Here is a 56,269-nt window from a genome sequence, read left to right as displayed (position 1 = left end):
CCGACCAGGAGCGCGATGAGCAGGGTCTGGAGCACCTCGCCGGAGGTCAGCGACGACAGCATCGAGTCGGGGATGATCCCGACCAGGAAGTCGGTGGTGCTGCCGTGCGCGCCCGCCGCCTGCTCCTGACCGGCGCCGGCGCTGCTGGCGTCGAGGTGGAGGCCGGATCCCGGGTGGAGGACGTTGCCGACCAGCATCCCGATGCCCAGCGCGACCGTGGACATCACGGTGAAGTACGCGAGCGCCAGTCCGCCGACCTTGCCGACCTTGGCGGCGCTGCGCACCGAACCGACGCCGAGGACGATCGTGCAGAAGATCACGGGCTGGATCATCATCTTGATCAGGCCGACGAAGGCGGTGCCGAGCGGCTTGAACTCCACCGCGAGATCGGGCGCGACCATGCCCACGGTGATCCCGAGGCCGACCGCGGCGATCACCGCCAGGTAGAGGTAGTGCGTCCGGTCCTTGCGCCGGGAGACGCCGGGCGGCGTCCCCTGGTTCTCGGTGATGGTGCTCATGTGTCCTCCAGAGTGGGTCCGGGTCGATTTCCCCGTGCAGCCATGCTCTGCGGTCCTGTGACGCCCGTCACTGTTGTGTTCGTTGAGTTCACTGCTTGACTTTTTCGTCAGTGTCCCTGACTATTTTTAGTCAGGGACACTGACCATTTTGCGAAAGGAGGACCTGCCATGCGCCGCTTCCGGGTCACCCTGACGGCTCTCGTCATCGCCGTCGTCCTGGTCACGTGCGCTGACTACGCAACCTTCGCCACCACCGGCAGAAGCCTGGTCCTCGGCAAGGTCAACACGGCGGACCGACAGACCGTGGTCGCCCGAACCACGACGGGCCCGGTGCTGCGGCTCACCACCAGGACCCGCAGCAGCGCTCCGATGATCGTCAACGGCACTGGCCGAGTGACCAACCTCAATGCGGATCGGATCGACGGCAAGGACGCCTCGGCCTTCGCGCCCTCCTGGTCGACGCCTGTCGCCGGCGCCCACGTCACCGGAACACTCACCCCGAGCCTCCAGCACGCATTCGGGATCCCGGCAGTGACGTGGTGGGCATCGAACGGCTGGTACCTCGTGACCCTCTCCCAGCCCTTCGACCGCACGAGATTCGTGCCCGTGGTGGCCCACTCGTGCGGCAACCTGACGACGAGCTTCACCAGCATCAACGACAAGCTGGCGGTCCAGTTCGGTGGCGGTGTCCCCTGCGACAACTTCAACGTCCTCGTCTTCAAGCTGCCCTGACCCACGCGCACGTGTCCGCGCGCCCGGCGGAGAACCTCGAACAGGCCTGTTCCGGACTGCCGATCAGCAGAGAGTGCGGCACAATGCGCCCATGCCCAGCATTCGCGGCCTCCGGGAAGGTTCGGTCGCACGTCAGATGCTGCAACTGCAGGTGCTGGTCGTCCTGGCCCTGGTGGTCGCGGCGGTTGCCCTGGCGGCGTACGACGCCAGGCGTGACGTGCGCGCCGACGCCGCCGACCGTGCCGTCGCCGTGGCCCGGACCGTTGCCGACTCCCCCACCACCTTGAGCGCCCTGGCGTCGACGGACCCGTCCGTCCGGCTCCAGCCGTACGCTGAACGCGTGCGGGTCGACACCGGCGTCGACTTCGTCGTCGTGATGGACCTCGACCGCACCCGGTTCACCCATCCCAAGCCGGATCGGATCGGCAAGCCGTTCGTGGGTGACCTCGGCGATGCGCCCGAGGGCGGCACGTTCACGCAGGAGTACAGAGGAACGCTCGGGCCTTCGGTCCGCTCGGTGGTCCCGGTCTTCGCCGGCAACCAGGTCGTGGCCCTGGTCTCGGTCGGCATCACCGTCGACCGCGTCGACGACCAGCTGCGCCAGGACCTCCTGCTTGTCGGCATCTGCGCGGCCGTCGTACTCGGCGTGGGAGTGCTCGGCGCCTGGCTGGTCAGCCGACGACTCCGGAGGCAGACCCACGGCATGGGCGAGCGGGAGATGGCCCGGATGTACGAGTACTACAGCGCGGTGCTGCACGCCGTCCGCGAGGGACTCCTGTTGCTGGACAGCGAGGGCATCGTGCAGCTCGCCAACGACGAGGCCCGGCGGCTGCTCAGTCTCCCCGAGGACGTGGTGGGCCGGTCGGTCCACGAGCTGGGTCTCCCTCCCGGCCTCGTGGCCGCCGCGGTCGGAGACACCGCCCAGTCCGACGACATCTACGTCGCCGGCGACCACGTGCTCGTCGTCAGCTCCGCGCCGGCCACCTGGGCCGATCGCGACGTGGGTGCCGTGGTGACCCTGCGCGACCACACCGACCTGCAGGCCGTCACGGGTGAGCTCGACGTGGTGCGCGGGTTGACCGACACCCTGCGAGCACAGACCCACGAGGCGTCGAACCGCCTGCACACCGTGGTCTCCCTGATCGAGATGGGGCGACCCGCGGAGGCGGTCGACTTCGCCACCGAGGAGCTCCAGCTCGCCCAGATGCTCACCGACCGGGTGGTCAGCGCCGTGGGCGAGCCGGTCGTCGCGGCGCTGCTGCTGGGCAAGACCTCCGAGGCGGCCGAGCGCGGCATCAGTCTGTCGGTCGACGGGGAGGTGCCGCCAGGGGCGGTCGACGTACCCGCCCGGGACCTGGTCACGATCCTGGGCAACCTGATCGACAACGCCCTCGACGCCGTGGCCGGCCGGGACGCGCGTCGCGTCGCGGTGACGGTCGGCGGATCGGGTGCCCAGCTCAAGATCATCGTCGAGGACAGCGGTCCCGGCCTCAGCGACGACGACGCGCGCCACGTCCTCGAAAGGGGCTGGACCACGAAGGCCACCTCGGACGCCGAAGGCGGGCATGGCGTCGGTCTTGCCCTGGTCGGCCAGGCTGCCCGCCGGCACGGGGGCAGCGTCGAGATCGGCCCGTCGTCCCTGGGCGGGGCGGCGTTCGTCGTCACCCTGGGAGGCACGTCATGACAGTCCGGGTCCTCATCGTCGAGGACGAGGCCCTGGCCGCCGAGGCACACAGTGAGTACCTCGACCGCATCGACGGGTTCGAGGTCGCCGGGGTGGCCCGCTCAGCCGGCGAGGCGATGCGCCACCTCGCGGGTGACCGACACGTCGACCTGATCCTGCTCGACATGCACCTGCCCGACGGCCACGGCCTGGGACTGCTCCAACGGCTCAGGGCAGCGGGCCACCTGTGCGACGTGATTGCGGTGACCTCGGCGCGCGACGCGGACGTCGTACGCCACGCGGTGGCACAGGGCGTGGTCCTCTACCTGCTCAAGCCGTTCACCTTCGCCACGTTCCGCGGCAAGCTCGAGCAGTACGCCACCTATCGCAGCCAGTTCACCGGCGGCAGCGACGAGGTGGCCCAGGACCAGGTCGACCAGATGCTCGGGACGCTGCGCACCACAGGCTCGTCGGCCGCCCTCCCCAAGGGCATGAGCGCGGAGTCGCTGCAGCACGTGACCGACGCCCTCCGCGGATCAGGCACGGCCATGTCGGCCAGCGAGGTGGCCGCGGCGACCGGCTCCTCGCGGGTCACCGCCCGCCGCTACCTCGAGCACCTGGCCGACACCGGACTGGTCGACCGGGCCCCGCGGTACGGCGGCAGCGGTCGCCCCGAGGTCGAGTACCGCTGGCGCTGATCCGGGCCGCTGGGTCAGGCCAGGTCGAGGCCGGGGTAGAGCGGGTGCTTGTCGAGCATCTCGGCCGAGGCTGCCTTGGTGCGGTCGGCCACGCCGTCGGCGAGCTGGTACGTCGCCTTCGACGGCGCCCCGGCCTTGTTCGTGCCGGCCTCGGTGTTGGTGAGCACGTCGACGACCAGCTCGGCCACCTTGTCGAACTCGTCGTGGCCGAAGCCGCGCGTGGTGAGCGCCGGCGTACCGAAGCGGATGCCGGTGGTGTACCAGGCGCCGTTGGGGTCGTTGGGCACCGAGTTGCGGTTGGTCACCACGCCGGCGTCGAGCAGGGCCGACTCGGCCTGACGGCCGGTGAGGCCGTACTTCGCCACGTCGAGCAGCACGATGTGGTTGTCGGTGCCGTCGGTGACGAGCTTGGCGTCGCGGGTCATGAACCCCTCGGCCAGCGACTTGGCGTTGTCGGCGATGTTCTGGGCGTACGTCGCGAACTCGGGCCGACGCGCCTCGGCCAGGGCGACGGCCTTGGCCGCCATCACGTGCGAGAGCGGACCGCCGAGGACCATCGGGCAACCGCGGTCGACCGAGGAGGCGTACTCCTCCTGCGCGAGCACGAGGCCACCGCGCGGGCCGCGCAGCGACTTGTGCGTCGTCGTGGTCGTGATGTGCGCGTAGGGCACCGGGTTCTCCTCGCCGGTGAACACCTTGCCGGCGACCAGACCGGCGAAGTGGGCCATGTCGACCATGAGAGTCGCGCCGACCTCGTCGGCGATCTCGCGCATCTTGGCGAAGTTCACCCGGCGCGGGTACGCCGAGTAGCCGGCGACCAGCACCAGCGGCTTGAACTCCTTGGCCTTCGCGCGCACGACGTCGTAGTCGAGCAGCCCGGTCTCCGGGTCGGTGCCGTACTGCTGCTGGTGGAACATCTTGCCGCTGATGTTGGGCCGGAAGCCGTGGGTGAGGTGGCCACCCGAGTCGAGGGACATGCCGAGCAGGCGCTGGTTGCCGAACTCGTGGCGCAGCGACTCCCAGTCAGCCTCGGACAGGTCGTTGACTCCCTTGACGCCGTACTTCTCCAGCGCCGGGGACTCGATGCGGTGCGCCAGGATCGACCAGAACGCGACCAGGTTGGCGTCGATGCCGGAGTGCGGTTGCACATAGGCGTACGGCGCCCCGAACAGCTCGCGTGCATGCTCGGCAGCCAGGGACTCGACCGTGTCGACGTTCTGGCAGGCCGCGTAGAACCGGTGACCGACGGTGCCCTCGGCGTACTTGTCGCTGAACCAGGTGCCCATGGTGAGCAGCACGGCTGGCGACGCGTAGTTCTCGCTGGCGATCAACTTGAGCGAGGAACGCTGGTCGGCCAGCTCCTGGCGGGTGGCCTCCGCGATGCGCGGCTCCACGGAGGCGATCACCTCGAGGGCCTGCTTGTAGGCGGAACTGGTCGTGGCAGACAGGTCGGTCATGGGGCACACACTAGTGACTCCCCGGGAACACCCCATCCCCGGCCGGCGCCGGACAACGTGACCTGCCCCACGTCGCCGTGCGGCCGGAGGCGGAAATGCCGTTGAACCGTCCCATTATCTGGACCTCGGGTCCACACCATGAGATTCACGGTTGTGGGAAGGCCGTCCGCAGGGTGAGACTCCTACCCATGATCAGCGCTGAGACGTCCAAGCACCTCGTGGCCCGCCGCCACGTGGACTTCGGGCGCATCAGCAGCATGATGTGTTGGCCGTCCTGACCCTCCCGCCGCCCAGCCACCACTGAGCAGCGGGCGCCCAGACAGACAAGTCCACGGGCGCCGGTCGAAGGCCAACCCGACGTTTCAATGTCGCAGCGTCGGAGCCTCGCATCGCGCGTCAAGATTTAGCGCCGAAGGAATCCGATGAACGACGCTCCCGCAGCACGCACGCCCCGCCCCCGCCCCAAGCGCGGAGAAGGCCAGTGGGCCCTCGGCTACCTCGAGCCGCTGAACAAGAACGAGCAGTCCAAGAAGGACGACAACCCGCTCAACGTCGAGGCACGCATCCGGAACATCTACTCCAAGCGCGGCTTCGAGTCGATCGACCCGGCCGACCTGCGCGGCCGCTTCCGCTGGATGGGCCTCTACACGCAGCGCGCCCCGGGCCTGGACGGCGGCAAGACCGCCGCGCTCGAAGAGGAAGAGCTCGACGACAAGTTCTTCATGATGCGTGTGCGCAGCGACGGCAACCTGCTCTCCGCGGAGGCGCTGCGGGTGCTGGGCGGCATCTCCACCGACTTCGCCCGCAACACCGCCGACGTCACCGACCGCCAGAACATCCAGTACCACTGGATCGACATCAAGAGCGTCCCCGAGATCTGGGAGCGCCTCTCCACGGTCGGCCTGGACACCCTCGAGGCGTGCGGCGACTGCCCGCGCGGGTTCCTCGGCTCCCCCGTCGCCGGCGTCGCCAAGGACGAGATCATCGACGGCACGCCAGCACTGGCCGAGATCCGTCGCCGCTACATCGGCAACCCGGAGTACTCCAACCTGCCGCGCAAGTTCAAGACCTCCATCTCCGGCCACCCCACGCTCGATGCGGCGCCGGAGATCAACGACGTCTCGTTCGTCGGTGTCGACCACCCCGAGCACGGCCCCGGCTTCGACCTCTGGGTCGGCGGCGGCCTGTCCACCAACCCGATGCTGGCCAAGAAGCTCGGCGTGTGGATCCCGCTCGACGAGGTGGCCGATGCCTGGGAGGGCGTCGTCTCGATCTTCCGCGACTACGGCTACCGCCGACTGCGCTCGAAGGCCCGACTGAAGTTCCTGGTCGCCGACTGGGGCGTGGAGAAGTTCCGCGAGGTCCTCGAGAACGAGTACCTCGAGCGCAAGCTCGTCGACGGCACCTCACCCGAGTTCGCCACCGCGAACGGCGACCACATCGGCATCCACGAGCAGAAGGACGGCAAGTTCTACGTGGGCATCACGCCCACCGTCGGCCGGATCGACGGCACCGTGCTGACCCGCCTGGGTGAGCTCGTCGAGAAGTACGGCGCGGCAGGTGCCCGGCTCACGGCGTACCAGAAGATCGTGGTGATCGGCGTCGACGGCGACAAGGTCGAGGCCTTCGCCGACGAGCTCGAGACCATCGGCCTCTCGGCGCGGCCCTCACACTGGCGCCGCTCGACGATGGCCTGCACCGGCATCGAGTTCTGCAAGCTGGCGATCGTCGACACCAAGCAACGCTCGATCGACCTGGTCGCCGAGCTCGAGCGTCGCTTCCCCGGCCTGGACACCCCGATCTCGATCAACGTCAACGGCTGCCCGAACGCCTGCGCCCGCACCCAGATCGCCGACATCGGCCTCAAGGGACAGCTCGTCCTGGACGAGGACGGCAACCAGGTCGAGGGCTTCCAGGTGCACCTCGGTGGTGGCATCGGCCTGATCAACGCGCTCGGCAAGAAGCTCCGTGCCCACAAGGTCACCTCCAAGGGTCTCGACGACTACGTCACCAACGTGGTCAGCGCCTACCTCGCCCAGCGCGAGGAGGGTGAGCTGTTCGCCCACTGGGTGCAGCGCGCTGACGACGAGGTGCTGCGCGGCGAGAAGGCACTCGAGGCAGTCTGATGAATGCGAACGCCCGTGTCTGAGCGAGCACAGCCCTTCCACTGCCCCTACTGCGGGGACGAGAACCTGTGGCCCCACGAGGGCGAGCAGGTCGGTTGGGAATGCCGCTCATGCCTTCGGGCCTTCACCGTCAAGATGCTCGGAATGATCCGACCCACCCCAGGAGGTGGCGCATGACTGCAGCAACAACGACGGCGGCCGCTGCCTACCGCGGCTCGCACACCGCCGACCGCTCCCCCGAGGAGCTGCGCGAGATCGTGTCCCACGTCGGAGCCGAGCTCGAGCTGGCCCCCGCCGAGGACATCATCGAATGGGCCGTGGCCACGTTCGGCTCGAAGTTCTGCGTGACCTCGTCCATGGGGGACGCCGTACTCGCCCACCTGGCCGCCAAGGTCGCCCCGGGCGTGGACGTCGTGTTCCTCGACACCGGCTACCACTTCGTCGAGACCATCGGCACCCGCGACGCCGTCGAGGCGACGATGGACGTCAACCTGGTCACGATCAAGCCGGACATCACGGTTGCCGAGCAGGACGCTCAGTACGGCTTGGACCTCTACAAGACCGACCCCGACCGGTGCTGCGCGATCCGCAAGGTCAAGCCCCTCGCGGACTCACTCGCGCACTACGACGCCTGGGCGACCGGGCTGCGCCGCGCGGAGACCCACAACCGCGTGATCGCGCCGGTCATCGGCTGGGACGCCAAGAAGGGCAAGGTCAAGGTCTCCCCCATCGCCCGTTGGAGTGACGAGCAGGTCGAGCAGTACATCGCCGAGAACGGCGTACTGGTCAACCCTCTGGTCTACGACGGCTACCCCTCTATCGGCTGCTGGCCGTGCACCGCACGCGTCGCACCCGGCGAGGACCCACGCTCCGGCCGCTGGGCCGGTCAGAACAAGACCGAATGCGGGATCCACTCGTAGACGGTCAGCTCGACACCACTTAGTTCCACAGACGACAACGGCGTCGTTCACCAACGCTCGTGAAGGGAGGCAGTTCTCATGACTGCTCCTGCTCTGATTGCCCTTGCTCACGGAAGCCGCGACCCCCGCTCGGCCGAGACGATCACCGCCCTGGTCAACGAGGTCCGAGCGATGCGCCCCGACCTGCGCATCGAGACGGCGTTCCTCGAGCTCGCCAAGCCGTCCTTCGCCACCGCCGTGAACAAGCTGGTCCGGGCCGGGTACGACGAGATCGTCGTCGTACCGCTCCTTCTCAGCGACGCCTTCCATGCCAAGGTCGACGTGCCGTCCGCCGTGGCCGAGCAGGTTGCCCGCCACGAGGGCCTGCAGATCCGTGCGACCGAGATCCTCGGTCTCGAGACCGCCTTCCTCGAGATCCTCGACATCCGGCTCCGCGAGGCACTCAAGGTGGCCCGGGTCCGCGAGCTCGACGCACTGGTGCTGGCCGCCGCCGGTTCCAGCGACCCACTGGCCAACCAGGCAGTCGGTCGACTGGCCCGACTCTGGGGCACCCACCACAAGCTGCCCGTCAAGGCCGCGTTCGCCTCGGCCACGCCGCCGGCGACCGGTGAGGCCGTGCGCGCCTTCCGGGCCGAGGGACGCCGGCACATCGCCGTCGCCTCGTTCTTCCTGGCACCGGGCTTCCTGCCCGACCGGGCCGCCGAGCTGGCGATCGAGGCCGGCGCGGTCGCCGTCTCCGACCCGCTCGGTGCGCACCCGACCCTGGCCCGCACGATCCTGGCGCGGTACGCCGTCGGCGCCGTCGAGCTGGTCCCCGTCTGATCGACCTGTCGCCAGTTTCTGGAACTGGCGACAGGTCACTTGCAACTGGCGACAGGTCGATCGAAACTCACGACGGGTCGGCACGAACTGGCGACGGGTCAGCCGACGAGCTGGGTGACCAGGCGTTCGAGCTGACGGGCGGGGTCCGCGGTGATGCCGCCGTGCACCGGCCCCGGCTGGATCACCGTGCTGCGTGGTGCCTTGAGGAACCCGAACCGGGTGCCGATCGGCTTCTGGCCCGCCGCACCCACGCGGGGGTCGCCCGCGCACACGCCCTCGACGAAGGCGAGCGAGGCGCACACCCGGTCGAGGTCGAGCCCGGGATGCACCGCGAGCAGTCGGTCGGCGTCCACGCGCCACGCGACGTCGAGGAAGTCGGTGGCCTGGCAGTAGACCACCACCCCGACGTTGACGAACTCCTCGCGCTCCACGCGCGGGACGCACCGCAGGACGACGTACTGGTAGGCGAGCGCGCTCACGACGTCGCCCCGGGGAGCCACTGCCGGGTGGTCAGGCGTGCGGTCAGGAACCGGACGTACGCCGACCGCACGGCCGCCGGGTCTTCCGCGCCGGGCACCGGGTCGAGCCAGGCGTCGGGCACGTCGGCGACCACCTCGGCGAGCACCGACTCGTCGAGGACGTTGCTGATCTCGATGTCCGCCTTCGCGAGGTCACCTGCACGCTCGAGCAGGACATGGTCGGAGGGGTCCCACGGCTGCGCCGCGAACCGGGCCGGGTCCGTGACGCCACCGCCCCAGGCATGGTGGAAGTACAACGCGGCCCCATGGTCGATCACCCAGAGCTCGCCGTGCCAGACCAGGAGGTTGGGGTTGCGCCAGCTGCGGTCGACGTTGGCGGTGAAGGCGTCGAGCCAGACGATCTTCGCGGCCAGGGCCGGATCGGTCTCGGCCTGTCCGTCGTACCCGAAGGAGCCGGGCAGGAAGTCGACGCCGAGGTTGAGCCCGATGCTGGCGTTGAGGAGGTCCTGGACCTCCTCGTCGGCCTCGTAGCGGGCGATGTCGCCGGTCAGGTCGAGTGCGACGAGGCGCGGGGTGGCCAGGCCGATGCGTCGGGCCAGCTCACCGACGATGACCTCGGCGACCAGGACGCGAAGGCCCTGTCCGGCGCCGCGGAACTTGCAGACGTAGGTGCCCAGGTCGCCGGCCTCGACGACTCCGGGGAGTGAGCCGCCCTCGCGCAGCGGCGTGACATAGCGGGTGACGGGGACTGTCTCGATCACGTCAGCGGGGCTTCGTCCTCGAGGCGGGCCTTCTGCTCCTCGATGTCGAAGTCGGCGGCGGGCCAGGCCAGGTCGAGTCCCTGCAACGCCTCCACCAGCAGTCGCGCGACGGCAAGGTTGCGGTACCACTTGCGGTCGGCCGGGACGACGTGCCACGGAGCCGTCTCGGTGTTGGTGCGCTCGATCGCGGCCTCGTAGGCCTGCTGGTACGCCGGCCACTGGGCGCGTTCGTCGATGTCACCCGGGTTGAACTTCCAGTACTTCGTCGGGTCGTCGAGCCTGGCCAGCAGGCGTTCCTTCTGCTCGTCGGCGGAGATGTGCAGCATGCACTTGACGAGCGTGACGCCGTCGTCGACCAGCTCCTGCTCGAAGGCGTTGATCGCGTCGTAGCGCTTCTCGATCTCCGCAGGCTTGACCAGCTCGCGGACCCGGCCGATCAGCACGTCCTCGTAGTGGGAGCGGTCGAAGACCCCGATGTAGCCCGGAGACGGGACCGCGTTGCGGATCCGCCAGAGGAAGTCGTGCTCGAGCTCCTCCTCGGTGGGCGCCTTGAACGAGGTGATCCGGACCCCCTGCGGGTCGGCCAGGCCGACGGCGTGGCGCAGCACACCGCCCTTGCCGGAGGTGTCCATGCCCTGCAGCACCAGCAGGATCCGCCGCTTGCTGTCGGTGGTGCGCTCGGCGAACAACTGCTCCTGGAGCTCGGCCAGCTCCGGGCCGAGCTCCGCGAGTGCGGCCTCGCCGGCCGCCTTGTCGTCGTCGAACCCGGGCTTGCCGTGCGGGTCGATGTCACCCAGGTCGACGGCACCCGCAGGCACCCGGAGGAGGTCGTGGAAGGACTCGGTCGTGGCCATGGGGAAGAGACTAACGAGTCGCTGGCGCCGTGGGTCCGAGGTCCTGTGATGGTTGTCGGGCTCCGGGTGCGTGCATCGCAAGGCGGAGGAGCGAAGGCGGCCACCAGGCCGTCGAGTCTCTGACAACGCAGCGAGGTGCGTGCCCGGGGTGCGCCAAGCGCACAACGACTTCGGACCCACGGCGCTAGCCCAGGACCCGCCGTACGTCGAGGGTGCATCCGACCACCGTGGCACTGGACCCGTCGGACTGCGGCTCGTCGAACCAGGTGCCCTGGGTGAAGCCGACCTTCTCCAGGACGCGCAGCGAAGCAATGTTGCGGTGGTCGGGCGCCGCGAAGAAGGTTGCCGCGTCGGGGAACCGGTGCCGGGTGCGCAGCAGCCATGCCCAGAGCATCCGCGATCCGAGGCCCTTGCCGACCCAGGCCTCCTCGCCGATCGCGTAGTCCACGCCGATCGCCTCCGGATCGGGGGTGAGCAGCGCGAAGTCGGGATAGTCGGAGAGACGGTAGTCCTGCACGAAGCCGACCGAGCGGCCGTTGGCCTCGACCACCCACATCCGGGTGGGAGTGGTGCCGTCGATGTGCGGGCCATACTTTTCGGTCACGGTCGCAAGATCCGGCGAACCGTCGTCGGACCACCAGCGGTTCACGTGGTCCGCGGCGCGCCAGCGGGCCACGTCGGGAAGGTCTCCGCGGGTCATCGACCGCAGCCCCACCCGGAGGTCGGGATCGACGACGAAACGCTTGTCGGTGCCGGAGAGGTCCAGTGCCGCCGGCTCTCCGCTCATCGTGGCCGCCAGCCGTTTCGCCGCGGCCGACCACGACTCGTCACCTCGGATCACGCCGGCCAGGTCACGGCCGCCATACTGCACGACGACGTGCACGGTCTCGGGCATGCCCCGAGGCTAGGCCATCAGTCGGTATCAGGCCGAGCGTGGCCGTCCTCCTCTGCGGTATGACCACCAACCCCGACACCGATCACTTCGTCTGCAACGTGCTGCCCTCGACCGGCACGACCGCGGACTGGAACTTCGACGACTCCCGCGACGCCGGAGCCCTCGGCGCCCCCGCCGCCCTGCCCGCCAGCGTCGACCTTCGTGAGTCCTGGTGGGGCATCCACGACCAGGAGTCAACAGGGTCCTGCGTCGGATGGGCCACCGCCGACGGCGTCGCCCGCTGGCACCTCGTCAAGGCCAGGAAGGCCACCAAGACGCTGCAGCTCTCGGCACGGCACGTGTGGATGGCCTCCAAGGAGACCGACGAGTTCACGACACGGCCGCAGAGCTTCATCGAGGAGGCCGGTACGTCGCTCAAGGCCGCCCTGGACGTGGCCCGCAAGCAGGGTGTGGCCCGCGAGAAGGACCTGCCCTTCCACCTCGGCGCGACGATGTTCCCCGGACGCGAGAACGTCTTCTACGCCAGCTGCGCCCGCCGCAAGATCTCGGCGTACTACAACCTGCGGCTGAACCTGACCCACTGGAAGACCTGGCTGGCCGAGCAGGGACCGATCCTGGCCGCCTTCCTGGTCGACGAGTCGTGGGACAACGCCACCGCCACGAACGGCAAGGTGGACACGTTCAAGCCGAACACCGTGCGCGGCGGCCACGCGATCGCGATCGTGGGCTACCGCAGCGACGGCCGCTTCATCGCCCGCAACAGCTGGGGCACCTCGTGGGGTGACGACGGCTTCGCCTACCTCAAGCCGGCCTACATTCGTGCGGCCTTCTACGACGAGGCGTACGGGGTCTCGATCTGACTCACCAGTCGCGGGGAGTTTCACCGACCGGGTCGTCATCGTCGACGTCGACCTGGTCGGCGGCGGCGAGCTCGTCGCGGACGACGGAGAACGCCATGCCCGGCGGGTAGCCCTTGCGGGCCAGCATGCCGACCAGCCGCCGGGTCGCCTTGACCCGGTCGAGGCCCTGCATGGTGCGCAGTTTCTTGCGGACCAGGCGCCGGGCCGCGTCGTCCTCGTCGTCGGGGTCGATCTCGTCGAGGGCCTCACGGGCGACGAGGTCGTCGATGCCCTTGCGGCGCAGCTCCTGGGCCAGTGCACGACGGGCCAACCCCTTGCCTGGCTGGCGCGAGGCGATCCAGGAGCGGGCGAAGGCCTCGTCGTCGATCAGGCCGACCTCTTCGAACCGGTCGAGGAGCGCGCCGGCGATCTCGTCGGGGACGTTCTTCTTCGCCAGACGGTCGGCGAGCTCCTTGCGGCTGCGAGCCTGCCCGGTGAGCTGGTCGAGCAGGATCTTGCGGGCCACCGCCTCGTGGTCTGCCTCGTCGCCCGACCCGTCGTCATCGGGGGCCAGTCCACTCGCGGTCTGCTCCTGGCCGTTCGACTGCCCGGCACGGCGGGACCGCTTGGTGCCCCGCGGCCGCCCCGCACCTCGGTGCCGTTCCGTGCCGCCGGGCGGTTCCGCGTCCGGGGACGCGGTGATCTCGCCGGCGGCCACGGCGCGCAGCCACGCCTCGACCCCGTCGCCCACGTCACCCTGCCAGGCGGGCTGCTCCTGGCGATCCGGCTCGAGAGCCCGCTCGCCCTCGGGCGCCACCGCCCACTCGGGCGGCGGCCCCGCGCTCGAAGGGCCGGGACCGACCATCAGAAGTCGATGTTGGTCGGCTCCGCAACGGGCTCGTCGACCTTCGGACCGACACCCAGCGTCTCGAGGATCTTCTTCTCCAGCTCGTTGGCCAGGTCGGGGTTGTCCTTGAGGAAGGTGCGGGCGTTCTCCTTGCCCTGGCCGAGCTGGTCGCCCTCGTAGGTGTACCAAGCGCCGGCCTTGCGGACCAGGCCGGCCTCGACGCCGACGTCGATCAGGCCACCCTCGCGGCTGATGCCCTTGCCGTACATGATGTCGAACTCTGCCTGCTTGAACGGCGGGGCGACCTTGTTCTTGACGACCTTGACGCGGGTGCGGTTTCCGACCATGTCGGTGCCGTCCTTGAGCGTCTCGATGCGGCGTACGTCGAGGCGCACGGAGGAGTAGAACTTCAGCGCCCGGCCACCGGTGGTGGTCTCTGGCGAGCCGAACATGACGCCGATCTTCTCGCGGAGCTGGTTGATGAAGATCGCGGTCGTGTTGGAGTTGTTCAACGCACCGGTCATCTTGCGCAGCGCCTGGCTCATGAGGCGGGCCTGGAGGCCGACGTGGCTGTCGCCCATCTCGCCCTCGATCTCGGCCCGCGGCACGAGCGCGGCCACCGAGTCGATCACGATCAGGTCGAGCGCGCCGGAACGGATCAGCATGTCGGCGATCTCGAGCGCCTGCTCACCGGAGTCGGGCTGGGAGACCAGCAGCGCGTCGGTGTCGACGCCGAGGTTCTTGGCGTATTCGGGGTCGAGCGCGTGCTCTGCGTCGATGAACGCCACGATGCCGCCACCCGCCTGGGCGCTGGCCACCGCGTGCAGGGCGACCGTGGTCTTACCGGAGGACTCGGGGCCGTAGATCTCGACGACCCGGCCGCGTGGGAGGCCACCGAGGCCCAGCGCGACGTCGAGCGCGATCGACCCGGTCGGGATGACTTCGAGGGGTGCGCGGGTCTCGTCGCCGAGGCGCATCACCGAGCCCTTGCCGAAGCTCTTCTCAATGTTGGCGAGTGCTGCGTCGAGCGCCTTGTCGCGGTCTCCAGCCATGATGGTCCGTCCTTGTCGAGTCTGTGGTCGATGTGTTGTCCCGGACGTTAGACCGGGCCACCGACAATGGGTGCCGACCACCTGCAGGGCTGTGGAGAACCCCGGCCGACGACGTTCACACTAGCCCGAACAGACGTTCGATCAAGCGCGACACGCAGGCGGGGAATCGAACAGGTGATCGGAGCTTTTCACTTGTCGCGCAACGGCAGGTCGAGCGTGCGCCAGACCGCTTCCCAGACCTGTTTGGGCGACTCCCCCGCCGACAACGCCTCGACCACGGTGCGCGAACCCAGCTCGCCGATCACGTGCTGCTCGGCCCACGAGCGCGCGTAACCGCTGCCCAGCGCCCGCTCCATGCGGCTCCAGAACTCCGTGTGCCTCATCGCCGGTGCCCCCGCACGATGAGCCAGGGCTGGCCGCCACCGTCCTCGTGTCGCACCTCGTCGACCCGCCAGCCGGCGTCCTCCAGCACGGAACGCAGAGGCGCCTCCCGCCAGAACACGAAGTGACGCGGTGCCTCGATGGTGCCGTGCGTCGACCAGGCCTCGCCGTCGCCCTCCTTCAGCGCGACGTGCAGGGTGCCGCCGACGCGGGTGGCCTCCGCGAGTCGGCGTACGACCTGGGGGAAGTCGTCGCGCGCGACGTGCAGCAGGCTGGCGTGGGCCCACACCCCGTCGTACGGCAGACCCGTCACGTGGTCGGCCAGGTCGTCGACGAGCGGGTCGATCCGCTCGGCCTCGTGCCCGGCGTCGCGCAACAGGTCGACGAAACGCGACGAGACGTCGGTGCGGCGCACGCGAACTCCGGCGGCTTCCAGGGCCAGTGCGTCGCGTCCACCGCCGGTGCCGATCTCGAGCACCCGTCCGCCGGCTCCGGTGGCCGAGGCGACAGCATCGGAGAACCAGGCGATCTCGTCGGCCACGTTGTCGGGCATCGCCGCCGAGGCCGACGCGTAGGCAGCCGCATGCGCGTCGTACGCCGCGACCGTGGCCAGCCGCGCGTCGTGCCCGACGTCGTGGAGGTGATGGACGACGTCGTGCAGGTGGTAGCGACCGATCGAGGCGACCGTGAAGAACGAGCCGTTGCTGCGGCGTCCGGTGCGGTCCCACTGCTCCCCCGCGACCGCGTCGTACGTCGCGGCGACCGCATCGGCCGCTGCGACCAGTTCGCGAGAGACCCGCGTCGGGTCCTGGGCGAGGTAGTCGCCGTCCACGGCGGCCTCGTCCTGGTCCCAGTTGGCGAAGAGCGGGTCGTCCTCGCCGAGCATGGAGCGGAGTCGCTCACCGAAGACGAGGTGCACGTCGCGCACGTGGCAGGCGTACTCCAAGGGAGACCAGACCGTCTCGGACGGCCGTCGCGACAGCGCTGAAGCATCGTCGGCGAGCACGACCCGCCAGCCCTCGGCGTTGGTGCGCACGGAGGCACCCAGGGACTCCACGTCGACGCCTGCACTGTCGAAACCGCACTCCGGGCAGGCCTCGTCGAGGACCCAGGTCCAGTCCTTGATGTCGGGTTCGATCGCCACGCGGCCATTCTGTCGCACGGCCCACCTGCGATCATGGGCGGATGGGTGAGTACTCCACACGGTCCGCACGAGAGCGCGATCTGCACGACATCGCGGCGATCTACTCCCACGCGGTCGACACCTCTCACGCGACGTTCGACATGGAACCACCCGACCTGGACTACTGGCGGGCCCGCCTCGACGGCGACCACCCCGGCGACCACCTGCTCGTGGCCGTCGACCGGGACGACAGCGTGGTGGGCTACGCCTACTCGGCGTCCTACCGACCCCGCCCGGCGTACGACACCACCCGCGAGACCTCGATCTACCTCGACGAGTCCGTGCGCGGCAAGGGCGTCGGCCGCATGCTCTACCCCGCCCTGCTCGAGACCATGGCGGTCTCCGGGGTGCACACCGCGGTGGCCCTGGTCGCCCTGCCGAACCCGGCGAGCGAGGCACTGCACGTCGCGTGCGGCTTCGAGAAGACCGGGCAGCTGCGCGAGGTGGGCTGGAAGTTCGAGCAGTGGATCGACGTCGCGTGGTACCAACGGATGTTGGTCAACCTGCCCTGACCAGGCTGCCGCTCAGCGTCGGTCGGACAGCACGTGTGAGGCGCCGGCCGACACGGCGGCGGCACCGATCACGGCCGGCCAGGCGCCGACCTTCTTCGCCAGCGGGTGCGAGGCCCCGAAGCCGCCGAGGTAGATCGCCGAGAGAGCGGCCGTCGTGGCCGGGCCGCCCTTGGCCAACCAGCTGCGCCCGGCGAGAAGCCCCGCGCCACCCAGCACGGCACCACCGAGCGGGCGTACGCCGGTCTCCCGGGCGACGAGGTAGCCGCCCAGCAGGCCCAGTGCGGCCAGGGGTGCGGTGGGGACACGATCAGCGGCGGGAAGCTTCATGCCGCCCACGCTACCGAGGCGCCCCAGACCGGCAGGATGGACCATGGAGTCAGTCACGGATCCGACCCGCGGCAGACCCACGTTTTCCGCGGGTGACCAACCGAATCGCCACGGGCCTCGTCTCAAGGGTGACGACGACAGTTGCAAGGAGATCTGGATGGCCAGGGCGTACGACGAGGAGTTCACGGCCTTCGCCGTGGCGTCACTCGCCGACCTCCGGCGTACGGCGTACCTCATGTGCTCCGACTGGCACAGGGCCGAGGACGCCGCACAGGAGGCCCTGATCCGGGTCTATCGCTCGTGGCACCGTGTCGAGAGGCGGGAAGGCCTGCTCGCCTACGCACGGCGCACCACGATCCGCATCCTCATCGACGACTCCCGGCGCCCCGTGCGCCGGGAGCGGTCGGTCGACATCGACGACCACCACGTCGCGGGCATCCCTGCCCCCGACGGCGGCATCGTCGAACGCGACGCGATGGTGCGGGCCCTGTCCGAGCTCACCCCGAGACGGCGCGCGTGCGTCGTCCTGCGCTACTACCACCAGTTGTCCGTCGCGGAGACGGCTGCCGCACTGGGGTGCTCCGAGGGAACGGTGAAGAGCCAGACCTCCGACGCCTTGCGTGCGCTGCGGCCGCTCCTCGCGACGGATGACGTCGAGACAGGACCCAGGCGATGAACGATCCACTCCACGACAGGCTCCGGCAGGCCGCCGACGACACCGGCCAGCCACTGAAGACCGACCTCGACGACCTGCTCGGCCGCGCCCGTGCCGGCCGCAGCCGGCACCGCACCCGCATCGCCGGCGCAGCACTGGTCACCGCGGCGGCCGTGGTCGGCACCTCCCTCGGTGTGCGGGCCGCCCTTCCCGACGGCGAGCCGGTGCCGACCGCCGGCGACAAGTTGCCCCACTCCGCAGTGCAGGCCGAGGAGAAGCCGCTCGCCCACGACGAGATCATCCGTCGCTGCCTGCCACAACTGGCCAAGTACGACGACTACCCGATGTATCCCGACACCCGGAAGCTCACTGCCAAGGACTGGATGGTGTCCCATGAGCGTGACTACGCCGTCGGAGACATCGTCGCGCTGAACGCCCTGAACTCCGGAAACCCGGTGCTGTGCGCCATCCCGGAGCAGGGCTCCGAGAACAAGCCGGTCACGTTCGCCGACCTGGACCCCGCGGCGGACCAGCCCGCGCGCATCGCCGAGGTGTGCAGTGAGATGTTCCTCCCGCCTTCGTCGTTCGACCCGGAGTCGGGAGAAGTCGCCGAGGCTCCCTCACCCGCCCTCACTCCCGACCTCCGGGGAGCCACCGTGGCTGCCGTCGACGACGCCGGCCTGATCATGTCGGCCCTGCTCGTCAAGGACGGCGAGCACTGGACCTGCACCCTCACCCCGCTCACCTCGGACGCGGCCATCACCGAGGCCGGCGGGGCACTGCCGCGCAGCTACCAGGTCGCCTTCTCCGGGACGACGTCCGGACCCGACAACAAGTCGCTGACCAAGGAGAACGCCAGCTACTACACGGCTGCCGGAGTGATGCCGCGCGACGCCCGCTCGATCGAGGTCACCCTGGCCACCGGCGCCACGTTCTCCGTCCCGGTCAACGACGGCAACTACGCCTTCGTGCTCAAGGACCCCGGCTCGGGCGGGCTGGTCGACGCGGACTACCGCGTCCTCGATGCGCACGGCAACGTGCTCGGGCAGGGCTCCTCCATGTAGTGAGTCGCCCCACACGACGAGTGACCCGATGAGATTTCGGGAGTCGACTCACCTAGTGTCGGCGCATGGAACCGCTGCTGATCCGCAACGTCTTCCCGGTGCCGCTCGGCGTCGGTGAGGCTCCTCCCGCTGACCCGATCGACGTACACGTCGAGGACGGCGTCGTACGACGGGTGGGCGCCGACCTGCCCGATGTCGACGACGCCCGTGTGCACGACGCCGACGGACGCTGGATCGTGCCGGGCCTGTGGGACCACCACGTGCACCTCGGCCAGGTGGCGATGACCAGTGGCCGCCTCGACCTGTCGACCGCGCGGTCGCCCGAGGAGGTCACGTTCTTCGTGCAGGAACGCCTGTCCGTGTGGCCCGACAAGCCCCTTGTCGGGTTCGGGCACCGCTCGGCCACCTGGCCGCGCAAGCCCACGGTCGCCGAGCTCGACGCGGTCTCGGAGACCACGCCCATCGTGCTGATCAGCGGCGACGCGCACCACGCGTGGCTCAACTCGGCGGCCCTGCGCGCACTGGGCCTGCCCGCCCGCCACGACGTGGTCCGTGAGTCGGAGTGGTTCGAGGCCTACGGACGGCTCGAGGAGGTGGTGGGTCAGGAGGCCACTCCCGCCGCCTATCGCACCGTCGAGGCCGAGGCCGCCGCACGCGGAGTCGTCGGCGTCGTCGACTTCGAGTTCAGCGGCGGCGCAGAGGAGTGGGCCCAACGCTGGGCCGAGGGTGCCGACCTGCTGCGCATCCGCATGGCGACGTACGCCTCCGGCCTGGACGCCGTACTCTCGGCCGGCCTGCGCAGCGGCGACCCGCTGCCGGGCACGAGCATGGGCGTGATGGGCCCGCTGAAGATCATCTCCGACGGCTCCCTGAACACTCGTACGGCGTGGTGCTGCATGCCCTACACGAACGGTGAGGACCTGATCCACCCGTTCGGCTACGCCAACCAGAGCGTCGAGGAGATGCACGAGCTGATGCGCCGTGCCCACGCCGGCGGGCTCGAGGTGGCGGTGCACGCGATCGGTGACGCCGCGGTGCACGAGGCGCTGCTCGGCTTCGGTGCCACCGGCGCGCGCGGGTCGATCGAGCACGCCCAGCTGCTCGACCCGGTCGACGTCCCACTCCTCGCGGCGTCGGGGCTGCGGGCCAGCGTGCAACCGGCCCACCTGCTCGATGACCGCGACGTGTCCGAGCACTGCTGGGCCGACCGTCTCGACCGCTGCTTCGCCCTGCGCTGGATGTACGACGCGGGCACCCGGCTGCACCTCGGCTCCGATGCGCCGGTGGCTCCATTGGACCCGTGGCTGGCGATGTCGGCCGCGGTCCACCGCAGCGGAGACGAGCGGGAGCCCTGGAACGCGTCACAGGCGCTGACCGCGCGTGAGGCACTGGCCGCATCGACCGACGGCTGGGGCACGGTCGCGACCGGACACCCCGGCGACCTGGTGCTGCTCGACGCCGACCCGCTGGCGGACGTCGGTGACAGCTCGGCGATCGGCGCCCACCTGCGCTCGATGTCGGTCGCCGCGACGTACGTCGGCGGACGCCTCACCGCTCCCCTGCTCGACTGAGAGCTTCGGCCGCACTTGTGCGGTGCCGTGGTCGGTTCACCCGTGTCACAACACGTGTGGAGCGACCGTAACCCCGCGTTACTCGGGCGGTTGTCGGTGGCATGGGGGAAGATGGCTGAATGGCCCTCGAGGAGTTCAGTGCACCGACGCGTGCCTGGTTCGAGGCCGCCTTCGCCGAGCCGACCCCCGCACAGGTCGGCGCCTGGCAGGCGATCGGTGCCGGGCGCCACTCCCTCGTGGTCGCACCGACCGGCTCGGGCAAGACGCTCTCGGCGTTCCTGTGGTCCATCGACCGACTGGTCACCACTCCACCGCCGGCCGACAAGCTGCGCCGCTGCCGGGTCCTCTACGTCTCGCCGTTGAAGGCCCTCGCGGTCGACGTCGAGCGCAACCTGCGCGCACCCCTGGCCGGCATCCGGCACACCGCCGACCGGCTCGGCGAGACCGCCCGTGACGTGACCATCGGCCTGCGCTCGGGTGACACGAGCCCGGCCGACCGCAGGCGCTTCCAGACCACCCCGCCCGACATCATGATCACGACACCGGAGTCGCTGTTCCTGATGCTCACCTCGCAGGCCCGCGAGTCGTTGCGCGGCGTCGAGACCGTCATCGTCGACGAGGTGCATGCCGTGGCCGGCACCAAGCGCGGCGCCCACCTGGCGCTCTCGCTCGAGCGGCTCGACGCGCTCCTCGACCGGCCCGCCCAACGCATCGGCCTCTCCGCGACGGTGCGACCCCTCGACGAGGTGGCCCGCTTCCTCGGCGGCACCGCACCGGTCGAGATCGTCGCGCCACCGTCGTCGAAGGCGTGGGACCTCCGCGTCGTGGTCCCGGTCGAGGACATGGCCGAGATCGGCCAGCCACTCGACGAGCAGTTCGAGGGTCCGGCTTCCGCCGCACCGCGCAACGCCTCGATCTGGCCGCACGTCGAGGAGCGCGTGGTCGACCTGATCGAGCAACACCGCTCGACGATCGTGTTCGCCAACTCGCGCCGTCTGGCCGAGCGCCTCACCGCCCGCCTCAACGAGATCGCCGCCGAGCGGGCCGGCCAGGTGGTGGCCGGCGACGGCAAGCCGCCAGCCCAGATCATGGCCCAGTCCGGCGCCAGCGAAGGTGCCGCCCCCCTCATCGCGAAGGCCCACCACGGATCGGTCTCCAAGGAACAACGCGGCATCATCGAAGACGACCTCAAGCGCGGCCGGCTCCCCGCCGTCGTGGCCACCAGCAGCCTCGAGCTCGGCATCGACATGGGCGCGGTCGACCTGGTCATCCAGATCGAGTCGCCGCCCAGTGTGGCCAGCGCCCTGCAGCGCGTGGGCCGGGCCGGGCACCAGGTCGGCGAGGTGTCCCGAGGCGTGCTGTTCCCCAAGCACCGTGGAGACCTGGCGCAGACCGCGGTCGCCGTACAACGCATGCGCAGCGGAGCGATCGAGTCCCTGCGCATCCCCGCCAACCCCCTCGACGTGCTCGCCCAGCACGTCGTCTCGGCGACCGCACTCGACGCGTGGGACGTCGACGAGCTCTACGCCCTGGTCTGTCGCAGTGCGTCGTTCAGCAAGCTGCCGCGCAGCGCCTACGACGCCACACTCGACCTGCTCAGCGGGCGCTACCCGAGCGACGAGTTCGCCGAGCTGCGGCCGCGCATCGTGTGGGACAGGGTGACCGGCCAGCTGACCGGCCGTCCCGGCGCCCAACGCCTGGCCGTCACCAGCGGCGGAACCATCCCCGACCGCGGCCTGTTCGGCGTCTTCCTGGTGGGAGAGAAGGCGAACCGGGTCGGCGAGCTCGACGAGGAGATGGTCTACGAGTCACGCGTCGGCGACGTGTTCGCACTCGGCGCGACCAGCTGGCGCATCGAGGACATCACCCACGACCGGGTGCTGGTCACACCGGCGCCCGGGGTGCCGGGGCGGCTGCCGTTCTGGAAGGGCGACACCCTCGGCCGGCCCGCCGAGCTCGGCGAGGCGGTCGGTGCCTTCACCCGTGAGCTGTCGTCCCTCGACGCCGTGAAGGCCGGAGCACACGCCCGCGAGCTGGGGCTCGACGACTGGGCCGCCGACAACCTGGTCACCTATCTCGCCGAGCAGCGCGAGGCCACCAACGTGCTGCCCAGTGATCGCACCATCGTGGTCGAGCGGTTCCGCGACGAGCTCGGCGACTGGCGGCTGGTGGTGCACTCCCCCTACGGCACGCCGGTGCATGCCCCGTGGGCGCTGGCGATCAACACCCGCCTGCGCGAGAGGTACGGCGTGGAGGCGTCCGCTGTGGCCAGCGACGACGGCATCGTGCTGCGCATCCCCGACACCGACGCCGAGCCGCCCGGCGGTGAGGTCGTGGTGTTCGAGGCCGACGAGATCGACGACCTGGTCACGGGCGAGGTCGGTGGGTCGGCACTCTTCGCCAGCCGGTTCCGTGAGTGTGCGGCCCGGGCACTCCTCCTGCCGCGCCGCGACCCGGGTCGGCGCTCGCCGTTGTGGCAGCAACGGCAGCGCTCGGCGCAGCTGCTCGAGGTCGCGTCGAAGTACCCCTCGTTCCCGATCGTCCTCGAGGCCGTGCGCGAGGTGCTCCAGGACGTCTACGACCTGCCCGGCCTCGTCGCGCTCATGGGCCGGGTCGATCGTCGTGAGGTGCGGGTCGTCGACGTCGCGACGCAGCAGCCGTCTCCCTACGCCCGCAGCCTGCTGTTCGGCTACGTCGCCCAGTTCGTCTACGAGGGCGACTCCCCCATCGCCGAACGCCGGGCCGCAGCGCTCAGCCTCGACCAGGGGTTGCTGGCCGAGCTGCTGGGTCGCGCCGAGCTGCGCGAGCTGCTCGACCCCGAGGTGCTGCTCGAGGTCGAGGCCGAGCTGCAACGTCTCGCGCCCGATCGCCGGGCGCGCGATGCCGAGGGAGTGGCCGACCTGCTCCGGCTGCTCGGGCCCCTGTCGACAGCCGAGGTCGCCGAGCGGAGTGTCGAGGGCGCCGATGCCGCCGCGTGGCTGACCGGCCTCGCCGACGTACGCCGTGTGGCCGTGGTGCGCATGGGCGGCGACGAGCGCTGGTGTGCCGTCGAAGACATCGCCCGCCTGCGTGACGGACTCGGTGTGCCGGTCCCGCAGGGCACGCCCGACGCCTTCACCGAACCGGTCGACGACCCGCTGGGTGACCTGGTCGGCCGCTTCGCCCGCAGCCACGGTCCCTTCACGACCGCCGAGGTCGCCACGCGACTCGGTCTCGGTGTCGCCGTGGCCCGGCAGACGCTGCTCCGCCTGGCTGCGTCGGGCCGGGTGCTAGAGGGCGAGTTCCGGCCCGCCGGCAGCGGCGACGAGTGGTGCGACGCCGAGGTCCTGCGCCGTCTCCGACGTCGCTCGCTTGCTCGCCTGCGGAAGGAGGTCGAGCCGGTCGACCCCGAGGCGCTGGGCCGCTTCCTGCCGCCGTGGCAGCACGTCACCGGCCGCGCCCGCGGTGCACTGCGCGGCGTCGACGGGGTGCTCGCCGCGGTCGACCAGCTGGCCGGTTGCCCGGTGCCCGCCTCGGCGCTCGAACCCCTCGTCCTGGCGGCTCGGGTCAGCGACTACGAGCCGGCGATGCTCGACGAGCTCACCGCGGCTGGTGAGGTGGTGTGGTCCGGCCATGGGGCACTCCCCGGCAGCGACGGCTGGGTCGCGGTGCACCTCGCCGACCAGGCTCCCCTGACCTTGCCCGAGCCCGCCGCGGCCGACCTCGGCGACCTCCATCGCGCGGTGCTCGAGGCGTTGGCACCCGGCGGCGCCTACTTCTTCCGGCAGCTCGGCCAGGCCGTCGACTCGACGAACGACGCCGAGCTCAACGCCGCGCTCTGGGACCTCGTGTGGGCAGGCCACCTGACCAACGACACCCTCGCGCCACTACGTGCGCTCACCCGGTCGGGCACCTCCGCCCACCGCAGTCGCCGTACGCCGCCCCGCGCCCGGGTCGCCCCCGCGCGAGGCCGCGCAGCCATGCCCTCGCGCACCGGCCCGCCCGAGACAGCCGGCCGCTGGGCACTGCTGCCGGCCATCGACACCGACCCCACCCGTCGTGCCCACGCGACCGCGGAGGCCCTGCTCGAACGACACGGCGTGGTCACCCGGGGCGCGGTGATGAGCGAGCGCGTGCCCGGCGGCTTCGCCGGGGTCTACAAGGTGCTCTCCGCGTTCGAGGAGTCGGGGCGCTGCCGACGCGGCTACTTCGTGGCCGGCCTCGGCGCTGCACAGTTCGGGGCCGCCGGCGCCGTCGACCGGCTCCGTACCCACGTCGAGCTGCCCACCGGACAGAAGCCGACCGCGGTGGCCCTGGCGGCCACCGACCCGGCCAACCCGTTCGGCGCAGCCCTGCCCTGGCCGGTGGTCTCCACCGACGGCGAGCGCTCGGAGAAGGGGGCTGCTGGCCACCGACCCGGCCGCAAGGCGGGCGCCATGGTCGTGCTCGTCGACGGCGCACTGACCCTCTACGTCGAGCGCGGTGGACGCACCCTGCTCACCTTCAGCGACTCGCCCGACCTGCTCGGCCCGGCGTGTGCCGCACTGGGAGACGCCGTACGCCGGGGCACACTGGGTCGGCTGACGGTCGAGAAGGCCGACGGTGCACCCCTCCTCGGGCGGGGCGACGCCGGATCACCGTTGCGTGCCGCCCTGGCCGAAGCGGGTTTCGTGACCACACCGAGAGGGTTGAGAATCCGTGCCTGAGGGCGACACCGTCTGGCGAACCGCCCAGGCACTCGACAAGGCACTCACCGGTGCCCGCATCACCCTGAGCGACTTCCGGGTCCCCCAACTGGCAGAGGTCGACCTCACCGGGAAGCTGGTCAACGGAACGATCTCCCGCGGCAAGCACCTGCTCACCCGCATCGGCGACGACCACACCCTGCACTCGCACCTGCGCATGGAGGGTGCCTGGCACCTCTACCGGGCCGAGACCCGCTGGCAACGGCCGGTCGACCAGGCCCGGGTGGTGCTGCGCACACCGCGCTGGATCGCGGTCGGCTTCTCGCTCGGCATCCTCGAGCTGCTCACCCGCGACCGCGAGGTCGACGCCGTCGGACACCTCGGCCCCGACCTGCTCGGCGACGACTGGAACCCCGACGAGGCCGTACGCCGGCTCCGCAGGGACAGGGACCGTCCGATCGGCGAGGCGCTGCTCGACCAACGCAACCTGGCCGGCATCGGCAACCTCTACGAGAACGAGCTGTGCTTCCTCTCCGGTGTGCTGCCCGGCACCCCGGTTCGTCAGGTCGACAACCTGGAACGCCTGGTCGGGCGCGCCAAAGCAATGCTCGAGGCCAACAAGGGACGTCGCACTCAGACCACCACCGGCAACACGCGGCACGGGCACCAGCACTGGGTCTACGGCCGCGCCGAGCAACCGTGCCAGCGCTGCGGCACGACCGTGCAGACCGGCATGTTGGGGCCGGCCGGGCAAGAGCGCCCGAGCTTCTGGTGCCCGTCCTGCCAGAGGTGAGGGGTCAGGCCGCGGAGGCGACCACGTCGCCAGTGCGGCGCACGACCGGAATCGGGGTGGTGGCGATCTCGAGGGCGCGCTCCTCACGGGCCACGGCGTCACTCACGTCGCTGAGCACATCGGAGAGCGGCACGTCGAGGGCGTTGCACAACGAGGCGAGCAGCTCCGAGGACGCTTCCTTCTGGCCACGTTCGATCTCGGAGATGTAGCCGAGGCTCACCCGGGCCTCCGCGGAGACCTCGCGCAGGGTCAGTCCACGTCGCATGCGCTGCGAACGCAGCACCTCGCCGAGCAGCCGACGAAACAGCACCATGGGTCTGTCCTCTCTCCGTTGATGGGCACAACGCTACCCGTTCACCTTTTCTTCCGCGCCCCGACTACGCCGAGGGCTGAAATTCGGCCACCAGCTCGAGGGCCCTCAGACAGGTCACGCGGCGCACCGTCTCACGGCCGCCGGTCAGCTCCAGTCGTTCGGCGAGGTCGCCGTCGGGGCCGCTGACCGCCACCCAGACCGTGCCCGCGGGGATCCCGTCCTGGGCGTCCGGACCGGCCACACCGGTGGTCGCGACACCCCAGTCGGCACCGAGCACCCGACGTACGCCGTGTGCCATCGCCAGCGCGCAGGCCCGTGAGACCACGCCCTCGTCGTCGATGACCTGCTGCGGCACACCGAGCACGTCCGCCTTGACCCGGGTCGCGTAGGACACGACGCCGCCGACGTACACGCTCGACGAGCCGGGGATCGCGGTGAGCGTGCCGCCGATGAGCCCGCCAGTCAGCGACTCGGCGGTGGCCAGGGTCTCGCCGCGCGCGTCGAGGAGGGCCAGCGCCACACGGGCCGCCGCGACCGGATCCGCTGCTGTCATGCCGCTACCTTGACATGCATGGCTTCGCAACCGATTGAGGACTACGCCCTGCTCGGCGATCGGCACACGGCGGCCCTGGTCGGCCGCAACGGCTCGATCGACTGGTTGTGCCTGCCCCGCTTCGACTCCTCGGCCTGCTTCGCGGCGCTGCTCGGCACTGAGGAGCACGGTCACTGGCAGTTCGAACCGGTCGATCCCTACGAGACGACCCGGGAGTACGTCGGCCACTCGGCCGCCCTGGAGACCACGTTCACCACCGAGTCGGGCGTGGTCACGATGCTGGACGTGATGCCGATCGGTGACCGCCGCGCGGACGTCGTACGCCGCATCACCGGCGTGCGTGGCAGCGTGCGGATGCGCCACGAGTGGGTGGTGCGCACCGACTACGGGAAGGTGCGACCGTGGGTGCACCGGACGCACCTCGGGGGCGACCCCGTGATCGTCGCCATCGCCGGCCCCGACAAGCTGGTGCTGCGCGGGCCGCGGCTCCCGCGTGCGGTCGACCATCGACACGCCGACGAGTTCGACGTCGACGAGGGTGACGAGCTGACCTGGTCGACGACGTGGGTCCCGTCCTGGACCGACCTGCCGACCTCGATCATCGAGCCTGCCCGCATCCAGGAGACCATCGAGGAGAGCGCGTCGTGGGCCGCGCGCTGTCGCGCGGACATACCCCACCGCGAGCTGGTGTTGCGTTCACTCGTCACCCTCCGCCTGCTCACCCACGAGCACACCGGCGGCATCGTCGCGGCCCCGACCACGTCACTGCCCGAGGACTTCGGCGGCGAGCGCAACTGGGACTACCGGTTCTGCTGGTTGCGCGACGCCTCGCTGACCCTGGAGGCGCTGGTGACCGCCGGCTACACCGACGAGGCGAACCTGTGGCGCGACTGGTTGCTCCGCGCCGTGGCCGGTGACCCAGAGGACCTCCAGATCATGTACACCGTCGACGGGGCCCGACAGCTGCCCGAGCGCGAGCTCGACCACCTTCCCGGGTACGCCGACTCGCGTCCGGTCCGCATCGGCAACGGCGCCGTCGACCAGCGCCAGACCGACGTGCTCGGCGAGGTCATGGTCGCGCTCGACCTGGCCCGCCAGGCCGGGCTTCCGTTCAACCAGGACTCGTGGGCGCTCCAACGGGCACTGGTCGACGCCCTCGCTACCGACTGGCAGGAGCCGGACAACGGACTGTGGGAGATCCGTGGGCCGCTGCGCCACTTCACGCATTCGCGGGTGATGGTGTGGGCGGCGTTCGACCGCGGCATCCGTGCCGTCGAGCAGTACGACGTGCCGGCCCCGGTCGACGAATGGCGCCGGATCCGTGACGCCGTGCGCGAGGAGGTGATGACCCGCGGGTTCAGCACCGAGCGCAACAGCTTCACCCAGCACTTCGACACCACCGAGGTCGACGCGTCGCTCCTGGTGCTGCCGTTGGTCGGGTTCATCGAGGGCGACGACCCCCGGATGCTGGGCACCATCGAGGCGATCGAGCAGGACCTCATGCGCGACGGCCTGCTGCTGCGCTACCGCACACAGTCGGGCGTCGACGGTCTCTCCGGCGACGAGCACCCGTTCCTGGCGTGCTCGTTCTGGCTCGTCTCGGCGTACACCGCGGCGGGACGGCTCGACGATGCCCACGCGCTCTTCGACAAGCTGGCCGGCCTGGCCAACGACGTGGGCCTCCTGTCGGAGGAGTACGACGCGGGCAACCACCGGATGGCCGGCAACTTCCCGCAGGCGTTCAGCCATCTCACCCTGGTGCAGGCCGCCTTCCGCCTCGCCCGATCCACCGGCGGCTGAAACGGGCGGCCTGCTCTTCGGTGGTTGACGACGTCTGCTGCGGCTGTCAGAAACCCCGATTCCGTGCCCGGGCGCTCCTTCAGCGGTAGCCCCGCGTCGTGGTGAGCCCCGCGCGGCGCCGTCTCGAAACCACACTGGCGCCGGTGAATGCTTCGTTGGTGGCTACTGGTCCCCGAGACGAGGATCGGGAGCCGTCAGCCACCACGGAAGGGTTCAGGAACCGGGTGAGGACCACAACCGGTGAGCGAGGCGTTTGCGTCGTTCGGCCCGCCAGTCGGTGGCCTTGGCTTCGGTGGTCAAGGGCCCGGAGAAACTATCTCGAAGTACTTTCTGGGGTGGTTTCGAGACGCTCGCTGGCGCTCGCTCCTCAACCACCGAAAAGGGCAGTGCCCGCTGGCGCTCGTCTCTCAGCCGGCGGAAGAGCGGGCGTGGCCTCCCCGCACCCTCCGGCGCAAAACTGTAACCTGTTCCAGTCCAGGACGGGAGAGCTCACATGTTCACCACCGCTGGCCGGTTGCTGCGCAATCTGGTCCACCTGCCATGGGCCCCGATTCCCGAGGGCCGCATGGTCGAGCTGCCCGGTCGCGGCTCCACGTACGTCACCGACACCCCGGGGCCGCACCCACACTCGCCCACGATCGTCCTGCTGCATGCCGTCGGGACGACCGGCCTGCTCACCTGGTATCCCTCCATCCCGGCGCTGGCGGAGAGGTTCCGCGTGGTCACCCTCGACCTGCGCTGGCACGGCCGCGGCATCCAGTCCGAGGAGTTCTCGCTGCGCGACTGTGCGGACGACGTCGCCGCAGTGCTCGACGTGCTCGGCATGGAGCGGGCCGTGTTCGCCGGTTTCTCGATGGGCTCGATCGTGGCCCAGCGGATGTGGCGACAACACCCCGATCGGGTCGACGGGCTGGTGCTCTGCGCGAGCACCGATCGCTTCCGGTCGACAGTGGCAGAGCGCGCATTCCACGAGTCGATGGGTCTGACCATGTCCGGGCTGCGCGGCGTCTCCCGCTCGAGGATCGGCTCAGCTGCGGCGCGCGCCGCGGGTCGTGCCCTCGATCTCGGCCGGACCGACATCCATGACTGGGCACTTGCCGAGTTCACCTCCACCAGCCCTTGGGCGGTCGGCCAGGCCGTGGCCGCTCTGGGCCGGCACCACTCGCGTCCGTGGCTGGGCCGCATCGACGTGCCGACCGCGGTGGTGGTGACGCGGCACGACAAGGTGATCCCTGCCGATCGGCAGGTCGACCTGGCCCGGCGCATCAAGGGCGCCACGATCCACGAGATCGAGGCCGGTCACGCGGCCTGCGTGCTCGAGGCCGAGTCGTTCGTGCCCGGCCTGCTGGAAGCGTGTACGACGACCGCCGCACGCGCCCGCGACTTCACCCACTGATCGACCCGTCGAGGGCGGCTTGCAACCTCTCGAGCTCGGCAGGAAACAGCGAGACCAGCGCGTCGACGTCCTTCATCGACTCCGAGCAGGCGATCACGCCGACGTGGAGGCGGCCGTTGTTCGACATGACCGTGATGTTGACGCCGGCTCCGTGGAAGACCGGGCCCAGCGGATAGAGCGCGTCGATGCGGGCACCCATGAAGTAGAGCGGGATCGGCGGCCCGGGCACGTTCGAGATCACCAGGTTGTGCACGACGGGATGCTTCTCCGCCAGGCGCAGTCCGGCGTACGCCCGCACGGCCAGGCCGAAGGTACGCGGGGCGGCGAACTCGGCCCAGTCCTGGAGCGCGTCGGCGCTGATCGCCTGGTGGTGGTCCTTGGCGTGACGGTTGCTGGTGGCCATCATCTCGAGGCGTTCGAGAGGATCCTCCAGGTCGGTGCCGAGACGCGCGAAGAGCGCGGAGACCTTGTTGGCCCCGGTGGCCCGCCGACTCCTGCCCCGCACCGAGACCGGGACGCTGGCCAGCAGCGACGAGTCCGGCAGCTCACCGCGCCCCTCGAGGTAGCCGCGCAGCGCCCCGCCGGCCAGGGTCAGCACGACGTCGTTCACGGTCGTGCCGGTGGCCTCCTTGACCGCCTTGACCTCGGCCAGGTCGAGGTCGGCGAACCCGATGGTTCGGTGGCCGGTGATGGTGCCGTTGAACGAGGTGCGCGGTGCCGTGAAGGGCGCGGCCATCGCGGTGCCCTCACGAGCACGGGCGACCGTCCGGGAGACCAGCTGCGCGGAGGGTTGGAGGAGCCGGGTGATCGCGAACGGCTTGGTCGCGTTGTTGAGCACGCCGCGCCCGAAGAGCTCCAGCCCACCCGGGCTGCGCGGCGGCGGGACGGGTCGCTCCTGCGCCGGCGGCGGCTGGTCGGGCTCGAGGCTGCACAGGTGCGAGATCAGGTTGGAGCCCGAGGCGCCGTCGACGGTGGCGTGGTGCATCTTGGAGAACACCACGACCCGGTCGCCGTACCCCTCGATGACCCACATCTCCCACAGCGGGCGGCTGCGGTTCATGGTCTGGCCGGCGAGGTGCCCGCACAGCTCGACGAGCTCGTCGTACCCACCGGGCGCCGGGAGGGTGAGCCGGTGCAGGTGGTGGTCGATGTCGAAGTGGTCGTCGGCCACCCAGACCGGGTGGTCGAGGTCGAGGGGCACGCGTCGCAGCCGCCGGGTGAACTCGGGTACGTCGATCACCCGGTCGCGCAACGTGTCGCGCAGACCGGCGTAGGAGCAGCCGCCGGGGATCGTCGCGGGGTCGAGCACGATCAGCCCGCAGACGTGCATCAACTGCTCGGGAGTCTCCAGGTAGAGGAAGCTCGCATCCAGCCCACTGAGTCGATCCATGGGCGGCATCCTACCGGGCAAATGAGAACGTGTTCTAATTCTGGACGGGTCGTTCCCCCCAACCGCGGGCGGGCTAGCATCCGGGCGTGGCCTACCTACGTCGTCAGATCCTCACCGCAGCCCTGACCGCCAACGCGATCCGGCCGATTCCGGGACTGCGCGCGGGCATCCCGTCGTTCTTCGCCGGCTGGATGACCAACGAGCTGGCGCCACACCTGCTGGCCCTGACCGCCGCGGACACCGTCACCCACCTGGGCCCGAAGCGGCGCAGCAAGGCCGGGCTGGCACTCGCAGCGGCCAGCGCGGTGGGACTCGGTCACCTCATCCGTACGGCGGGCAAGGTCAAGGACGGCGTCGAAGAGGCGCTGACCGAGGGCATCGGCGTCGACTACGTGGAGCGTCTCGACGCAGCACCCTCGCCGGCCGAGCTCGCGACCAACTGGCGATCGTTGGTCAACCCGTTCAAGATCGTCACCCCCGACATCGAGGTGCTGCGCAACATCGCCTACACCGACGCGGGTCGTCGCGGACAGCTCGACATCTACCGCGCCAAGGACCAGGACCTGACCGACGCTCCGGTGCTGCTGCAGGTGCACGGCGGCGGCTGGACGATCGGCGACAAGCGCGAACAGGGTCTCCCCCTGATGACCCACCTGGCCGCCAAGGGCTGGATCTGCGTGGCCATCAACTACCGCCTCGCACCACGCAACCCCTTCCCCGCGCACATCATCGACGTCAAGAAGGCGATCGCGTGGATCCGCGAGAACATCGCGGCGTACGGCGGCGACCCCGACTACCTCGCCATCACCGGCGGCTCGGCCGGCGGACACCTCGCCGCCCTGGCCGCCCTCACCCCCGACGTCAAGGAGTTCCAGCCGGGCTTCGAGGACGCCGACACCAGCGTCTCGGTGGCGATCCCCCACTACGGCGTCTACGACTTCGCCGGCGCCACCGGCCTGAAGTCGATGATCCTGATGCGTGACCGGTTCCTCGCGCCGCGCATCCTGCAGAAGCGTTGGAAGGACGATCCGGAGGCCTTCGAGGCCGCCTCGCCGATCCTGCAGATCCGCCCGGACGCCCCCGACTTCTTCGTGCTGCACGGCACCAACGACACTCTCGTCCCGGTCGAGCAGGCCCGGCTCTTCGTGGCCAGGTTGCGCGAGGTCGCCGACAACTCCGTGGTGTACGCCGAGCTGCCGTTCGCCCAGCACGCCTACGACATCTTCAAGTCCGTGCGCGCCGGGCACGTGGTCAAGGCGATCGACCGCTACCTGCACTGGCACTGGAACGGCTACCGCCAGGGCCTCGACGTGTCCGAGGTCGACGCCGACGTGATCATCGACAACGCCGAGGCCGAGGCGAACTAGTCGATTCGCCTGTGCCGCACGTGGTTCTCTCCTAGCCTGTCCGCGGGCAACGGGCCCANAGAGGAACACGTGCACAAGATCATCGGGGCGGCCCTCGCCCTTGCCACCACCGTCTGTCTCACCGCCAGCACTGCGGCTGCGGCTCACGCGGAGAAGGTCGTGCACCGGGACGCCCGCGGCGACGTCATCCGACAGGACTACTCCTTTGAGACCGAAACGGAGACAGAGACGCCAGTCCCGACCGTGAAGTCGAGTGACATCACCAGCACCGTGGTCGACCATCGACGCGACAACGTCTTCGTCACGGTCAGGCATGCCGAGCTCGACAGCCATCTCGACCTCCTTCACGGCTACCTCTTCTCACTGGTCACGAACGAGAGGCTCGGACGCACCGTCGTGCTGCACGTCAGTCCCTCGACCAGCCGCCAGGGCGAGGTCAAGTTGGTCACCCAAGCCGGCAGGCGTGTGACGTGCATCGGCCTGCGCGGCCGGATCGACTACCGCGCCAACACCGTCCGAATCCGGGTGCCGCGATCCTGCCTGAGCAACCCCCGTTGGGTGCGCGCGGGAATCTACACCTTCCACACCGGCCGGGACTGGAGCCGCGCCTTCGTCGACGACGCCAACCTCAACGGACGGATCCGCAATGCCGGACCGGTCCACGGCCCTCGCGTTCGTCGCGGCTGAGGCGATCTGGTCCGTTCCGCCTCCAGCGGCGTCGTTTCTCTCCTAGCCTGTGCGCGGGCAACAAGGCCCGNAGAGGAACACGTGCACAAGATCATCGGGGCGGCCCTCGCCCTTGCCACCACCGTCTGTCTCACTGCCGGCACCATGTCGAGCGCTCACGCCGAGAAGGTGGTCCACCGCGATGCCCGCGGCGACGTCATCCGGGTCGACTACTCCGACGAGAGCGGCAAGGACACACAGACGCCGACCCCGAACACGACGGCGGGCGACATCACCGCGACTGTGGTCGACCACCGCCGTGACAACGTGTTCGTCACCGTCAGGTACGTCGACCTGAGGCCGCGAGATGAAATGCAGGGGCACTTCATCTCGCTGATCACCAACGAGAGGATCCGCCGCGACATCACGGTGTTCGTCTTCGCCTCGTCCAGCCTCCAGGGAGACGTGGAGATGACCACAGGCGCCAGCAAAGTCGTGAAGTGCAGCGGCCTGCGGACTGCTATCGACTACCGAGCCAACACCCTGCGCCTGCGAGTGCCACGCTCCTGCCTCAGCAACCCACGTTGGGTGCGTGCCGGGATCGGCACCTTCCGGAGCCCCGCTGACTTCGACCGCATGTTCGTCGACGATGCCGGGCGCGCCGGAGAGTTCCGCAACGCCGGTCCGGCGTACGGCGCCCGGGTGCACCGCGGCTGAGTCCAACCCGAGTCAGCGCGGCAGGCCGAGGATCCGCTCGGCCGCCACGTTCCGCAGGATCTGCGTGGTGCCTCCAGCGATCGAGAGGCAGCGAGTCAGCAGCATCTCGTGCACGGCCGCGTCGACCTCTTCGCCGCCGAGCACGACCCGGTCCCCGAGCAGGTCGACGACCAGCTCGGACGCGTCCTGACGGTTGCGCACGGTGAGCAGCTTGGCCACGCTCGACTCCGCGCCCGGTCCGGCACCGGCCAGCGAGCGCAGCGTCGTACGCACGCCGAGCAGTGCGCAAACTGTGGCGAGTGCGACCGCATGGCCGACCCGCGCCCGTTGCGCAGCCCCGACTCCCCCGGCCAGTGCGACGGCCCGCTCGACGCTCAGGTCGAGCTTGGTGCCGGCCATCGCCACACGCTCGTTGGCCAGTGTGGTGCGCGCCATCCGCCACCCGTTGTCGACCTCGCCTACAACGCAGTCGTCGGGCACGAAGACGTCGTCGAGGAAGACCTCGTTGAAGAGCGCGTCGCCGGTCAGCTCACGCAGGGGTCGTACGTCGATGCCGGTGCTGGACATGTCCAGCATGAAGTAGGTGATTCCCTTGTGCTGCGGGGCCTCCGGGTTCGTCCGGGCCAGGCAGATCGCCCAGTGCGCGTCCTGGGCGAGCGAGGTCCAGACCTTCTGGCCGGTGAGCCGCCAGCCTCCCTCGACCTTGACCGCGCGGGTGCGCAGCGAGGCCAGGTCGGAGCCCGCGCCGGGCTCACTGAACAGCTGGCACCAGACGATCTCGCCGCGCAGCGTGGGGCGCACGAACTGCTCGCGCTGGGCCTCGCTGCCGTGCGCGAGGATGGTCGGCACCGCCCAGCCGCCGATCTTGAGGTCGGCCCGTGCGACGCCCGCTGCCGCAAGCTCCTGGTCGATCACGAGCTGCTCCAGCGGTGACGCGTCCTGCCCCCAGGGCGTCGGCCAGTGCGGCATGAACAGGCCCGACTCGACCAGTCCCCGGCGTTGCGCCTCACCCTCGAGCGCGGCCAACCGCGAGGCCTGCGGGCGGATCCGCTCGCGCACCGGCTCGTCCTCGCCCTCGAAGTCGAGCCGGACCGAGCGTCGTACGCCGTTCTCGGCAGCGTCGGTGAGGGACGCCGCGAAGGTGTCGGAGTCGCCCAACAGCGCGCGCAGCGTGGTTGCGCGGCGCAGGTAGAAGTGGGCGTCGTGCTCGAAGGTGAAGCCGATACCGCCGAGCACCTGGATGCAGTCCTGAGCGACCTGCACCGCGCCGTCGAAGGCGATCGTGCCGGCCACGTCGGCCGCGAAGGCCCACTGGTCGTCGTCGGCGAACGCGATCGAGGCGGCGTCCCAGGCGACCGCGGTGACGGCCTCGGCGGTCTCGAGCATGCCGGCGCACAGCTGCTTGATCGCCTGGAACGAGCCGATCTTCGCACCGAACTGCTCACGCACACCGGCGTACTCCACCGCCGTGTCGAGGCACCACCGGGAGACGCCGGCGGCCTCCGCGGCAGCGAGCGTGACCGCCGTACGGCGCAGCAGCGCGGCATCGATCGTGGGCACCTCGACGACTTCGGAGAGTGGCACTGCGACGAGGTCGACGGAGCCGAAGCGGCGGGACAGGTCCGGTCCGATGGAGGGAGTCACCTCGGCCAGCGTCGACGGTACGACGAACCAGCGATCACCTGAGGTACCGAGCAGGAGGTGCGTGACCGACGGGGCGTCCCAGACGACGTCGACGTGCCCGGACACCGTCCGATCGTCGACCGTGAGGGACGGCACGAGTCCGAGACCCACGGACATCTCGCCACGGGCCAGGGCACCGGCGACGTCCGACGTCTCGCCGAGCAGCGCCGCCGCGACCGCCGTACCCAACAAGGGCCCCGGGAGCATCCGGTGGGCGCAGGCCTCGAGCGCCACCGCCACGTCAAGCACGGAACCCCCGCCACCGCCGGCACCCTCGGGTACGCCGATCGCCGGGACGCCCATCTCTACGAGTGCCGCCCAGGTCTGGCCGAAGGCGGCGGACGCGTCGTGTTCCGCGGCGCGCACTTCGTCGATGGCACCGAGCGACCCGGCCCACTTGCGCAGGGAGTCGCCGAGCTCGCGGTGCTCGTCGCTGATACCGAGGGACACAGTCACTCCTTCTTCGTCGCGGTTGAGTGCTGAGGTGGTTGCCCGAGCGACCATCTCAGCACTCAACCGACTAGAACGTGTTCCAATATTGCCATGAATAGGCTGTCCGGCGTGATGCCGTCCGAACTTCTCGACCATGCCCGCGCCGCCAAGGGCTTCATGCCCGAGGACGAAGGGCTCCTGCTGCACCGCGTCGCCCGCGAGCAGCTACCCACCGGACCCGCTCTGGAGGTCGGCACCTACTGCGGCAAGTCGGCGATCTACATCGGCGCCGCCGCGCGCGAGGTCGGTGGCGTGCTGTTCACCGTCGACCACCACCGCGGGTCGGAGGAGAACCAGGCCGGGTGGGAGCACCACGACACCGAGGTCGTCGACGACGAGTTCGGCCTGATGGACACCCTGCCGTTCTTCCGCAAGGCCATCGCCCGCGCCGGACTCGAGGACCAGGTCGTGGCCGTGATCGGCAGGTCCACGACCGTCAGCCAGCACTGGCGCACTCCCCTGTCGATGCTCTTCATCGACGGCGGCCACGCCGAGGAGCACGCCCAGAACGACTACACCGGCTGGGCGCACTGGGTCCAGCCCGGCGGCAGGCTGGTGATCCACGACGTCTTCGCCGACCCGGCCGACGGCGGCCAGGCGCCGTACCACGTCTTCCAGCGCGCGCTGGCGAGTGGAGCCTTCGCCGAGGACGCCGCCCTCGGCTCCATGCGGGTCCTCGAACGCGTCAGCGGTCAGGCCGGCGACGTCACGAGCGTCGGCTGAGCTCGCACCCGCACTCGAGGGCCATCTCGTCGAAGTGCGCCGCCAGCGTGGTGCCGCGCATGATGTCAGACCCACCGGTGCCGTGCCCGAGGGCGTCGACCGCGAGGATCACCGCAGCGGCGGTGTACGTCGTGTGCTCGGCCGGCCAGTTCACGTCGTCGGGGAACACGTAGCCGGTCCAGTACTTGCCGTCGTCGGAGCGCAGGTGCTGCATGTCGGCCAGCAGCTGCAGGGCCCGGTCGCGGTCGCCCAGCGCGTCGAGGGCCATCACCAGCTCGCAGGTCTCGGCGCCGGTCACCCACGGGTTCTTCGAGACGCAGCGGATGCCGAGGCCCGGCTCGACGAAGGTCTCCCAACGTGAGTTGACCAGGTCGACACCGTCGTCCCCGCGGACCGCACCACCCAGCACCGGGTAGTACCAGTCCATGGAGAACTCGGACTTGTCGAGGAAGTCGTCGCGGTGACGGCGCAGCGCGTGGCCGAGGCGTCCGCCGGCCAGCTCCCACTCCGGCTGCGGCTCGTCCATCAGCTCCGAGAGGGCGACCCCGGCGCGCAGCGCCTGGTAGATGCTCGAGGAGCCGGCCAGCAGGCCCTCAGCGTTCACCTTCGCGGGTCGACCGTCGGCCCACTCCTGCGACCAGGCGATGCCACCGAAGGGCAGCTGCATCGAGACCACGTAGTCCAGCGCGCGTTGCACGACCGGCCAGTGTCGTCGTACGAACCTCACGTCGCGACGCACCAGCCAGTGGTGCCAGACGCCGACCGCGAGGTAGGCGGACATGTTGGTCTCGCTGCTGGCGTCCTCGACCTCGCCGACCACGATCTTCATCGGCCACGAGCCGTCGGGGCGCTGGGTGCGCCGGCACCACTCGTAGGCGCGCTCGGCCGCCTCGACCTCACCACCGACCAGCATCGCCATCGCGCCCTCGACGTGGTTCCACACGTCGACGTGCTCTCCGACCGTCCACGGGATCGCTCCGTCGGGCTCCTGCATGGCCGCGATCGAGGCCGCCGTGCGGGCGACCTCGGCGGCGGTCAGGATGCCGGGGAGCGAGGGCGTCTCAGGCCGCATCCGGCTTGCGGAAGTAGAGGACCATGCTCTTGCCGATCACCGGGTTGAGCGCCTTCTCGGCGAGCCGGGTGACGGTGCTCCAGCGCGGGGTCTTCATGATGTCCCACACCAGCACCTGGTGGTAGGCCTTCACAAGCGGGTGCTGGTCGTTGTTCACGCCGACCGCGCACTTGATCCACCAGTACGGCGAGTGCAGGCCGTGGGCGTAGCCCTTGCCCTCGAAGATCATCGCGTCGCCCGGGGTTCCGTCGTTGTCGCGCCCGCCCTTGGTGACCTTGTCGATCAGCTCGTGGTCGGTGTAGATGCGGATGTGACCGCCCTCGGCGTTGTGGTAGTCCGAGGAGAGCTTCCAGTTGATCACCTCGGGCAGCCAGCGCGGCACCGAGACGGCGAGGGTGCCACCGGGGCGCAGCACCCGGATCAGCTCCCTGATCGCCTCGACGTCGGCCGTGATGTGCTCGAGGATTTCGGCGGCGACGATGCGGTCGAACTCGCCGTCGGCGAACGGCAGGGCGAGCGCGTCGCCCTCCTTGATGTCGGCCTCGGCACCGTCGGGCACCTCGCCGGCCTCCTTCATCGCACCGAAGAGGTCGAGCACGTTCGACAGCTCGTCGGCGTCGCGGTCGAAGGCGACCACGTCGGCACCGCGGCGGTACATCTCGAAGGCGTGGCGTCCGGCCCCGGCGCCCATGTCGAGCACGCGCTCACCGGGCCGGAGGCCCAGTCGGTCGAAGTCAACGGTCAGCATTGGTTCCCCTTGCGTGGTGGTTCTCGATCACTTCGTCGTACGCCGCCGCGGTGGCCGCAGCGACTGCTCGCCAGCTGAACGTCTGCAGGACCCGCTCGCGGCCGGCCCGGCCCATGCGGGCCCGGCGCTCGGGGTCGTCGAGCAGCGCGGCGATGGCCTCGCGCAGCTCCTCGACGTTGCCCGGTTCGACCAGGTCGGCGCAGAGTCCGTCGGGCCCGACCACCTCGGGGATGGCGCCGGCCCGGCTGACCACCAGCGGTGTCTCGCAGGCCATCAGCTCGGCGGTCGGGAGGGAGAAGCCTTCGTAGAGGGACGGCACGACGGCCAGCTCGGCGGAGCCCATCACCTCGACCAGCTCGGCGTCCGAGATGCCGTTGACGAAGCGGACCGCATCGCCGATCGCGAGCTTCTCGATGAGCTTCTCGGTGCGGCCGCCCGCCTCGGGCTTGGTGACCATGAGCAGCTCGAGGTCGCGCTCGGTGCGCAGCTTGGCGAACGCCTCGAGGAGCGTGTGCACGCCCTTGATCGGCGCGTCGGCACTGGCCATCGCGACGATGCGCCCGGGCACGCGGGGCTTGGTCGGCGGGGAGAACACGTCGTCGGCCCCGAGCGGGATCACCTGGATCCTCGACGGGTCGACACCGAAGTCGGCCAGGATGTCGCGGGCCGAGGACTCGGACGGGGTGAGCACCTTGACCGCGCGGCGGGCGACCTTGCCCTGCATGCGCAGGAAGCCGTACCAACGGCGCAGGGTCAGCCGCTTGCGCCAGTTGGGGGCGGCGGCGAGGTCGACGCGGCGGTCGAAGGTGATCGGGTGGTGCAACGTGGTGACCAGCGGGATGCCGGCGTCCATGATGTCGACCATGCCGTGGCCGAGCACCTGGTTGTCGTGCACGACGTCGAAGTCGGCACGGCGGGCCTTGATGATCCTGGCGACGCGCTTGCTGAAGGTCTTCGGCTCGGGGAACCCGGCCGTGCACATCGTGAGGAACTCCTCGACGTCGACCAGGTCGCGGAACTCCTTCAGCTTCGGGACCCGGAACGGGTCGGGCTCGCGGTAGAGGTCGAGGCTGGGCACCTTGGTCAGCCTCACGCCCTCGTCGAGCTCGGGGTACGGCTGGCCGGAGAAGACCTCGACCTCGTGACCCAGCGCGACCAGCTCGCGGCTCAGGTGACGGATGTAGACGCCCTGACCCCCACAGTGGGGCTTGCTCCGATAGGACAGCAGTGCCACGCGCATCACTGTCACCTTCTTCCTGTTCGGCCCGGATCCCGTCACGCGTCGACGACACGAGAAGTGGAACGTGTTCCTATTATGGCCCACGAGGCAGTAGCGTATGCGGAGAGTCCAACGCCGTAGAATGCGGTTTCGTTTCAAGAACGCGGCGCCGATCCCCCAAGTTACCCGTGGGTTGCGTCACACGAGTATTCCTGATGAGAGAGGAAAGCAATGAATGCCCTGAACTCCCTCAGCCAGGAAGAGCTCGGTTCGGCCGCCCAGAGGGAGCGCCGCAAGCGCATCCTCGACGCCACGATCGCGTTGGCCTCCCGCGGCGGCTTCGACGCCGTACAGATGCGCGCCGTGGCCGACCAGGCCGACGTCGCGCTCGGCACGCTCTACCGTTACTTCCCCTCCAAGATCCACCTGCTGGTCTCCGCCCTGGGCCGCGAGTTCGAGCGCTCCCAGGCCGCGATGTCCGGCAAGCCGATCCCGGGAGACACCGCCGAGCAGCGGGTCAACTACGTGCTCGGCCGGACCACCAAGATCCTCCAGAAGGACCCCAACCTCACCGAGGCCCTGACCCGCGCGTTCATGTTCGCCGACGCCAGCGTCTCGACCGAGATCCACCACGTCGGCATGATGCTCACCTCGGTGCTGACCGAGGCGATGGGCACCCGCACCGGCGACGCCGAGCCCACCGAGGAGGAGATCGCGATCGCCCGGGTCATCGGCGACGTCTGGCTCTCGTCGCTCGTCGGCTGGGTCACCGGCCGCTCCTCGGCCACCGACGTGGAGACCTCCATGTCCGTCGCCGTCCGCCTCCTCCTGCGCTGAGCCGATCCCTTGCTCACGCCCCCTCGGGATACTCCCTGACGTTTCGGCCCCAGAATCGGGATACTCCCTGACGTTTCGGCCCTCCTGAGGACCGAAACGTCAGGGAGTATCGAACGTGTGGGGCCGAAACGTCAGGGAGTATCGAGGATTCAGCCGCCGAAGGCGTGGGTGGCGGTGACGCCGCCGTCGACGGCGATCTCGGCGCCGGTGACGTAGCCGCTCTCGTCGCTGGCCAGGTAGACGTAGAGCGGGGCGATGTCCTCCGGGGTTCCTACGCGTCGCATCGGCACCTTGCTGGCGCCGTACTCCATGGCCGCGTCGCCACCGTGCTCGCGCGTCATGCCGGTGTCGATCATGCCGGGGTGCACGGAGTTGACCCGGATGCCGCGGCTGCCGAGCTCGAGCGCCGCCGCCTTGGTCATCCCGCGGATCGCGAACTTCGTGCCGGTGTACGCCGCCAGGCTGCCCATGCCCGCGAGCCCCTCGACCGACGAGGCGTTCACGATCGACCCCTGCTTGTTCCTGCGCATCGTGGGTACGACGGCGCGCATGCCGAGGAACGTGCCGCGTTGGTTGATGCGGACGACCAGGTCGAACTCGTCGAGGTCCATCTTGTGGATCTCGCCGAACCGCAGGATGCCCGCGTTGTTGACCAGCACGTTGACGTCGCCGAACGTGGCGGCGGTGAACTCCACGACCGACGTCCAGGAGGCCTCGTCGCTGACGTCGTGGCGCTGGAAACGAGCGGCGTCACCGAGCTCGGCGGCGAGCTTCTCCCCCGATTCCTCGGCGATGTCGGCGATGACGACCTGCGCCCCTTCTGCGACGAAGGCACGCGCGATGGCCGCGCCCTGCCCTTGAGCGCCGCCGGTGACGATCGCGATCTTGCCGGCCAGTCGGCCCATGGTGAGTCCTCTCGAACGGGAACGGTTGAGTGGCCGGACGACGCCGGCACGTGGATGACGAGCGGTCAGACGGTCAGCTTCATCACCGAGTCGGCGGAGAAGCTGAGGGACGGGTCACGGTCGCTGAAGTAGCCGCCGAGCTGCTTGGAGAGGTCGTCGAGGTCCCAGGTGGAGCCGCTGGCGTCGAAGCGCTGCTCGACCACAGGTGGGGCGAGCAGCGCGACCATGCCGCCGTACACGACGAACATCTGGCCGTTGATCGCGTCGGCGTCCGGGGAGGCCAGGTAGGCCACCAGCGGGGCCACGTGCTCGGGCGAGTAGGGGTCGACGTCCTTGCCGGACTCGTCCTCGCCGAAGACCGCCTCGGTCATCGCGGTGCGGGCCCGTGGGCAGATCGCGTTGGCGCGCACGCCCATCTTCGCCAGGCCCCGGGCCGCCGAGAGGGTCAGCGCACTGATGCCGGCCTTGGCCGCGGCGTAGTTGGCCTGGCCGGGCGAGCCGGAGAGGAACGCCTCGGAGGCGGTGTTCACGATGCGGCCGTAGACCAGCGCACCGGTCTCCTTGGAGACCGCACGCCAGTGGGCGGCGGCGTTGCGGGTCAGCAGGAAGTGCCCGCGCAGGTGCACCCGGATGACGAGGTCCCACTCGTCGTCGCCGAGGTTGAACAGCATGCGGTCGCGGGTGATGCCGGCGTTGTTGACGACCACGTCGAGGCTGCCGAACTCACCGAGGGCGGTGGCCACCATCAGGTCGGCGGTGCTGCGCTCCCCCACGTCTCCGGCAGCGACGACGGCCGAGCCACCGATCGAACGGATCTCCTCGGCTGCCTCGTCGGCGGCACCGGGGAGGTCGTTGAGTACGACGCGCGCACCTGCACGCGCCAGGGCAAGGGCCTCCGCGCGCCCTAGTCCGGCACCGGCACCGGTGACGACGGCCACCCGGCCGTCGAGGTCGAGATCCTGCGACACCGACTCAGTCCTCCACGATCGAGATGGCCGAGCGCGGGCAGGCGGCGACCGCCCGCTGCACGCCGTCGCGGTTCTCGTCGGTGACGTCCTCCTGCTTGACCTCCAGGTAGTCGTCGTCGTCGAGCTCGAAGACGTCGGGGGCGAGCGCCTCGCACAGGGCGTTCGACTCACACAGGTCGAAGTCGACCTTGATCTTCATCTGATCATCCTTCCGTGGGTGCTGACTGCGGCTCGAGCATCTTGCGGTGGTCCCAGGAGCTGACCCGCTCGGGCGTGACGATGACGGCGACCCGCTTGGCCGCCTGGCGGCGTACTTCGGCAGCGCCGACGTCGCCGAGCTGCTCGAACGAGGCCGCACCGACCATGCGGGTGGCCACGGCGCTGCCGATCGCGAAGATGCGGTCGGGGTCAAGGACCAGCTCCGCGACTCCCTTGAGGGAGGCACCGCGCAGCTCGAAGTAGTCGGTGCCGTCCTCGACGAGGCAGGTGATCCGCGGGTCGCGCTCGAGGTTGCGGATCTTCTGCGAGCGGCCGTAGGTCCAGAACGCGAGGCGGCCGTCATCGAGCACGACGTAGAACAGCGTGGTCAGGTGGGCGGTGCCGTCGGTACCGACGGTGGCCACCTGCACCTTGACGTTGTCGCGCAGGAACGCGTCGAGCTCCGCGTCATCGAGGCGTACGGCGTCACGTCCGGACATCAGCTTCCTTCACTCGAGTGGCCGGGGAACACGTGGGCCGCGGGGTCGATCACGACGGCGGCGTTGTTGACCGCCGTGGCCGCCTCGCCGAAGCCGACCGCGATGAGCCGGACCTTGCCGGGGTACTCGGTGATGTCACCGGCGGCGAAGACCCGCGGCAGGTTCGTGCGCATCGACGGGTCGACGACGACGTGGCGCTTCTCGAGCTCGAGGCCCCACTCCTTCATGGGTCCGAGGTCGGCCACGAAGCCGAGGGCAGCGACGACGGCCTGCACGGGCCGCATCGACTTCTCGCCGTCGACGGTGATGACGGCCTCCGCCAGGTCGGGGTCACCGCGCAGCTCGGAAACCTCGGCGCGGGTCACGATCTCGACCGACGAGTCGCGGACCTTCTGCACCGTGCGCTCGTGGGCACGGAAGGCGTCGCGGCGGTGGACCAGCGTCACCGAACGGGCCATCGGCTCGAGGTGGATCGCCCAGTCGAACGCACTGTCTCCTCCGCCGACGATGATCACGTCCTTGCCGGCGTACGGCTCGAAGCTGGGCACGAAGAACTCGACGCCACGTCCCTGCCACCCATCGGCGGCGGGCAGCGGACGCGGACTGAACTTGCCGATGCCGGCGGTGATCAGGACGGCGCGGCCGCGCACGGTGCTGCCGTCTGCCAACCCGATCGTCACGTCGTCGTCGGTCGAGTCCAGCGACGTCGCCGTACGGCCCAGGAGGTACGACGGGCTGGCGGTGTTGGCCTGCTCCACGAGACCCGCGACCAGCTCACGTCCCTTGACGGTCGGGAAGCCGGCCACGTCGAGGATCGCCTTCTCCGGGTACATCGCGGTGATCTGGCCACCGAGCTCGGGCAGCGAGTCGATCACCGCGACCCGCATGCCCCGGAACCCGGCGTAGTAGGCACTGAACAGACCGGTGGGTCCGGCACCGACGATGATCAGGTCGGTCTCGAGGTGTTCGGGGGCAGGTTCTGAGGGCGACATGGCCTGATCCTTCCCCTCCGGACGCACGGGACTCAAGCGCCTCGCCTGAGCAACTTGGTGGAACGTGTTCTAGTTTTGCCCAAGTTAGCCGGGCTGTTCCGCAAAGTCCAGCACGCGGGACGAATGTCCCGGATCAGAGTGCGTGCAGCTCGTCGATCTTCCAGCCGGAGTCGGTGCGCACCATGCGCACCATCACCCGGACCGGGTAGATCTCGGGACCGGTGCGCTGCTTGCCCTCGCCCTTGTAGACGAACTGGTTGAGGAACAGCAGGCTGGCCACCTCGTCGGGCTGCGCCTCCACGACCGAGGCACCGACGACCGCGAAGTCGTACTCCGCCTTGCTCTTGAGGAACAGGTCACGGGTGTCCTTGGTGGTCGCGGAGTACTCCTTCGCGAACCGGTCGGTGATGTACTTCGACGCGTCGTCGAGGTTCTGGTCGTAGTCCTTCCAGGACACGTTGAGGATCTCGGTGACCGACTTGACCGCCGAGTCGGTGGCGTCGCGCCAGTCGGCCATCGGCACCTTCACCGGCTCCTTGGTCACCGTGTACGGCTCACCGAAGTCGAGCACGGCCGCGCTGCTGCCGGAGTCCCCGGAGTCGCCGCGGGCCACGGCCCAGGTCACGACCTCGCCCAGGCCGACCAGGAGCAGGACGGCCAGCACACCGGCCAGCACCTTCGTGGTGCCGCGGCTGCTCAGCACTCCCGGCTGCCGCTGGGGTACGTCGGTCCGGTCGGTCTCGTCCGTCCGGACAGCCGCGACCGGCGACCCGACGGGCGACTCGGCGGGCGACTCGGCGGTCCGGATCGGGGCGTCGGCGACGTCGGACGCATCCGGCCCCACGAGCGGCGTCGGGACGGTCTGCTCGGGCACGTCCGTTCCCGGACGGGCGGAGCGCCCGGCGACCCGGCGCGGCGCGGAGGCGGGAACGCGGGAGCCGCCAACGGGACGACGTGGAGAGCTCTTCTCGGGCATCCCGGTCACCCCACGAACTGCAGGTCGTTGACGAGCCAGCGGCCCTCGGACTTGGTCATGTCGAGTTGCAACCGCAGGTTGCGCTCCACCTTCTTGCCACCGGTGCTCTTGTTGCGCACCGTGCCGTTGGTGGCCACCAGGACCCGTGCGGTGAACTCGGAGGCCGCCACCACGCCGGCCGAGAGCACCTCGCCCTCCATGACCGACCTGTTGCGCTTCATCAGCGTGCGCAACCCCTTCTCGGACGCCTCGTACTGGTCGGCGAACCCGCCGGTGGCGCCCTTCAGGACGGCCTCGGTGGACGTGCTGATGTCGCGGTAGTCGAGGTTCACGAACGCGAGCGCCTCGGCGCGGGCCGCGGTGAGCACGTCGTGGTAGACGACCTCGGGCACGTCCTCCTTGGTCGGCTGCGAAGCGACGTTCTGCGCACCGGGGCCGTCGTCGGCCTGCACCTCGGGCCACACCAGGAAGACCCCGGCGAGTACGGCGCCGAACGCGACGAGCAGCACGGCCACATAGAGCGCGACGTTGACACGCAGCGTCCGGGCGAGGGACTGGTTGACCGGGTTCACTTGGTCTGGGTTCATTGCTGTGCCACCGGCCCCACGAGGAGCCACTTCCAGGAGTCGTCACCGAGGATCGAGAGATTCTTCGGTGAATGTACGGACACGGGATTGCCGTCCTTGTCGACGGCCCCGTCGGTCAGCCCGGTGATCGGGTCGTAGGCGCCACGGTAGGCGCGGCCGCTCGAGTTCGTGCCGGCGCCGCGCTCGGGCGAGTACATGGGACTGCGCTGCACCGACTTCCCGGGCTCCAGGCACCGCGCCGGGTAGATCGCGGTGTCGGTCAGGTCATTGCCCTGGCGCCACTGGTCGGCGGGCATGTAGCCGGCGCCACGACAGGGGCCGGGATTCTGCGCGAGCTGGATGTTGACGTGTCCCCAGCCGTCGCCCGGCGTACCGGTGAAGCCGCCCGCCACGGCCAGGGGGAACGAGACGAGCAGCTGCTCGAGGCCGGCCAGGTGGTTGACCGCGACCTGGTTGGTCGTGACGAGATTGGCCAGCAGGACGGGAAGGGTCGGCTCGAGCTCCTTGAGCAGCGCGTCGACTTCGCGGACGGCCCCGGGTGCGACCTGGAGGATCGTGCGGAGGTCCTTGTCGCTGCCCCGCAACGAGTCGGTCAACGCGGCCAGGTCGCGGCTGAACGCCTTGATGTTCTCGCTCTGCCCCTTCTGGGTGCGCAACACGGTCAGGCCCTGGTCGAGAAGGCGGATCGTGTCGTCGGTGTGCAGGGCCGCCTCGTCGATGAACTTCGTGCCACCGTCGAGAAGCTGCTGCAGCGCCGGCGCGGTGTCCTTGAAGAGGATGCCGAGCTCCTTGACCACCGACGAGAGGCTCTCCTTGTCGACGGAGCCCACGAAAGCGTTCAACGCCACCAGGACCTCGTCCTCACCGACCGGCAGCGAGTCGGCGTCACCGTCGAACGTGTACCCGTTTCCGGCGTACGGGCCGTCGTTGTCCTCGGGCAGGAAGTCGAGGTACTGCTCCCCCACGGCCGAGAGGTTGTGCACGTAGAACGCCGAGTCCTTCGGGATCTTCGTGCCGTCCTCGAGGGCAAGGTCGAGCTCGAGGCCCTCTCCGGTGACGTGCATGCCGGAGACCTTGCCGACCTTGGCGCCGCGGTAGGTCACCTCGCTCCCGACGAACAGGCCGCCGGAGTCGGGCAGCGTGGCGTGCACCGTGATGCCTCGCCCCAGCACCTTGTCGACGAAGCCGAGGTAGTTCGCGGTGACGTAGACGATGCCGACTGCACTGAGGATGCAGAAGGCGATCAGGCGGACCTTCACACCGTGGGTCATGAGAGCCCCGTCCCGTAGATGTCCGGCGCGCGTGACTCCTGCGGGCTGGTCGCCGCGTCGCGCAGGCCGGGGAGCCCCGGGATCCCGGACAACGCCGGAAGGTCGGGCAGACCCGGCAGGCCGAGGAGGTCGGTCAGGTCGGAGAGGCTGGGGATCCCACCGCCGGGCAGCACCGCCACGATCTTGCAGACGTCCTTGGCCCGGTTGGCGGGCAGCTTGCAGGCGGCCCGGAGCTCGCGGAAGAGGTCGAGGTTGGTGAGGAACTTGGCGCAGTCCTTGCCGCCCAGGTTGCCGCTGGCGAGGCACTTCTGGAGGTCCTTCACCAGCTGCCCGGGGTCGGGCAGAGAGACGATCGGTGCGTCGGTGAGGTAGTTCTCGAGGTTGATGTCGAGCCGGATCTCGGTGTTGCCGTAGTCGCCCTTGACGATGTCCTGGGCCTCGTCGGGGAACGGGAAGCTCAGCATCAGCGAGAGCCCGGCCGGCAACGACTTCCCGGCCTCGTTGAGCTTCGACAGGATCGGCTTGAGCGACTTCAGGGAGGCGACCAGGTTGCCCTTGGTGGCGCCGATGACCCGGGTGCCGACCTTGCCGAGGTCGTCGAGGCCGACGAGCATCTGCACCAGCTCGTCGTGCTGCGCGGCCAGCACCTTGACCGCCGGGCCCATCACGTCGAGGGCGTCGCCGATCACCGCGCGTTCGTCGTTCAGCGTGGTGGCCAGGCCATTGAGCGACTCCATGGCCCGGATGATGTCGGCCTTCTGGTCGTCGATCGTGCCGACCACCGAGTCCAGGCTGGAGAGCAGGGTCTTGAGGCGGTCGGTGCGACCGTTCATCACATTGTTGAGCTCGGTGGTGATCGTGCCGAGCTGCGCCACGCCGCCGCCGCTGAGCAGGAACGAGAGCGCGCCGAGCACTTCCTCGACCTCCGGGTTGCGACCGGTGTCGGCCCGCGCGATGTTGTCCTTGTCGCCGAGTCGGCCGACCGGGGGCTTGACCGGGTCCGGCTCGAGGGCGACGTACTTCTCGCCGAGCAGGCTGGTCTGCCGGATCATCGCGACCGCGTTGGCGGGAAGCTCGACGTTGTCGCGGATGCGCATCGTCACCTTGGCGTGCCACCCGACCCGCTCCACGTCGGTGATCTCCCCGACCGGGACGTCGTCGACCATCACTGGCGAACGCGGTACGACGTTGAGCACGTCGTCGAACTCGGCGGTGACCTCGAACGACTTGTCCTCGTCGACACCGGAGCCCGGCAGCGGCAGGTCGTAGGCGCCGTCGAACTTGCAGCCGGCGACCAGCACGAGGAGCGCCAGCACCACCGCCAGCAGGATGCGTCCACGCAGGAGCCGGGTCATCATCGGGCCCCCGTCAGGTCGGAGAGCGTGGTCGAGGTGTCGCCGGCGTACTGGTCGGCGACCTGCTGGTCGGGGCTCGCGCCCTTGGTTCCGGTGCCGCGGCTCGGGAGGCTCTGGTTGGCCTGCGAGACGACTGGCTCGAGCAGCGTCTTGAAGAGCGTGCAGGCGAGGTTCTTGCTGGCCTTGGGCAGCTCGGACTGCTGGATCACCGCGCAGAGGAAGCCGTCGGAGTCGGCCACGTTCTGCTGGAACCCGAAGCGGGAGCCGATCGATCCGGACTTCTGGTCGTAGGCGCGGACGAGGTTCCCGATGCCCACGGGGCCGGCGGTCAGCGCGAGGTCGATCGCGTCCTTCTCGGAGGCGATGTTCTTCGCCACCCGGGTCAGCTTGCGCACGTCGGTGCCGATCGCCTTCCGGTTGCGCTTGATGAACTTCTCGACCGTGCCGACCGCACCGGCCACCGATGCCAGGGCCTGCTGCAGCTCCTGGCGTTCGTCGGCCAGGTCGGCGGACACGCCGGCCAGGTCCTTCATGAACGCGACGACGTACTCGTCGTTGGCGGCGAGGGTCTCGGTGAAGTTCGCCAGGTTCTCCACGGTCTTGAACAGGTCACCGCTGCCGTTGCCGAACGTGGTCGCCGCCGCGGCCAGGTCGTTGATCATCTGGTTGCCGAGCCTGCCCTTGCCCTTGAGGTTCTTGTCCGCGACCTTGAGCAGGTGGTTGAGCGTGCCGTCCTTGTTCGCGCCGTTCGGCCCCAACGCGGTGGTCAGGTCGCGCAGCCCGGCGTAGATCCGGTCGAGCTCGACCGGGACCCCGGTGTCGGGCAAGGCGATGTCGGCGGCGTCGGCCATCACCGCCCCCGAGGTGTACGCCGGGGTGAGCTGCACGAACCGGTCGGCCACCAGGGTCGGCGTGACGATCACGGCCTTGGCGTCGTCGGGCAGCTTCACGCTGGCGTCGTACTGCATCTCGACGCGCACCGAGTTGCCCTCGGGCACCACGTCGGTGACCTTGCCGACCGTCACCCCGAGCACGCGGACGTCGGTGTCCTTGAAGATGCTGACCGCCCGTGGGAAGTGGGCGGTGACCGTCTTGGTCTCCTCGTCGCCGCGGATCGCCATGAAGGTGCCGGCCAGCAGGAGTACGGCGACCACCACGGCGAGCAGGCGCGGGTTGAGGTAACGGGTCATGTCAGTTCACCGTCCCTACCTGGCTGAACTCACCGGTGGCCAGGCCGGCCAGGTTGACCACGTAGGCGTCGAACCAGGGTCCGGTGCCGATGATGTTGCCGAGGATGTCGGCGTACGGGCCGTAGGCGGCGAGGGTGTTCTTGAGCTCCTTCTCCTTGGAGGTGAGGAAGTTCAGCAGGTCGTCGACCTCCTTGAGGGCCGGTCCGATCTCCGACTGGTTGTCGACCACGACGCCGCGCAGCTCACGGGCCAGCACCCTGGCGTTGACCAGCAGGCGGTGCACGGCGGCCTTGCGACTGCGCAGCTCCTTGAAGACGAGGTCGGCGTTCTTGACCAGCTTGACGACGTCGTTGCGGCGGTCGTCGAGGATCTCGCTGACCGACGCCGAGCCCTCGAGCAGGGTCTGCAGCTCGGCATCACGGCCGGCGACCGACTGCGAGAGCCGTGAGATGCCGGTGAACGCGGCCTGCAGCTCCGGGCCCGAGGACTCGATCGTCGAGCCGACCGTGTTCAGCGCCTGCTTGAGCTGCGGGATGTCGATGCGCGCGGTGGTGTCGGTGAGGTCGCCCAGCACCCCGACGATGTCGTAGGCGGCCTTGGTGCGGGAGACCGGGATGACGTCGTCGGTGTCGAGCTGGCCCGGACCGGCCGGCGTGAGCTCGAGGTACTTCTCCCCCAGCAGGTTCAGCACCTGCACCGAGGCCCGGCTCTCCCTGCCGAACTCGACCCCGTGGTCGACCTCGAAGGTGACCAGCACCTTGTCGCCCTTGAGCTCGATGTCCTGGACCCGGCCGGCCCGGATGCCGCCGACCTGCACCATGTTGCCCTTGCGCAGGCCGCTGGCGTCCTTGAACTCGGCCTGGAAGCTGTCGCCGCCGAACCCGGGGAACTTGGAGAGGTTGAACGCCGCCGCCACGATCAGCAGGGCGACGACGAGGGTGATCGCCCCCAGGCGCAGGATCTGGTGCTCGCTGTAGCCGCGCATCACTGACACCTGGCCGCGTTGGACTTGATCTTGAAGTTGCCGAGCTGCTCCTGGAGCTTGGCCAGGCCCGGTACGTCACTGAGCACCGGCAGCTGGATCCGCACGGAGGCGGCGCAGAGGTAGTAGTTGTACCAGGAGCCGTAGGTCCCGGTACGGGTCTGGTCGGTCATCGACTCGGGCAGCCGGTCGAGCAGCTCTCCGAGCACCTTCTCGCTCTCCGGGCGGGTGAGCAGCTCCGCGAGCTTGCGGAGCTCGACCACGTCGGCCTTCAGCCAGGGCCGTGAGTCCTTGAGCAGCCCGGCCACCACCTCGGTGAGGTCGGAGATGTTGTCCAGGGAGCTGCCGATCGTCTTGCGGTCCTTCGCCAGGTCGGTCATCCAGCCCTTCAGCTCGACGATCAGCTCGGTGAACTGCTCGGAGCGGTTGTTGACGGTGTCTGCGGTCTGGCTGAGGTTCGTGATGACCTCACCGATCAGCTTGTCGCGGTCGGCGAGGCTGTTGGTCAGCGACGCAGTGTTGGCCAGCAGGCTCTGCACGGTGCCGCCCTCGCCCTGCAGCACGCGCACGAGGTTGAGCGACAGGTCGTTGACCTGGGTCGGGTTCAGCGCGGTGAACAGCGGCTGGAACCCGTTGAACAACACCGTCAGGTCGAGCGCCGGACTGGTCCGCGAGAGTGGGATCGTGGAGTCCTCGTCGAGCCTCGGGGCGTCGCCGTCCTTGCCCTCCTCGATGGCGAGGTAGCGGTCGCCGACCAGGTTCTTGAACCTGATCTCGGCCCGCGTCGAGGTGGTCATCGGCACGTCGGCCTTGACCCGGAAGGTCACCAGCGCGTGGTTGCGGTCGTGGTGCTCGACGTCCTTGACCTCGCCGACCGACACCCCGGCAATGCGTACGTCGTCACCCTTCTCGAGCATCGACGCACTGGTGAACTCGGCCTGGTACGTCTTCCCCGCACCGAAGCCGATGTTGCCCATGATCGCGGCCAGCAGGCCGGTGACCAGGATGCTGACCACGGTGAAGATGCCGAGCTTGATGCCGGCCGCGATGGTGACCGAGTTGCGGCTCATGAGGACACCTCCGCCCCGCGCATCAGCGGACCGTAGAGCAGCGAGGGCATCGAGCCGTAGGAGTCGGCCGGACTGCCCGAGCGGGCGGCCAGCAGCGAGCTGGTGATCTTCTGGTCGGCGGCGGTGCCCACCTCGCCCATCGTCACGTTGCGCCGGCTGGTGGCACTGATGCCGAGCAGGTCGAGCAACCGGCTCGGGTCCTGGAGGAACGCGGTCGGTGAGTCGTCGAGCGTGCGGTCGTCACCGTCCTTGAGGGCGGGCACGGGCGGGTAGGGCACCTGCGGGTTGGGCAGTCCGGCGCACCACGGCCCGTGGCCGACCTCGCCGTACTGCGGCCGGTCGGCGCTGGTGTACCCGGCGTACTGGGTGGCACCGAGCTCGACGTACTGCTTGACCCGGTCGCCGGCGAACATGTCTCCGAGGTAGTCGTCGTACCTGTCGAGACCGCGCAGCAGGCAGGGGAACTCCGGGGAGTAGACCGCGAGCAGGTTGAGCAGCGGCTCGGTGACCTCGCCCATCCGGATCAGGTCGGTCTCGTTCTCCCGGAGGATGCGCGTGGTCGTGCCGGCCAGCCCGGTGACGTCGGCGAAGAAGGTGCCGAGGTTCTCCTTGTTGTCCAGCACGGTCTGGCTGGTCACCGTCGCGTTGCGCAGCACGTCGATCAGGTCGGGCGCCGCGATGGAGTAGGTCTCCGCGACCTCGCCGAGAAGGATCAGGTCCTTGCGCAGCGTGGGCAGGTGGCTCTCGATGGCGCCGAGGTAGGAGCCCAGCTTGTCCATCGTCTCGCCGATCTCCTCGCCCCGGCCGGCAAGTGCGGTGGCCAGTGCGTTCAGCGTCGCGTTCAGGTCTGCCGGGCGCACCGAGCGGAGCAGCGGGAACAGGTCGGCCAGGATGCGGCTGAGCTCGACGTTGGTCTCGACCCGGTCGGAGGGGATCACGTCGCCGTCCGCGAGTGACTTCCCTGACGGGGACTCGGGGTCGACGAACGAGATGTACTTCTGGCCGAACAGCGTCGTCGGCAGGATCTCCACGGAGACGTTGGACGGGATGTTCTTGGCCGCGTCGGGCTTGAGGCCGACCTTGATCGAGGCCTGCTTGCCGTCCTGGTCGATGCCGCGGACCTGTCCGACGAGGACGCCGTGGACCCGCACGTCTCCGAACTTCGCGAGCTGCAGCCCGGCCCGGTCGGCCTTGATCGTGACCATGGTGACCGGTTCGAAGACCTTCTGGTAGACCGCGATCGAGGTGCCGATGAAGGTGGCCAGCAGGGTCAGGAAGACGACGCCGAAGAACAGCAACCGCCGGTGTTCTGCGGCGTTGCCGTGGTGCAGGTTGACCAGAAGCACGCGACTACCCCGTGATCCTGACCGTGGTCGTCGAACCCCAGATCGCGAAGCTGAGGAAGAAGTCGGCCACCACGATCCAGACGATCGAGGTGCGGATCGCGCGGCCGACCGCCGTACCCACACCGGCGGGGCCGCCCGAGGCGGTGTAGCCGTAGTAGCAGTGGATCAGGATCACCGAGATCGCCAGGAACAGCAGCTTGAAGAACGACCAGAGCATGTCGATCGGCGGCAGGAACTGCAGGAAGTAGTGGTCGTAGGTGCCCGCCGACTGGCCGTACATCAGCGTCGTGATCAGCCGCGGCGAGAGGTACGACGCCGAGAGCGCCACGATGTAGAGCGGGATCACCGCGATGAAGGCCGCGATCATGCGGGTGGTGACCAGGAACGGCAGCGACGGCACGCCCATCACCTCGAGCGCGTCGATCTCCTCCGAGATGCGCATGGCACCCAGTCGCGCGGTGTAGCCGCACCCGACGGTCGCAGCCAGCGCGATCGAGGAGACCAGGGGGGCCACCTCGCGGGTGTTGAAGTACGCGGAGATGAACGCGCTGAACTTGGCGACGCCGATCTGGCTCAGGGAGGCGTAGCCCTGGATGCCGACTTCCGTGCCGGCGAAGAAGGCCAGGAACGCGATCACCCCGACGGTGCCCGCGATCATGGTCAGGCCGCCCGCCCCGAACGTGACCTCGGCCAGGGTGTTCCAGATCTCGCGGCGATAGCGGCGTACGGCGCGGGGCGTCCAGCTCAGTGCCTTCACGTAGAACAGGAACTGGTCGCCGTACGCCTCGAGGGTGTCGCGGCGGCCCTTGACGAACGACGTGCCGAGTGAGGTGAGAGTCGCCATCACAACCCCGGCGGTGGGACGACTTGGAAGTAGATCGCGGTGATGATCGCGTTCATGAAGAACAGCAGCATGAAGGCGATGATCACCGACTCGTTGACCGCTCGGCCGACGCCACTGGGGCCGCCGCCGGCGTTGAGCCCCTTGTAGGCGCCCACCACCGCGGCCAGCCAGCCGAACACGGCGGCCTTGATCATCGCGATGTAGAGGTCGGGCAGCGAGGCCAGTGCGGTGAACGACGACAGGAACGCACCTGCCGAACCGCCCTGGATGATGACGGTGAAGAAGTAGCCGCCACCGATGCCGGCGGAGATCACCAGCCCGTTGATCATCAGGGCCACGAAGACGGTGGCGCACACCCGGGGAGCCACCAGGCGCTCGAGCGGGTCGATGCCGAGCACCTCCATGGCGTCGATCTCCTCGCGGATCTTGCGGGCGCCCATGTCGGAGCAGATCGCCGACCCGGCGGCTCCGGCGATGATCAGGGCCGCCGCGATCGGTGCCGCCTCGCGGACCACCGCCAGCACCGCCGTGGCACCGGCGAAGGACTGCGCGCCCAGCTGGCCGGTCAGGTTGCCGACCTGGAGCGAGATCACCGCGCCGAACGGGATCGAGACGAGGATGGTGGGCATCAGGGTGACGCTGGTGATGAACCAAGCCTGCTCGATGAACTCGCGGAACTGGAACGGCCTGGTGAAGATCCGCTTGGTCACCTGCACGACCATCGCCGTGATCTCGCCGGGGCCACGGACCACGGACACAGCGGAGAACCCCACTCTGTTACCTCCCTGGTCCGGTGCCGCCTGCGCGAACGCACTGGTGACGAAGCCGCAATACTAGAACGTGTTCTCATTATCGGCAATGCCGACGCGCGGATGTGTACCTCCGAGTAACGAGCCGGGCCGATTTTGGTGACGCCTCCGACCGGCGTCGGGCGGGGCCTAGTCTTGGTCCATGCCTGCGATCTGGGACGAGTTCGAGCACGATCCGCGCGACGCGGACAACCGTGCCCTGCGTGCGGCCGATCGCGACCGCGACGTCGTACGCCGGGTGCTGGAACAGGCGTACGGCGACGGGCGACTGGACCGCACCGAGCTCGACGAGCGCACCGACCGGGTGCTCGGCTCACGGACGCTCGGCGAGCTTCCCGCACTGATCGGCGACCTGGTGCCGGTCACGGCGACCACCCCGGCGGCGCTGGTCGACCACGACCAACGAGCCGTCCTGGCCTGGCGCAAGGACCGCAAGGACGCCCTGTGGACGTTCCTCTCCGCGTCGTTGATCTGCTGGGTGATCTGGGCCGCCACCAGCTTCGGCGGCGACGGCTTCCACCCCAACTTCCCGTGGCCGCTCTTCGTGATGCTCGGCACCGGGCTGAACCTGGGCCGAGTGGTCTTCATGAGGGACGAGATGGTCGAGCGGGAACGCCGACGCCTCGAGAAGAAGGAGCGCAAGGCGCTGGAGAAGCGCGATGAGCAGGCGCCGCGCGAGCTCGACCCGCCCGCCGAGCCCGAGTGAGCCGCGTTCCGGTGCCTCCGTCGCTCAGCGGCGGAAGAGCCGTTTGAACAGGCCGTGCTGCTCCTCGATCACGCCGGGCACCTCGACGTGGGGGTCGGCAGGCGTGTGGTGGGACTGCTCCTGGGGCGGCGACTGCTCCGGCGCCGGAGCCCCCTTCGACTCCGCCACCACACTGGCGAGGAACTCGTCGACCTCCCGGACGGCGTACCCCTCGCGGAAGCGGACCGTCGAGAAGCGCACCATGTCGACCAGTGCCTCCACGGGACGACCTTGGCGCAGGGCCACGACGAGGCCGTCGAGGAAGTCGTCGACGTGGCCCATCTCGTAGCCGACCTGGGCGCGGACCGGCGTGAAGATCACCGAGTTGATGCGCTCGATCAACGCTTCGTGGTCGGCCATCAGGTGGTCCCCTGCGCGTCGGGCCGGAGCTTCTTGGGCAACTTCGAGACCACGGTGGACCACGACTCCTCGACGGCCGCACGCAGCTCGTCGTCGGGGATCGCGCCGCCGAAGGCGAGGTCGTTCCAGCCGGAGCGGCCGATGTAACGCATCACGGAGGCGTCGTCGGGGTAGCGCTGGAGCCACTCGTCGGCGACGTCGCGGTCGGGACCGCACTTCACCCCGACACCGGTCTCGCCGAGGAACGCGAAGATCTTGCCGCGCTCCCCCGGGCCCACCTTGATCACGGGGTGCTCGTGGCCCCACGGGTTGTCGGGCCACGCTCCGGGGAGCGACAGCGCGAACGCCTGCATCTGCGCGACATTCATCCGGCCACCGGTTC

Annotated in this window: 54 protein-coding genes (1 of these 54 only partly in view); 19 read left to right on the top strand and 35 right to left on the bottom strand. The window is 69.6% G+C overall.

Annotated features, from left to right (window positions below; all coding sequences use genetic code 11):
- A protein-coding gene (locus ASH02_RS10555; protein ID WP_056890959.1) for a cation:dicarboxylate symporter family transporter crosses the window boundary here: on the bottom strand, positions 1–518 show its start. It extends 892 nt beyond the left edge of the window; only the first 518 of its 1,410 coding nucleotides appear in the window; its start codon is at positions 516–518; its stop codon lies beyond the left edge, outside the window.
- A 168-nt stretch (positions 519–686) separates the two neighbouring features.
- Here ASH02_RS10555 and ASH02_RS10550 point away from each other — a divergent pair, with 168 nt between their 5' ends.
- The 3 genes from ASH02_RS10550 to ASH02_RS10540 all read left to right on the top strand — a co-directional run bounded on the left by ASH02_RS10550 (position 687) and on the right by ASH02_RS10540 (position 3,611).
- Positions 687–1,250, top strand: coding sequence for a hypothetical protein (locus ASH02_RS10550; protein ID WP_057294713.1), 564 nt, complete (start codon positions 687–689; stop codon positions 1,248–1,250).
- A 91-nt stretch (positions 1,251–1,341) separates the two neighbouring features.
- Positions 1,342–2,934, top strand: coding sequence for a sensor histidine kinase (locus tag ASH02_RS10545; protein ID WP_057294712.1), 1,593 nt, complete (start codon positions 1,342–1,344; stop codon positions 2,932–2,934).
- Complete coding sequence (locus ASH02_RS10540; protein ID WP_056890956.1) at positions 2,931–3,611, top strand: response regulator; 681 nt, start codon at positions 2,931–2,933, stop codon at positions 3,609–3,611. The genes ASH02_RS10545 and ASH02_RS10540 overlap by 4 nt, the downstream gene beginning before the upstream one ends.
- A 14-nt stretch (positions 3,612–3,625) precedes the next feature.
- On the opposite strand, the gene ASH02_RS10535 is transcribed toward ASH02_RS10540, so the two are convergent.
- Positions 3,626–5,068 carry a glycine hydroxymethyltransferase gene (locus ASH02_RS10535; RefSeq protein WP_056677313.1) on the bottom strand — a complete coding sequence of 481 codons (1,443 nt, stop codon included), beginning with the start codon at positions 5,066–5,068 and terminating at the stop codon, positions 3,626–3,628.
- Between the two features lie 422 nt (positions 5,069–5,490).
- On the opposite strand from ASH02_RS10535, the gene ASH02_RS10530 reads away from it, so the two are divergent.
- The 3 genes from ASH02_RS10530 (at position 5,491) to ASH02_RS10520 (ending at position 8,936) form a co-directional block, all read left to right on the top strand.
- A complete protein-coding gene (locus tag ASH02_RS10530; RefSeq protein WP_056677310.1) occupies positions 5,491–7,194 on the top strand; it encodes a nitrite/sulfite reductase in 1,704 nt (567 codons plus the stop codon).
- A 173-nt stretch (positions 7,195–7,367) separates the two neighbouring features.
- Positions 7,368–8,114, top strand: a complete 747-nt coding sequence (locus tag ASH02_RS10525) for a phosphoadenylyl-sulfate reductase (RefSeq protein ID WP_056677308.1) — start codon at positions 7,368–7,370, stop codon at positions 8,112–8,114.
- A 78-nt stretch (positions 8,115–8,192) separates the two neighbouring features.
- Complete coding sequence (locus ASH02_RS10520) at positions 8,193–8,936, top strand: sirohydrochlorin chelatase (RefSeq protein ID WP_056677305.1); 744 nt, start codon at positions 8,193–8,195, stop codon at positions 8,934–8,936.
- A gap of 98 nt (positions 8,937–9,034) precedes the next feature.
- Here ASH02_RS10520 and ASH02_RS10515 read toward each other — a convergent pair whose 3' ends face one another.
- From ASH02_RS10515 to ASH02_RS10500, 4 genes are all read right to left on the bottom strand, one after another.
- Complete coding sequence (locus ASH02_RS10515) at positions 9,035–9,415, bottom strand: DUF3037 domain-containing protein (RefSeq protein WP_056891439.1); 381 nt, start codon at positions 9,413–9,415, stop codon at positions 9,035–9,037.
- Entirely contained in the window at positions 9,412–10,176 is a 765-nt protein-coding gene (locus ASH02_RS10510) for a HipA family kinase (protein WP_056890954.1), read from the bottom strand. The genes ASH02_RS10515 and ASH02_RS10510 overlap by 4 nt, the downstream gene beginning before the upstream one ends.
- Positions 10,173–11,030 carry a PPK2 family polyphosphate kinase gene (locus tag ASH02_RS10505; RefSeq protein ID WP_056890953.1) on the bottom strand — a complete coding sequence of 286 codons (858 nt, stop codon included), beginning with the start codon at positions 11,028–11,030 and terminating at the stop codon, positions 10,173–10,175. The genes ASH02_RS10510 and ASH02_RS10505 overlap by 4 nt, the downstream gene beginning before the upstream one ends.
- A 184-nt stretch (positions 11,031–11,214) precedes the next feature.
- Positions 11,215–11,925, bottom strand: a complete 711-nt coding sequence (locus tag ASH02_RS10500; RefSeq protein WP_057294711.1) for a GNAT family N-acetyltransferase — start codon at positions 11,923–11,925, stop codon at positions 11,215–11,217.
- A 59-nt stretch (positions 11,926–11,984) separates the two neighbouring features.
- Between ASH02_RS10500 and ASH02_RS10495 the strand changes: the two genes are divergently transcribed.
- Positions 11,985–12,785: a C1 family peptidase gene (locus ASH02_RS10495; RefSeq protein WP_082599445.1), complete on the top strand. Its 801-nt coding sequence runs from the start codon at positions 11,985–11,987 to the stop codon at positions 12,783–12,785.
- Between the two features lies 1 nt (position 12,786).
- Here the strand turns inward: ASH02_RS10495 and ASH02_RS10490 are convergent, their stop codons facing one another.
- From ASH02_RS10490 to ASH02_RS26065, 4 genes are all read right to left on the bottom strand, one after another.
- Positions 12,787–13,629: a regulatory protein RecX gene (locus tag ASH02_RS10490; protein WP_082620851.1), complete on the bottom strand. Its 843-nt coding sequence runs from the start codon at positions 13,627–13,629 to the stop codon at positions 12,787–12,789.
- Positions 13,629–14,663, bottom strand: coding sequence for a recombinase RecA (gene recA, locus ASH02_RS10485; RefSeq protein ID WP_056677294.1), 1,035 nt, complete (start codon positions 14,661–14,663; stop codon positions 13,629–13,631). Before recA ends, ASH02_RS10490 begins: the two co-directional genes overlap by 1 nt.
- A gap of 188 nt (positions 14,664–14,851) precedes the next feature.
- Entirely contained in the window at positions 14,852–15,046 is a 195-nt protein-coding gene (locus tag ASH02_RS10480) for a DUF3046 domain-containing protein (protein WP_056677288.1), read from the bottom strand.
- Positions 15,043–16,188, bottom strand: coding sequence for a class I SAM-dependent methyltransferase (locus ASH02_RS26065; RefSeq protein WP_156409748.1), 1,146 nt, complete (start codon positions 16,186–16,188; stop codon positions 15,043–15,045). Before ASH02_RS26065 ends, ASH02_RS10480 begins: the two co-directional genes overlap by 4 nt.
- A gap of 41 nt (positions 16,189–16,229) precedes the next feature.
- Between ASH02_RS26065 and ASH02_RS10465 the strand changes: the two genes are divergently transcribed.
- The gene (locus ASH02_RS10465) at positions 16,230–16,739 is read left to right on the top strand and encodes a GNAT family N-acetyltransferase (RefSeq protein ID WP_056677285.1); all 510 of its coding nucleotides are present in this window, start codon (positions 16,230–16,232) and stop codon (positions 16,737–16,739) included.
- A gap of 12 nt (positions 16,740–16,751) precedes the next feature.
- On the opposite strand, the gene ASH02_RS10460 is transcribed toward ASH02_RS10465, so the two are convergent.
- Complete coding sequence (locus tag ASH02_RS10460) at positions 16,752–17,066, bottom strand: hypothetical protein (protein ID WP_056890951.1); 315 nt, start codon at positions 17,064–17,066, stop codon at positions 16,752–16,754.
- Between ASH02_RS10460 and ASH02_RS10455 the strand changes: the two genes are divergently transcribed.
- The 5 genes from ASH02_RS10455 (at position 17,065) to ASH02_RS10435 (ending at position 25,813) form a co-directional block, all read left to right on the top strand.
- Positions 17,065–17,742 (top strand): SigE family RNA polymerase sigma factor, encoded by a 678-nt coding sequence (locus ASH02_RS10455; protein ID WP_327152814.1) that lies wholly within the window; start codon positions 17,065–17,067, stop codon positions 17,740–17,742. The two genes, ASH02_RS10460 and ASH02_RS10455, sit on opposite strands and share 2 nt — an antisense overlap.
- Entirely contained in the window at positions 17,739–18,785 is a 1,047-nt protein-coding gene (locus ASH02_RS10450) for a hypothetical protein (protein ID WP_057294710.1), read from the top strand. Before ASH02_RS10455 ends, ASH02_RS10450 begins: the two co-directional genes overlap by 4 nt.
- A 65-nt stretch (positions 18,786–18,850) precedes the next feature.
- Positions 18,851–20,356, top strand: a complete 1,506-nt coding sequence (locus tag ASH02_RS10445) for an amidohydrolase (RefSeq protein WP_056890949.1) — start codon at positions 18,851–18,853, stop codon at positions 20,354–20,356.
- 119 nt (positions 20,357–20,475) lie between these two features.
- The gene (locus tag ASH02_RS10440) at positions 20,476–25,041 is read left to right on the top strand and encodes an ATP-dependent helicase (protein ID WP_057294709.1); all 4,566 of its coding nucleotides are present in this window, start codon (positions 20,476–20,478) and stop codon (positions 25,039–25,041) included.
- Positions 25,034–25,813 (top strand): DNA-formamidopyrimidine glycosylase family protein, encoded by a 780-nt coding sequence (locus tag ASH02_RS10435; RefSeq protein WP_056677264.1) that lies wholly within the window; start codon positions 25,034–25,036, stop codon positions 25,811–25,813. Before ASH02_RS10440 ends, ASH02_RS10435 begins: the two co-directional genes overlap by 8 nt.
- A gap of 4 nt (positions 25,814–25,817) precedes the next feature.
- On the opposite strand, the gene ASH02_RS10430 is transcribed toward ASH02_RS10435, so the two are convergent.
- Together ASH02_RS10430 and ASH02_RS10425 are read right to left on the bottom strand one after the other, a co-directional pair.
- On the bottom strand, positions 25,818–26,126 hold the full coding sequence (locus ASH02_RS10430) for a helix-turn-helix domain-containing protein (RefSeq protein ID WP_056677259.1): 309 nt from the start codon (positions 26,124–26,126) through the stop codon (positions 25,818–25,820).
- 64 nt (positions 26,127–26,190) lie between these two features.
- The gene (locus ASH02_RS10425) at positions 26,191–26,679 is read right to left on the bottom strand and encodes a CinA family protein (protein ID WP_057294708.1); all 489 of its coding nucleotides are present in this window, start codon (positions 26,677–26,679) and stop codon (positions 26,191–26,193) included.
- 18 nt (positions 26,680–26,697) lie between these two features.
- On the opposite strand from ASH02_RS10425, the gene ASH02_RS10420 reads away from it, so the two are divergent.
- Complete coding sequence (locus tag ASH02_RS10420) at positions 26,698–28,479, top strand: glycoside hydrolase family 15 protein (protein WP_057294707.1); 1,782 nt, start codon at positions 26,698–26,700, stop codon at positions 28,477–28,479.
- Positions 28,480–28,972: 493 nt separating this feature from the next.
- Positions 28,973–29,875 carry an alpha/beta fold hydrolase gene (locus tag ASH02_RS10415; RefSeq protein ID WP_057294706.1) on the top strand — a complete coding sequence of 301 codons (903 nt, stop codon included), beginning with the start codon at positions 28,973–28,975 and terminating at the stop codon, positions 29,873–29,875.
- On the opposite strand, the gene ASH02_RS10410 is transcribed toward ASH02_RS10415, so the two are convergent.
- Positions 29,865–31,265 carry a WS/DGAT/MGAT family O-acyltransferase gene (locus tag ASH02_RS10410; RefSeq protein WP_057294705.1) on the bottom strand — a complete coding sequence of 467 codons (1,401 nt, stop codon included), beginning with the start codon at positions 31,263–31,265 and terminating at the stop codon, positions 29,865–29,867. The genes ASH02_RS10415 and ASH02_RS10410 overlap by 11 nt on opposite strands.
- 86 nt (positions 31,266–31,351) lie before the next feature.
- On the opposite strand from ASH02_RS10410, the gene ASH02_RS10405 reads away from it, so the two are divergent.
- Positions 31,352–32,632 carry an alpha/beta hydrolase gene (locus tag ASH02_RS10405; RefSeq protein WP_082620849.1) on the top strand — a complete coding sequence of 427 codons (1,281 nt, stop codon included), beginning with the start codon at positions 31,352–31,354 and terminating at the stop codon, positions 32,630–32,632.
- Between the two features lie 1,395 nt (positions 32,633–34,027).
- Here the strand turns inward: ASH02_RS10405 and ASH02_RS10390 are convergent.
- Positions 34,028–36,148 (bottom strand): acyl-CoA dehydrogenase, encoded by a 2,121-nt coding sequence (locus ASH02_RS10390; protein WP_057294703.1) that lies wholly within the window; start codon positions 36,146–36,148, stop codon positions 34,028–34,030.
- A gap of 93 nt (positions 36,149–36,241) precedes the next feature.
- Between ASH02_RS10390 and ASH02_RS10385 the strand changes: the two genes are divergently transcribed.
- The gene (locus tag ASH02_RS10385; RefSeq protein WP_235539020.1) at positions 36,242–36,913 is read left to right on the top strand and encodes a class I SAM-dependent methyltransferase; all 672 of its coding nucleotides are present in this window, start codon (positions 36,242–36,244) and stop codon (positions 36,911–36,913) included.
- Here the strand turns inward: ASH02_RS10385 and ASH02_RS10380 are convergent.
- Genes ASH02_RS10380 through ASH02_RS10370 form a run of 3 tightly spaced genes read right to left on the bottom strand, consistent with a single transcriptional unit; the run spans position 36,897 to position 39,973 of the window.
- Entirely contained in the window at positions 36,897–37,985 is a 1,089-nt protein-coding gene (locus tag ASH02_RS10380) for a prenyltransferase (RefSeq protein WP_057294702.1), read from the bottom strand. The genes ASH02_RS10385 and ASH02_RS10380 overlap by 17 nt on opposite strands.
- Positions 37,975–38,733: a class I SAM-dependent methyltransferase gene (locus tag ASH02_RS10375; protein ID WP_056679251.1), complete on the bottom strand. Its 759-nt coding sequence runs from the start codon at positions 38,731–38,733 to the stop codon at positions 37,975–37,977. Before ASH02_RS10375 ends, ASH02_RS10380 begins: the two co-directional genes overlap by 11 nt.
- A complete protein-coding gene (locus ASH02_RS10370; RefSeq protein ID WP_057294701.1) occupies positions 38,720–39,973 on the bottom strand; it encodes a glycosyltransferase family 4 protein in 1,254 nt (417 codons plus the stop codon). Before ASH02_RS10370 ends, ASH02_RS10375 begins: the two co-directional genes overlap by 14 nt.
- 210 nt (positions 39,974–40,183) lie before the next feature.
- Between ASH02_RS10370 and kstR the strand changes: the two genes are divergently transcribed.
- Positions 40,184–40,789 (top strand): cholesterol catabolism transcriptional regulator KstR, encoded by a 606-nt coding sequence (kstR, locus tag ASH02_RS10365; protein ID WP_056677228.1) that lies wholly within the window; start codon positions 40,184–40,186, stop codon positions 40,787–40,789.
- Positions 40,790–40,938: 149 nt separating this feature from the next.
- On the opposite strand, the gene ASH02_RS10360 is transcribed toward kstR, so the two are convergent.
- From ASH02_RS10360 to ASH02_RS10290, 15 genes are all read right to left on the bottom strand, one after another.
- A complete protein-coding gene (locus ASH02_RS10360; protein ID WP_057294700.1) occupies positions 40,939–41,694 on the bottom strand; it encodes an SDR family NAD(P)-dependent oxidoreductase in 756 nt (251 codons plus the stop codon).
- 65 nt (positions 41,695–41,759) lie between these two features.
- Positions 41,760–42,662: a 3-oxoacyl-ACP reductase gene (locus ASH02_RS10355; protein WP_056677223.1), complete on the bottom strand. Its 903-nt coding sequence runs from the start codon at positions 42,660–42,662 to the stop codon at positions 41,760–41,762.
- A 4-nt stretch (positions 42,663–42,666) separates the two neighbouring features.
- Positions 42,667–42,861: a ferredoxin gene (locus ASH02_RS10350; protein ID WP_056677220.1), complete on the bottom strand. Its 195-nt coding sequence runs from the start codon at positions 42,859–42,861 to the stop codon at positions 42,667–42,669.
- A gap of 4 nt (positions 42,862–42,865) precedes the next feature.
- A complete protein-coding gene (locus ASH02_RS10345; protein ID WP_056677217.1) occupies positions 42,866–43,360 on the bottom strand; it encodes a pyridoxamine 5'-phosphate oxidase family protein in 495 nt (164 codons plus the stop codon).
- Entirely contained in the window at positions 43,360–44,352 is a 993-nt protein-coding gene (locus ASH02_RS10340) for an NAD(P)/FAD-dependent oxidoreductase (protein WP_056677215.1), read from the bottom strand. The genes ASH02_RS10345 and ASH02_RS10340 overlap by 1 nt, the downstream gene beginning before the upstream one ends.
- Before the next feature lie 133 nt (positions 44,353–44,485).
- Positions 44,486–45,226 carry a hypothetical protein gene (locus ASH02_RS10335; RefSeq protein WP_056677214.1) on the bottom strand — a complete coding sequence of 247 codons (741 nt, stop codon included), beginning with the start codon at positions 45,224–45,226 and terminating at the stop codon, positions 44,486–44,488.
- Between the two features lie 107 nt (positions 45,227–45,333).
- Positions 45,334–45,915 (bottom strand): hypothetical protein, encoded by a 582-nt coding sequence (locus ASH02_RS10330; protein ID WP_156393502.1) that lies wholly within the window; start codon positions 45,913–45,915, stop codon positions 45,334–45,336.
- Positions 45,912–47,186, bottom strand: coding sequence for an MlaD family protein (locus ASH02_RS10325; RefSeq protein WP_057294699.1), 1,275 nt, complete (start codon positions 47,184–47,186; stop codon positions 45,912–45,914). Before ASH02_RS10325 ends, ASH02_RS10330 begins: the two co-directional genes overlap by 4 nt.
- Positions 47,183–48,544 (bottom strand): MCE family protein, encoded by a 1,362-nt coding sequence (locus tag ASH02_RS10320; RefSeq protein WP_235530048.1) that lies wholly within the window; start codon positions 48,542–48,544, stop codon positions 47,183–47,185. Before ASH02_RS10320 ends, ASH02_RS10325 begins: the two co-directional genes overlap by 4 nt.
- Positions 48,541–49,731 carry an MCE family protein gene (locus ASH02_RS10315; RefSeq protein ID WP_057294698.1) on the bottom strand — a complete coding sequence of 397 codons (1,191 nt, stop codon included), beginning with the start codon at positions 49,729–49,731 and terminating at the stop codon, positions 48,541–48,543. Before ASH02_RS10315 ends, ASH02_RS10320 begins: the two co-directional genes overlap by 4 nt.
- 1 nt (position 49,732) lies before the next feature.
- The gene (locus tag ASH02_RS10310) at positions 49,733–50,716 is read right to left on the bottom strand and encodes an MCE family protein (protein ID WP_056677205.1); all 984 of its coding nucleotides are present in this window, start codon (positions 50,714–50,716) and stop codon (positions 49,733–49,735) included.
- Positions 50,716–51,783: an MCE family protein gene (locus ASH02_RS10305; RefSeq protein ID WP_057294697.1), complete on the bottom strand. Its 1,068-nt coding sequence runs from the start codon at positions 51,781–51,783 to the stop codon at positions 50,716–50,718. The genes ASH02_RS10310 and ASH02_RS10305 overlap by 1 nt, the downstream gene beginning before the upstream one ends.
- Complete coding sequence (locus ASH02_RS10300) at positions 51,780–53,129, bottom strand: MCE family protein (RefSeq protein ID WP_057294696.1); 1,350 nt, start codon at positions 53,127–53,129, stop codon at positions 51,780–51,782. Before ASH02_RS10300 ends, ASH02_RS10305 begins: the two co-directional genes overlap by 4 nt.
- A 4-nt stretch (positions 53,130–53,133) precedes the next feature.
- Positions 53,134–53,973, bottom strand: coding sequence for an MlaE family ABC transporter permease (locus ASH02_RS10295; RefSeq protein WP_056677195.1), 840 nt, complete (start codon positions 53,971–53,973; stop codon positions 53,134–53,136).
- Positions 53,973–54,695: an MlaE family ABC transporter permease gene (locus ASH02_RS10290; protein WP_056891435.1), complete on the bottom strand. Its 723-nt coding sequence runs from the start codon at positions 54,693–54,695 to the stop codon at positions 53,973–53,975. The genes ASH02_RS10295 and ASH02_RS10290 overlap by 1 nt, the downstream gene beginning before the upstream one ends.
- A gap of 229 nt (positions 54,696–54,924) precedes the next feature.
- Between ASH02_RS10290 and ASH02_RS10285 the strand changes: the two genes are divergently transcribed.
- Complete coding sequence (locus ASH02_RS10285; RefSeq protein WP_056890928.1) at positions 54,925–55,488, top strand: DUF1707 SHOCT-like domain-containing protein; 564 nt, start codon at positions 54,925–54,927, stop codon at positions 55,486–55,488.
- 24 nt (positions 55,489–55,512) lie between these two features.
- On the opposite strand, the gene ASH02_RS10280 is transcribed toward ASH02_RS10285, so the two are convergent.
- Entirely contained in the window at positions 55,513–55,887 is a 375-nt protein-coding gene (locus ASH02_RS10280) for a DivIVA domain-containing protein (protein ID WP_057294695.1), read from the bottom strand.
- Positions 55,887–56,269 (bottom strand): MmcQ/YjbR family DNA-binding protein (locus ASH02_RS10275; protein ID WP_327152813.1); only part of this gene is annotated, 383 nt, incomplete at its 5' end. The genes ASH02_RS10280 and ASH02_RS10275, both read right to left, overlap by 1 nt.

It is taken from the genome of Nocardioides sp. Soil796 (assembly GCF_001429525.1).
Taxonomy (GTDB): Bacteria; Actinomycetota; Actinomycetes; order Propionibacteriales; family Nocardioidaceae; genus Nocardioides.
Note: the sequence above shows the minus strand (reverse complement) of the source record. Positions and strands in the feature narration are given on the sequence as shown.

Coding starts and splice junctions, on each gene's coding strand:
- ASH02_RS10320 (WP_235530048.1), bottom strand. CDS start 48,544: ATGATGACCCGGCTCCTGCGTGGACGCATCCTGCTGGCGGTGGTGCTG.
- ASH02_RS10455 (WP_327152814.1), top strand. CDS start 17,065: ATGCCGCCCACGCTACCGAGGCGCCCCAGACCGGCAGGATGGACCATG.
- ASH02_RS10420 (WP_057294707.1), top strand. CDS start 26,698: ATGGCTTCGCAACCGATTGAGGACTACGCCCTGCTCGGCGATCGGCAC.
- ASH02_RS10500 (WP_057294711.1), bottom strand. CDS start 11,925: ATGCCCGAGACCGTGCACGTCGTCGTGCAGTATGGCGGCCGTGACCTG.
- ASH02_RS10545 (WP_057294712.1), top strand. CDS start 1,342: ATGCCCAGCATTCGCGGCCTCCGGGAAGGTTCGGTCGCACGTCAGATG.
- ASH02_RS10415 (WP_057294706.1), top strand. CDS start 28,973: ATGTTCACCACCGCTGGCCGGTTGCTGCGCAATCTGGTCCACCTGCCA.
- ASH02_RS10450 (WP_057294710.1), top strand. CDS start 17,739: ATGAACGATCCACTCCACGACAGGCTCCGGCAGGCCGCCGACGACACC.
- ASH02_RS10495 (WP_082599445.1), top strand. CDS start 11,985: ATGACCACCAACCCCGACACCGATCACTTCGTCTGCAACGTGCTGCCC.
- ASH02_RS10385 (WP_235539020.1), top strand. CDS start 36,242: ATGAATAGGCTGTCCGGCGTGATGCCGTCCGAACTTCTCGACCATGCC.
- ASH02_RS10460 (WP_056890951.1), bottom strand. CDS start 17,066: ATGAAGCTTCCCGCCGCTGATCGTGTCCCCACCGCACCCCTGGCCGCA.
- ASH02_RS10345 (WP_056677217.1), bottom strand. CDS start 43,360: ATGTCCGGACGTGACGCCGTACGCCTCGATGACGCGGAGCTCGACGCG.
- ASH02_RS10380 (WP_057294702.1), bottom strand. CDS start 37,985: ATGCGGCCTGAGACGCCCTCGCTCCCCGGCATCCTGACCGCCGCCGAG.
- recA (WP_056677294.1), bottom strand. CDS start 14,663: ATGGCTGGAGACCGCGACAAGGCGCTCGACGCAGCACTCGCCAACATT.
- ASH02_RS10375 (WP_056679251.1), bottom strand. CDS start 38,733: ATGCTGACCGTTGACTTCGACCGACTGGGCCTCCGGCCCGGTGAGCGC.
- ASH02_RS10360 (WP_057294700.1), bottom strand. CDS start 41,694: ATGGGCCGACTGGCCGGCAAGATCGCGATCGTCACCGGCGGCGCTCAA.
- ASH02_RS10535 (WP_056677313.1), bottom strand. CDS start 5,068: ATGACCGACCTGTCTGCCACGACCAGTTCCGCCTACAAGCAGGCCCTC.
- ASH02_RS10285 (WP_056890928.1), top strand. CDS start 54,925: ATGCCTGCGATCTGGGACGAGTTCGAGCACGATCCGCGCGACGCGGAC.
- ASH02_RS10280 (WP_057294695.1), bottom strand. CDS start 55,887: ATGGCCGACCACGAAGCGTTGATCGAGCGCATCAACTCGGTGATCTTC.
- ASH02_RS10310 (WP_056677205.1), bottom strand. CDS start 50,716: ATGCGCGGCTACAGCGAGCACCAGATCCTGCGCCTGGGGGCGATCACC.
- ASH02_RS10295 (WP_056677195.1), bottom strand. CDS start 53,973: ATGGCGACTCTCACCTCACTCGGCACGTCGTTCGTCAAGGGCCGCCGC.
- kstR (WP_056677228.1), top strand. CDS start 40,184: ATGAATGCCCTGAACTCCCTCAGCCAGGAAGAGCTCGGTTCGGCCGCC.
- ASH02_RS10430 (WP_056677259.1), bottom strand. CDS start 26,126: ATGGTGCTGTTTCGTCGGCTGCTCGGCGAGGTGCTGCGTTCGCAGCGC.
- ASH02_RS10370 (WP_057294701.1), bottom strand. CDS start 39,973: ATGCGCGTGGCACTGCTGTCCTATCGGAGCAAGCCCCACTGTGGGGGT.
- ASH02_RS10410 (WP_057294705.1), bottom strand. CDS start 31,265: ATGGATCGACTCAGTGGGCTGGATGCGAGCTTCCTCTACCTGGAGACT.
- ASH02_RS10440 (WP_057294709.1), top strand. CDS start 20,476: ATGGCCCTCGAGGAGTTCAGTGCACCGACGCGTGCCTGGTTCGAGGCC.
- ASH02_RS10425 (WP_057294708.1), bottom strand. CDS start 26,679: ATGACAGCAGCGGATCCGGTCGCGGCGGCCCGTGTGGCGCTGGCCCTC.
- ASH02_RS10490 (WP_082620851.1), bottom strand. CDS start 13,629: ATGGTCGGTCCCGGCCCTTCGAGCGCGGGGCCGCCGCCCGAGTGGGCG.
- ASH02_RS10325 (WP_057294699.1), bottom strand. CDS start 47,186: ATGACCCACGGTGTGAAGGTCCGCCTGATCGCCTTCTGCATCCTCAGT.
- ASH02_RS10305 (WP_057294697.1), bottom strand. CDS start 51,783: ATGAGCCGCAACTCGGTCACCATCGCGGCCGGCATCAAGCTCGGCATC.
- ASH02_RS10445 (WP_056890949.1), top strand. CDS start 18,851: ATGGAACCGCTGCTGATCCGCAACGTCTTCCCGGTGCCGCTCGGCGTC.
- ASH02_RS10540 (WP_056890956.1), top strand. CDS start 2,931: ATGACAGTCCGGGTCCTCATCGTCGAGGACGAGGCCCTGGCCGCCGAG.
- ASH02_RS10525 (WP_056677308.1), top strand. CDS start 7,368: ATGACTGCAGCAACAACGACGGCGGCCGCTGCCTACCGCGGCTCGCAC.
- ASH02_RS10550 (WP_057294713.1), top strand. CDS start 687: ATGCGCCGCTTCCGGGTCACCCTGACGGCTCTCGTCATCGCCGTCGTC.
- ASH02_RS10520 (WP_056677305.1), top strand. CDS start 8,193: ATGACTGCTCCTGCTCTGATTGCCCTTGCTCACGGAAGCCGCGACCCC.
- ASH02_RS10465 (WP_056677285.1), top strand. CDS start 16,230: ATGGGTGAGTACTCCACACGGTCCGCACGAGAGCGCGATCTGCACGAC.
- ASH02_RS10330 (WP_156393502.1), bottom strand. CDS start 45,915: ATGAACCCAGACCAAGTGAACCCGGTCAACCAGTCCCTCGCCCGGACG.
- ASH02_RS10290 (WP_056891435.1), bottom strand. CDS start 54,695: ATGGTCGTGCAGGTGACCAAGCGGATCTTCACCAGGCCGTTCCAGTTC.
- ASH02_RS10315 (WP_057294698.1), bottom strand. CDS start 49,731: ATGACCCGTTACCTCAACCCGCGCCTGCTCGCCGTGGTGGTCGCCGTA.
- ASH02_RS10530 (WP_056677310.1), top strand. CDS start 5,491: ATGAACGACGCTCCCGCAGCACGCACGCCCCGCCCCCGCCCCAAGCGC.
- ASH02_RS10505 (WP_056890953.1), bottom strand. CDS start 11,030: ATGGCCACGACCGAGTCCTTCCACGACCTCCTCCGGGTGCCTGCGGGT.
- ASH02_RS10350 (WP_056677220.1), bottom strand. CDS start 42,861: ATGAAGATCAAGGTCGACTTCGACCTGTGTGAGTCGAACGCCCTGTGC.
- ASH02_RS10340 (WP_056677215.1), bottom strand. CDS start 44,352: ATGTCGCCCTCAGAACCTGCCCCCGAACACCTCGAGACCGACCTGATC.
- ASH02_RS10480 (WP_056677288.1), bottom strand. CDS start 15,046: ATGAGGCACACGGAGTTCTGGAGCCGCATGGAGCGGGCGCTGGGCAGC.